The sequence below is a fragment of the Streptomyces sp. NPDC051104 genome, from assembly GCF_040682835.1.
Lineage (GTDB): Bacteria > Actinomycetota > Actinomycetes > Streptomycetales > Streptomycetaceae > Streptomyces > Streptomyces cynarae.
In genome coordinates, this window is sequence record NZ_JBFBBS010000017.1 from 1 (window position 1) to 55,973 (window position 55,973).

The following is a 55,973-nucleotide window of genomic DNA, read 5'->3' on the forward strand; positions in this document are numbered from 1 at the left end:
ACGAGGACGACGGTGGCGACGGGGGAGAGCAGGCCGGCGGCGAGGGCGGCGATGCCGGGCTGGTAGCCGAGGGTGGAGAAGTAGTCGACGCCGGTGAGACACATCACCCGCCACCAGCGTTGCCCCTTGTGCGGGGGTTCGGGCTGGGCGTGCGGGCCCTGCACGGTGCCCTTGCCCATGTCGGACAGCCCCTGCAGCATCCACGCCCGCAATCGACTCGCAGGTGGGTGTTCGGTGGTCGCGGCCATGGACGTGCTCTCCTGTTGTGCGGCTTGCGCCTGATGTACGGCTTGGTGCGGGAATCGGCCCTCACACGGACGGCCGCACCAGCGTAAGCAGAGAGTGACGCGAGGGCCCACGGATGACGGGCCTCGAGGCGTCAAGCTTCCGTTAAGAACGGTCGGCAGACAGCCGGCCGCCCGGCGCTGGAGGCGGCGGCGTGTGGTGTCGCAGATGGCGTGTTCGGCGCTCGCGTGCAGCAGGGGCGGCAGTACGACGAGGCCGATGACGTCGGGGCTGATCCGGATCTCAGGGCAGCCCTCGCCCGCGAAGACCCGCCGCGGGCACAGCACCAGGAAGAGGAGCAGGGACAGCGCGCACCACAGGACGGCGCGCCACCGTCGCGGCACCGGAGGCCCAGTCGATCAGCAGCAGCATGACGAGCAGCGCGACCGCGCAGCGGACCGAGCTGTACAGCTCCCGCGCCCAGCGGTGGTCGTACACGACCTCACCGGGCTGGGGGGCGTACCCGCCGGCGCCCTCGTGCAGCTCGCGTCGCGCCTCGTCGCGGCCTTCCATACGGCCGACGCGGAGCCGAAAGGACCGGCCTTGATACGACCCTGACGGTCGCTCGGGCTTTTTGACGCCCTCCTCACCCGGCCACCCATCTCAGGGCGCGCCCCGGACACCCCCGTTCCGAAGCCCCAACCTCACGGCCCGGTTACAGAACCCTCAACCTCTGGTGGCGGCGGAATGAGGAGACGACGATGGGCGCATGACTCTGGCCCAGCGCGCTCTGGAGCGGCTCGACTCCTGGCCCGACCTCACGGTGGGGCCGGCCAGTTGCGGCACGGGGCGGGCGCTCAGCACCCCGCACAGCGAGATAGTCCACTTCCACGGCGACCGCGAGGCGGACCTGCACCTGACCACCGGGGCCATCCGCCGTTTCTCCGGCGACCTCGCGGAGTCGACCGCCATCCGCATCCTTCCCGGCTCACGCTGGGTGACCGTGCGTCTGGACTGCGACACCGACGTCGACCTGCTGCTGAGTCTGGTGAGCGTGGCGCTGCACGCCCACCAGGCCACTCAGCCACCGGCACCCCACGCGGCCGCCGCCTGCAACCTCCACCGCGTCATGCTGCTGCCCCGGGACCTCGACCCGAGCGGGTTCAGCCACTGACGCCACCACCGGCGGCCCCGAAGCGAGAGCACACCCGGCAACGCCGACACACGTGTCGTCGATAATGCAGTCGACGTTCTCGTGGGAGACACCGCGCCGGCTCGGCGGTGTCCGGGGCAGGGGAGGCGCAGTGGGTGTGACATCGGCGCAGCAGGCGCCGCAGCGGGCCCGGATGGGGCCGTGGCGGTTCGTGGTGTGGTTCGGCACGGTCAGCCTGCTCGCGGACTTCGTGTACGAGGGCGCCCGCTCCGTCACCGGTCCGCTGCTGGCGTCGCTCGGCGCCTCTTCTCTCGTCGTCGGCGTGGTCACCGGCGCGGGTGAGGCCGCCGCGCTGGGGCTGCGGCTGGTCTCCGGACCGCTCGCCGACCGCACGCGCCGGTTCTGGGGCCTCGCGGTCGCCGGGTACGCGCTCACGGTGGTCTCCGTGCCTCTGCTCGGCGTGGTCGGGACGCTCTGGGTGGCCTGTGTCCTCGTCATCGCCGAGCGGGTCGGCAAGGCGGTGCGGTCCCCGGCGAAGGACACCCTGCTGTCGCACGCCACGGCGGTCACGGGACGCGGCCGCGGCTTCGCCGTCCACGAGGCGATGGACCAGGTCGGAGCCCTCGTCGGACCGCTGACCGTCGCCGGGGTCCTCGCGCTCACGGGCGGCGACTACGGGCCGGCACTGGGCGTGCTGGCCCTGCCCGGCGCGGCGGTACTCGGGCTGCTGGTGTGGCTGCGGGCCCGGGTTCCCGACCCGGAGGCGTACGAGCGCGAGATCACCCCGCCGTCGACCGCATCCGGAGCCCCCGGCGGCCGCCTGCCCACCGCTTTCTGGACCTACGCGGCCTTCACCGCGGCCACCACCGCCGGCTTCACCACCTTCGGCCTGCTCTCCTACCACCTCGTCGAGCGGCACCTGGCGCACACGGCATGGGTGCCGCTGTTGTACGCGGCCGCCATGGCCGTGGACGCGGTCGCCGCGCTGGCCACCGGGTGGGCCTACGACCGGTACGGGCCCCGCGTGCTCGCGGTGCTGCCGCTGCTGTCGGCGGCCGTACCGGTGCTCGGGTTCACCCACACGGTGACGGTTGCCGTGGCCGGGTCGCTGGTGTGGGGCGCCGCCATGGGCGTGCAGGAGTCCACGCTGCGGGCGACGGTCGCCGACCTCGTGCCCTCCGGGCGGCGGGCGACCGCGTACGGGATCTTCGCCGGTGTGGTCGGCGCGGCGAGCCTGGTGGGCGGCGCGCTGACCGGAGCCCTGTACGGGTCCTCGATCCCGGCACTGATCACGGTCGTCGCCGTGGTCCAGGCCCTCGCCCTGATCCTGCTCGCCGTCACCCGGCCCGGCCGCGCGCAGGCCCGGCGCTGAGAACTCCGCACGGCTGCGTCAGCCCTCCGAGGCGCGCCGGCGGGAGGCCTCGATCTCCGCGTACGCCTGCTCCCGCCCCTCCCAGTGGGACCCCTCGACCGACTTGCCGGGCTCCAGGTCCTTGTACACCTCGAAGAAGTGGGTGATCTCCAGCCGGTCGAAGGCGGGAACATCACCGATGTCCTGGATCCCCGCGTAACGGGGATCGTGCGCCGGGACGCACAGGATCTTGTCGTCGGGGCCCTTCTCGTCCTTCATCACGAACATGCCGACGGCGCGGCACTCGATCGCGCAGCCGGGGAACGTGGGCTCGCCGACGATGACGAGGGCGTCGAGCGGGTCGCCGTCCCGGCCGAGCGTGTGGTCGATGTAGCCGTAGTCGGCCGGGTACCGGGTGGAGGTGAACAGCATGCGGTCCAGACGGATGCGGTGCTGGGCGTGGTCCATCTCGTACTTGTTGCGCGATCCCTGCGGGATCTCCACGATCACGTCGAATTCCACGACGGCCTCCTTGCCTGGTCGGTCGGCAGGCCGGGGCGCGGGCCGGGTTTCCAGTGTGCCCCGGCCTCCCGCACGGCGGCATCCGAGGGCCGACCGTGTGAGAGCGCCGGACGCCGGGTACCCGGCAGCGCCGGAAGGAGTTACCCGCCGACGTGCCGGAGCTGTCCCGCGACGGTGTCACGCGACCGTGAGGAGGAGCGGGAGTGCCGCGGATGGAAGAGGACGAGGCACGGCGACGGTTCACCGACGCCCGGGTGGCGCGGCTGGCGACGGTGGACCCCGAGGGGCGCCCCCACCTCGTACCGGTCGTGTTCGCCGTGCGCGGCGACGGCAGGATCGTCATGGCCGTCGACCGCAAACCCAAGAGCTCCCGGAAGCTGAGGCGGCTGCACAACATCGCCGTCCACCCGGCCGTGAGCCTGCTGGTGGACGCGTACGACGAGGACTGGGAGCGGCTGTGGTGGGTACGGGCGGACGGAGGCGCCCGGGCCGTGCCGCCGGAGGTGTCCGAGGACGACGACCGCGGGGAGTACGACGCCGCGCTCGGCCTGCTGGGGCGGAAGTACCCCCAGTACCGGGACAGCCCGCCGGACGGACCGGTGGTCGTGGTCACCGTCCACCGCTGGAGCGGCTGGCGCGCCGGTCCCGAGTCCGGGGCGGCCGACCGGGGGTCGCACTCCGACACGACGAACCAGGAGGTTTCCCATGACCAGGCAGGTACGTGACGTGATGTCCCGTGGCACGGTCGCCGTCGAGCCGATGACCTCCGTTGCGCGGGCGGCCCGCCTGATGCGCGACGAGAACGTCGGCGACGTGCTGGTGACGTACGACAGCGACCTGTTCGGGGTGCTCACCGACCGCGACATCGTGGTCCGCATGATCGCCGAGAACGGCGACCCGGACTCCACGACCGCGGGCTCGGTGTGCAGCCGTCCCCCCGTGGTGACGCTCGCGCCCGACGACACCACCGACCACGCGGTCGCCCTGATGCGCCGCCACGCCGTGCGCAGGCTGCCTGTCGTCGAGAAGGGCGGCTGCCCGGTCGGCATCGTCAGCCTGGGCGACCTCGCCGCGGCCGAGGACCCGCGTTCGGCTCTGGCGGACGTCAGCAACGCCCGGCCCAACCGTTGAGGGTCTCTCGTCAGCGCCGGGTGTCGGGTCCCCCCAGATCGTCGACCACGGTGGTCCGGCGGGCCCTGCGCGCGCCCCGTGTCCGGTGCGTCGCGGCGGTCAGCGTCGTGGCCAGTGCCAGCGCGAAGATCAGGGCCAGGGCGAGACCGGCGCAGAAGATGGCGAGGGTGTTCATGGTGGCGATGTTCTGACCGAGCATCGACACGGTGTAGTGCGGGCCGCCGCCCAGATTGTCGGCGATCACCAGCCCCGTGAAGGCGGCGGTGGCCGCCAGGAGGAGCATTCCGAGGAAGCGCATCCGAGTCATCTCCCCAAAGAGTCGTGACAACCTGCGGGTACCCGCCCCGGCACGGGCCAGACAGCGGCGAAACCGCCCCGAGGCACCGCCGTGACGGCACAATGGCCGCCGGCGGCGCGCCACCGCCGAGGCGGAGGGGAGACGGACGTGAGCGAGCACCAGCGCCAGTCGGGCGGGCCGACCCGGGTGGACACCCAGGTGGCCCACAACGCCCGGGTGTGGAACTACTGGATCGGCGGCCGGGACAACTACGAGATCGACCAGAAGGTCGGCGACCAGGTCGCGTCGGTGTTCCCGGTGATCCGCGAAGTGGCCCGCGCGGACCGCGCCTTCCTCGGGCGGGCGGTCCGGTTCCTGGCGGACGAGTGCGGGGTGCGGCAGTTCCTGGACGTCGGCACCGGGCTGCCGACGCTGGACAACACCCACGAGATCGCCCAGCGCATCGCGCCAGAGTCCCGGATCGTGTACGTCGACAACGATCCCGTCGTGCTGGTCCACGCCCGCGCGCTGCTGACCAGCACCCCCGAGGGAGCCACCGACTACGTCGACGCCGACGTGCACGACCCGGACTCCGTCGTCCGCCGCGCCGCGGCCACCCTCGACCTCACCCGCCCCGTCGCCGTCATGATGCTCGGCATCCTCAACTTCGTCCTCGACACCGACCGGGCACGGGAGATCGCGCGCACCCTCATGTCCGCGGTGCCGTCCGGCAGTTGTCTCGTCCTGAGCCACCCCACCACGGACGCCGACCTCGGCGGGCAGGGCAATGTCGAGGCGATGCGGTTCTGGAACGACAACGCGACCCCGCCCATCACCGCCCGCACCCGCGCGGAGGTCGAGTCCTTCTTCGACGGCCTGGACATCCTCGCCCCCGGCCTCGTCTCGTGCGCCCAGTGGCGGCCCGACGCGGCCGCCGACTCCGCGGTCACGGTCCCGCAGTTCGGCGCGGTCGCCATCAAGCCCTGAACTGGCCTGCTCACAGTGGGGTGTGGCTGGCCGTCATGAGGTACGTCCCGTAGGTCACGGAGAGCAGGGTGAGCGCGATGCCGAGCAGGCAGGCCTGTTTCGGCCGCACCCGCCAGGTCCGTACGAGCCCCCGCGCGAGCGGGATCAGCAGCGGGAAAGCGGGCAGCAGGAAACGCGGCTTCGACGCGTAGGGGCCGGAGCCGCCGACCGTGATCAGGAGCAGCATCCCGGCGTAGACGATCAGCGCCAGCGGCGCCCGGTCGACGCACAGCAGGCAGAACAGCAGGACGGCCGCCGCGACGATCACCAGCGCCAGGGGGTAGACGACCCGGCCGCCGTGCACCAGCAGCCCCTTGAGGAAGTGCAGCGAGCCCGCACCGAAGTCGAAGCGGGAGTCCCAGGCGCGCTGCACGGTGAAGTAGCCGCCGAACAGATCACCCATATGGGCGCCCACCCACAGCACGAAACTCACCCAGCCGAGGGGTGCGATGGCGGCGCCGAACCACAGCCCGAGCGGGACCCGGCCGCGACGCATGACGATCTCGTGCACGGCGACGACGACCACCGCGGCGGCCACGGAGAACCCCGTGGGCCGGGACAGGCCCGCCAGGGCCGCCAGCACACCGGCCCACAGCCAGCGGCCCGTCAGCACCGCGTACAGCGCCCAGACGGCCAGCGCGGTCAGCAGGGACTCGGTGTAGGCGAGGTTGAGGACGACGGAGTGCGGCATCGCGGCCCACACTCCGACGAGGACGGTGGCGACCGCGCGTCCGTACAGGCGGTGGCCGATCACGTAGATGCCGTACGCGGCCACCCCGGCGGCGCTCCAGGCGACCAGCAGGGCGGCGGCGCCCGGAGTGATCGGCAGGACGGTGTACACGGCGCGGATGAGTCCCGGGTACAGGGGGAAGAACGCCCAGTCCCGCTGGACGGCACCGTTGTGGAGGACGTGGACGTACGTGCCGTAGCCGTGCTGTGCGATGTGCAGGTACCAGCGGGAGTCCCAGGAGTGGGCCAGACCCTTGAGCAACGGGTGGCCGGCGAGGTGGTTCGCCACGGCGATCGCGACGATACCGGCCATGCGGATGGAGGCGAACAGCGCGAGGGCCGACGTGGCGCCGGGCAGAAGTCGGTTGTCGAAGGGGAGGCGGATGCGACGGGCTCCGCCCCTGGTGCGCGTGGGGGCGGGGGCGGGCGAGAGTGCGCTCACCCTCTGACCCTGCGATACCGGCGCACGGTCCGCAACGTGAGGTTTGGCCATGGTTGGGTCATATACCACTGCTGTACGAGAATCTGGCGTGACGGAGTGCTGAAGCAGGTGAGTCGTGCACGCCTGAAAGGACGAAGTTCCGTGGTGGGGAGGTTGCCTGGCCGACGGATGTTCTCACTCTTTCGCGTGACGAGTGGCACCGGGGCGGTGCCTGCCACTCCACTGGGGAGTGAACGCCCCTGTCCCTGACGGAAGGAGGACCCGCATGGATTTCCGCCCCCAGCGGATACCCCTGCCGCCCACCAGATCCCCGGCGCCGGACAGCCGCGCGGCGGTCTTCTGGCGCAACCGCGCGCTGGGCCTGTTCGACCGGCTCCCGCTGCCCACGGCCTACTGCACGACCGATGGCACCATCCTGCGGGTCAACGCGGCCATGGCGGGGGAGTGGGGCACACTCGCCGGCCCCCTGCGCGGGCGCAGCATCCTCGATCTGTTCCACCCGGGGACCAGGGACGAGTTGCGCGCCGTCACCGAGGCGATCCGGCTGCACCGCAGGTCCCGTTACACCGTCGTGGTGGGCTGGACCACCGCGGCCGGCGTCGAGCGCGGCGGCGAGATGACCGTCGACCTGGTCGGCGAGGCCTCCGACAACGCCCCGGACCTGCTGCTGATGCTCCCCGTCCGCGAGGACGCCCCCGCTCCGGCGCAAGACCGCGGCGGCCCGCCCGTCAAGGCGGACGAGATCGAAGCCCGGATCCTCGCACTGGCGGCGGCCGGTTCCACGACCGGCCAGATCGCCTCCGCCGTGGGACTGACCGTTGACGGCGTCAACTACCACTTCAAGCAGCTCTCCCGCCGCTGGGGCGTGACCGGCAAGGCGGCCCTGGTGGCGCGCGCCTACGTCGAGGGCGTCCTCGCGCCCGGCGTATGGCCGCCGGCCCCCGCACGGCCGGACGGCTGACGGTAGCCACGAGGCGCTCTCCTTAGAGTGGGTGCGTGACCAACGACAGCAGGCCCGTCGCCGTCTTCGACGTGGACAACACCCTCGCCGACACCGCGCACCGGCAGCGCTTCCTTCGGATGAGACCGCGCGACTGGGACGCCTTCTTCGCCGCCGTGCCGCAGGACCCGCCGCTGGCCGAGGGGATCGCGCTCGCGCTGAGGACCGCCGAGGAGTGCGAGCTGGTCTATCTGACCGGGCGGCCCGCGCGCTGCCGGCGCGACACCCTCGACTGGCTCGCCGTCCACGGGCTGCCCGAGGGACGCCTGTACATGCGGTCGAACGGCGACCGCAGGCCCGCCCGCGTCACCAAGCTGGAACTGCTGCGCGAGCTGGCCCGCGGCCGGGAGGTCCGTGTTCTCGTCGACGACGACGAACTGGTCTGCCAGGACGCCGAACGAGCGGGTTTCACCGTCGTCCGTGCCCGCTGGGCGTCCCCGTCCGCCGCCCTGAAAGACGCCCAGGAACGGGAGGGGCGGACCTGACAGGCCCGCCCCCGGCGGACGCGTGAGGCCCGCCCCCGGCGGACTGTGACGCCCGCCCCTCGCCCTCCGCTACTCGCCGTCCTCGAGCCGGAAGCCCACCTTCAGACCGACCTGGTAGTGCTCGATCCGCCCGTTCTCGATCCGGCCCCTGACCTGCGTGACCTCGAACCAGTCCAGGTTCCGCAGCGTCTGCGAGGCGCGTTCGACCCCGTTGCGGATGGCCTGGTCGATGCCCTCGGGCGAGCTGCCGACGATCTCGGTGACCCGGTAGATGTGATCGGTCATGCGGGTGCTCCTCTCCTTGGCGGGTGTCCGCGGGTGTGTCGCGCGCCGGCTCAGTCGGCCGGGCGTGCCGAGCTCAGGGACAGGGCGAACCTCCCTTCCCGGTCCGTCCACCAGTGCGTCAGGTCCAGTCCGGCGGCGGCCAGTTCCCGGCTCACACCGTCCTTGCGGAACTTCGCCGACACCTCCGTGCGCAGCTCCTCGCCCTCGGCGAAGTCGACCGCCAGGTCCAGGGCGGGGATTTTCACGGTCTGCGCGGTGCGCGCCCGCAGCCGCATCTCGATCCACTCGTTCTCCGCGTCCCACAGCGCCACATGGTCGAAGGCGTCCAGGTCGAAGTCGGCGCCCAGCTCCCGGTTGACGACGGCCAGCACGTTCTTGTTGAACGCGGCCGTCACCCCGGCTGTGTCGTCGTACGCCGCCACCAGCACCGAGGGGTCCTTCACCAGGTCGGTGCCGAGCAGCAGCGTGTCCCCGGGCGCCATCAGGTCCCTGACGGCCTTGAGGAACGCCGCCCGTTCGGCGGGCACCAGGTTGCCGATCGTGCCGCCGAGGAAGGCGACGAGCCGCGGCCCGGGTGTCTTCGGCAGCGTGAGGGCCGCCGTGAAGTCGGCGATGAGCGCGTGGACGTGCAGACCGGGCCGCTCGGCGGCCAGGGCCTGTCCCGCCTGGGTGAGGGCGCTCTCGCTGACGTCGACGGGGACGTAGGTGTGCAGCCCGCCCATCGCGTCCAGCAGGTGCCGTGTCTTCTCGGACGAGCCGGAGCCCAGCTCGACCAGTGTGCGCGCGCCGGCCGCGGCCGCGATCTCCCCGGAGCGGGCGATGAGGATCTCCCGTTCGGCGCGTGTGGGGTAGTACTCCGGCAGCTCGGTGATCTTTTCGAACAGATCGCTGCCGTGGGCGTCGTAGAACCACTTCGGGGGCAGCGACTTGGGGATGGGGGTCCCCCCTGGTCGAGCGGGGTCGAGACCTCGGGGGACGGTGAGGCCGGTCAGGACGTCCGTACGCAGCGCGGCGTCGGTGGCGTCCTCGGGCAGGGTGCGGGTGACATGGAACGGGCTCATGTGCGGGGCTCCTCGGATGGTGCGGATGCCATGTCGTCGCGCGGGTCCTTGAGCGGGGTCAGCAGGACGTCGGTGGTGTCGGCCGTGAGCAGCGTGCGGTCGGGCACCTCCTGCCAGCGCGAGTCGTCGTCGTAGGGCTCGGAGGCGACGACGATGCTGCTGCCCGGCTCGGCGACGTACCACAGGGTGTCGCCCCACGCGGTCGCCGCGATCGTCGAGCCGTTGGTGAGCAGCAGGTTGAGCCGGGAGCCGGGGGCCGCCGCGGCGATCTCGAGCACGGTGTCGGTCAGCGCCTGGCCCCCGTCGTCGCCGGCACGCAGCCGGTTCAGCACGAGCGCCCAGACGAGGGCCGAGTCGGTGCGGGCCTCCAGGGACAGCAGTTCGGCCGGCGGCAGGGACCGGGCGAGGTCGGCGACGGAGCGGGGCCATCCGGGCACCGCCCCGTTGTGGCTGAACAGCCACCGGCCCGCCGCGAACGGAGCCGCCGCGGCCTCTCCCGCGGCGCACCCTTCGGTCGCGTCCCGTACGGCCGCCAGCAGCGCACCGGAGCGCACGACCCGCGCCAGATCGGCGAAGGACGGGTCGCTCCAGATGGGCTCCATCCGGCGGTACCGCGCGGGCACCGGATCACCCCCGGCGTACCAGCCGACGCCGAAGCCGTCGGCGTTGACCGTCCCGTACCGCTGCCGCCGCGGCTCCCACGACTGCCGGTACAGGCTGTGCGACGGCTCCTTGAGGAGCCGGCCGAGCGGCTCCTCGGGGCCCAGGTAGGCGAGATGACGGCACATCACACATCCCGGACGGTGCGGAAGCCGGAGAAGATCTGGCGCCGGATCGGGTAGTCCCAGTTGCGGAAGGTGCCCCGGCAGGCGACCGGGTCCACGGCGAACGAACCGCCGCGCAGCACCTTGTGCTCCGGTCCGAAGAACACCTCCGAGTACTCCTTGTACGGGAACACCGTGAATCCCGGGTACGGCAGGAAGTCGCTCGACGTCCACTCCCACACGTCACCGATCAACTGCCGTACGCCGAGCGGGGAGGCGCCCGCCGCATAACTGCCGACCGGCGCGGGACGCAGGTGCCGCTGCCCGAGGTTGGCGTGCTCGGGGGTCGGGTCGGCCTCGCCCCACGGGTAGCGCCGGGACCGCCCTGTGGCAGGGTCGTGGCGGGCGGCCTTCTCCCACTCGATCTCGGTGGGCAGCCGGCGCCCCGCCCAGCGCGCGTACGCGTCCGCCTCGTACCAGCACACGTGCAGCACCGGCTCGTCGGGCGGTACGACCTCGGTGACGCCGAAGCGCCGCCGCAGCCACTGCCCGCCCTCGCGACGCCAGAACAGCGGGGCCTCGATGCCGTGCTTCCGGATGTGGGCCCAGCCCTCAGGGCTCCACCAGCGCTCGTCGCCGTAGCCGCCGTCCTCGATGAAGGCCGTGTAGGCGCCGTTCGTCACCGGGACGGCGTCGATGTAGAACGGCGGCACCTGACGCTGGTGCGCGGGCCGTTCGTTGTCCAGCGCCCACGGCTCGGTGGAGGTGCCCATGATGAACGGGCCGCCGGGCACGAAGACCTCGGCCGGGCCGTCGTACGGCGCCACCGGCTCCGGATCCGGGGCGGTGAGCGCCTGTGGGCCCTTGCGGAGCTGGTGGGTGATCAGCATCGTCTCGTCGTGCTGCTGCTCGTGCTGGGCGATCATGCCGAAGGCGAAGCCCGCCTCGGTCAGGCGCCGGCCCGTCAGCGGCGTGCGCTCCAGCACGTCCAGGGCCCGCCCGCGCACCTCGGCGGCATAGCGCCGGGCCTCGTCGGGCGGCAGCAGCGGCAGCGAGGGTCGTTCGGCGCGCGGGTGTTCGAAGGCGTCGTACAGCCCGTCGATCTCGGGCCGCATCGCCTCGCGGCCGGCGACCGCGCGCAGCAGCCACAGCTCTTCCTGGTTGCCTATGTGCGCCAGGTCCCACACCAGCGGTGACATCAGCGGGGAGTGCTGTGCCGTCAGGTCGGACTCGTCGACGCAGGTGGTCAGGAGCGCGGTGCGGTCGCGGGCCGTGGTGAGGGCGTCCAGCGCGCGCTCCCGGAGTATCTCGGGGTCGATCGGGGACCGTTCGTCGGTCATGTGCTGATGTCCTTCCCGTGGAACCGGGTGTCGTCCCCGCCGGAGGGGGTGTCCTTCCCGTGGAACCGGAGCAGCAGGTCGTCGGCGGGGCAGCGGCCCCGGGCCACATGGCGGTCGGTGAACTCGGCGACGGCACCCACCACGTCGGCGGTGGCACCGAGCCTCGGCAGCGCCTCGGCGGCGGCCGCGAAGCAGGCGACGGCGGCCTCGCGCAGCTCGGGGTCGGCCAGACCGTCGCGGGCCGCGGCGATCCACAGGGGGTTGCACGGCGGCGGCAGGGGGCCCGCCCGCTCGGCGAGGGGTTTGACCGACCGGTAGGCGGTCTCGGCGGCCTCGGGGTCGTCGAAGAGCGCGGCCGTCACGGCGAGCGGCACGATCCAGCCGTCGTCACCCGGCTGCGCGTCGATCATGCGCAGTTCCAGATGGCCGCGCGGTCTGACCGGAGGAAACAGGGTCGTCAGGTGGTAGTCCAGGTCCCCGCGGTCCGGCGGATCGGCGGACCGGGTCCAGGACCGGAAACTCAGGCCCTGCGGCACCCGCCAGGGACCGCTGCCGTCGCGGACGCACATCACCGGCGCGTCCAGCACGTGCCGGGCCCAGGCGGCGCGCGGGTCGCCGACGAGCGGGGGCGCGCTGGAGCGGCCCGGGTCCATGGCCGTCCAGAGGAACTGGCGCGTCGAGCGCCAGCCCGTGGGCCGGCCCCCGGTCAGCGGGGAGTGCGCGAACGCGGCCACCAGAACCGCGCCCAGCTGGTGCGCCAGCCACCAGCGCCGCCCGAACCCCAGGGGTCCCGGCTCCTCGTGTCCGGCGTCCAGGCACACCTGCACGGAGGCCGAGGAGCACATCATGGACCGCCCCTCGGGCCCCGCACGGTCCAGGCAGCGCTCCATGGCGTCGTAGCGCGGCTCGCGGAGGTAGCGGCGCGGAGCGCGCCACGGGTCGTGGCCGTGGCCGCTGAGGGCGAGGCCGGCCTCGCGCAGCACGGCGCGCACCGCGTCGAGGTCGGCGGAGACGGACCCGACGCACTCCATGAGGGAGGCGGCCGGAGCGGAGCTGAGCTCCAGCTGACCGCCGGGTTCGACCGTGAGGGCCGAACGCAGGGGCAGGGTCCGCAGCGCGGCATAGGCCGCGTCGAGACGTTCCGGTGCTACGGGGGGCCACGGCGTGCGCGGCTCGTGGACGAGCCATTCCACTTCGACACCGAGCGAGCGGGGCGGTCCGGTCTTGAAGCAGATACCGCGGACCAGCGCCTCCACGTCGGCTTCGGTGACGGCGGAGCGGTGCTCCGTACAGTCACTCACCGAATCGGACATGTCGGGATCCTCCTGAGGTTCCACCATGTCGCCGATCCGGACCCAGGAGGCCGGACCGGCATCGCTCGTCCCACCCAAGACGCTCCCCTGGATTCGCACAAGGGTGCACAGTGGGGCTTTCCGGACTGCTTTCCTCCTGTTGCGCGAGTCGCGAGACGTTGTTTCCGGGACCGCGAAACTCTGTTGCGGCGTGAGACCAGCATCGCTCACCATGCGTTCATGAGCACGACGGGGGAGATCGGCGCCGCGTCGGGGGAGCGGGCGCGCTCACGGCGCCCACGGGGGTGGCGCCGTGAGCGCGCGCCTGCGCGGGATCGCGCGGCAGACGGAGGAGATCGTGGCGGCGGGGGCCCACCGCGCGCCCGACGGACGTACGGTGCCATCGCCGCGGCGGTCGAGGTCGCCCGCACACGGACGCGGATGTACGGCCCGGACGCGGTGGACATAACGCCGGCCGACCAGGTCACCGGGGTCTTGGAGGTCACCGGCGAGAGCAGCCTGGAAGCCGCCGGGCGCCTTGTCGGCCGGTCGGGTGATCCGGTGGCCGTCCTGGAGGTCGTCTGCGCCGTGCTGGACCGCACGGCGGGGACGACGACAAGGCGGCGTTCGAGCGTGCCTTCGGCACCCGGGTGGGCGCCGCCTGACCCCGGGGCTCGGGGCTCAGTTCCAGCCGTAGCGTTCCCGGAGCCGGTGCACCACGAGGTTGAACCGCATCCGGTCCAGCGCGCACGCCTCGCGCCGCATGCCGGCCTCGTGCACCCGAAGGACGCGGTCCACGTCCACCCAGGACTCGCGCCCGGACCGGTCCCAGGGCCCGCTCCCGATCGGCACCCACTCACGGTCGCCGTCGTGCCGCTTGCTGGAGAGCTGCACGGCCAGCAGCGTGCCCGCCGCCTCACGGGCGACCACGAGCACCGGGCGGTCCTTGCCGCGCCCGTCGTTCTCCTCGAACGGCACCCACGTCCAGACGATCTCGCCGGGGTCGGGGTCGCCGTCGTGCGCGGGGGAGTACTCGGTCCGCACCCGGCCCACCTGACGGGGGTCGGCCTCCGTGGTGGCGGAGGGGCCGTAGCGGCCGGGGACGTCTTCTTCGGTAAAGGCAGTCACGCGGCTCACGGTAGAGCGTCACGGAGCACGCGCGCCGGGCGGGTCGGCTGGTGACGCCGCGTCAACTCGCCGTGGCGCCTGCTACGGCTGGGGCGGGTTGTCCTGATCGGGCCGGGACCGCATCTGTTCCCTGAGAGCGTCCGGACCCTTGTCGACCTGACCGGGCCGCGCGCCGTGAGGCTGCGCGCCGGTGGGCTGCCCCGCCTTGTCGTGGCCCTCGCCGACGCGTTCGCCATGGCCCTTGAGCATCTGCCTCAGTTTGTCCATCACGGACATGACACCCTCCTTCGTGGATCTGCCTCCTCCTCCAAGGATCAGGGCCGTTCCCCAGGGGTGCATCCGCTGGAGGACGTGCCGCGTACCCTCCAGGCATGGTTGACCGCTGCTCGGTCGACGCCGGAGGCGTCCGGCTGGCCTGCCGGATCTCGGGATCGCCCGACGCCCCGCCACTCGTCCTGTTGCACGCTCTCGGCGAGGACGGCTCCAGTCGGGACGCGGTTGCGCCGCACCTCGCCCGCAGCCGACGCGTGCACGCCCTCGATCTGCGCGGCCACGGCCGGAGCGACTGGCCGGGTGTGTACTCGCTCGAGCTGATGCGAGCCGATGTGCTCGGCGTCCTGGACGCGCTGGGCCTCGGCACGGTGGAGCTGATCGGGCACTCCCTGGGCGGCGTGGTGGCCTACCTGCTCGCCCAGGACCGTCCGGGGCGGGTGAGCCGGCTCGTCCTGGAGGACGTACCGGTGCCGCGCCCCCGACGCCCGACCGCCCCGGCCCGGCCGGACGGCGACCTGACCTTCGACTGGGAGGTGGTGACGGCGGTCAGGCCGCAGCTCGACACGCCGGATCCCCGCCGGCTGGAGCGGCTCGGCCGGATCACCGCCGAGACCCTCGTGCTCGCCGGCGGTCCCGGCAGCCACATCCCCCAGGACGGCGTCGCGGAACTGGCGCGCCGGGTCCCGCGCGGGCGGGTGGTCACCATCCTGGTCGGGCACCTCATCCATGAGGCCGCCCCGGACGCCTTCACGGACGCCGTCTCGGCCTTCCTGCTGTGAGCCGTCCCCGGGGTCTTTCCCTCCTCGGACACCTCCGGGACTACGGTACCCGCGCTCCGTCGCGCTGCCGGCCACCGGGTACTCCGTGGGCCAGATCCTCGGCCCCCTACTCGGCCCCCTGGCCGTCGCCGCGCTGCTCCACCACGGCTACCGCCAGGCCCGCGCTCCTGGCCGCCGTAGTGGTCCTCGCCGCCGCCCTCGCGGCGGGCGTCCTGCGCATCGGCTTCCCGCACCACCGGGCGGTCGTACGGGGCAGCGCCCCGGGAGACAGGCCCGCCGCGGCGGGCGCGGTACCGGCTTCGACGGACCGTCACTGACGCAGCCGCGCTACTGTCGGGCTGTCGGGACGGCCGCTCGACGACGTACCGCACCGAGGCCACTGACGGGGAGCCGCACATGACCACTGCACGGGACCTGCTGATCGTCGCGCTGGACGCGGCACCCGGCCGTTCCGCCGAACCGGGCGATCTCTCGCTGGCGCTCGCGGGAGCGGAGTTGCTCGACCTCCGGGACGCCCGGGCCCTCACGCTGGACGGAGACGTCGTCGTGCCGGGCGACCCGCCGGTGACCGACGACCGCCTGGTGCGGGAGGCCGCGGCGTCACTCGTCCGGCAGACGCCCCATGAAACGGTCGAGGACTGGCTCTGGCGCCGGGGGCGTGGTCTGTCCTCGGCGTATCTGGCCGCCTTCGAGGACGAGGGACTGCTCAAGCGGCAGCACCGGCGCCTGCTGCCGTCCTGGACCGGTGAGGCGGTGCTGGCCGACTCCGCCGCCCGGCAGCGGGCGGCGGACCGATGGGCCGAGGACGAGCCCGTGCTCGCCGCTCTCGCCACGGCCATCGGTATCCGCGAGACACCCGCCGGAGAGCTGCCGGACGAGACCGACGAGGCGGTGACGACGGTGCTCGCCGCCGTCGACGACGCGGTGACGGAACTGACGGCCGTACGACAACGACGAGCCATCGAAAAGGCGGCCTTCGACAACATCTGGAGGGGGAACTGAGGCGGACGCGGGCCGCCCGCCGGTCCGTCACGGGGCGCCGTCGTCGAGCGGTTGGGACAGTGCCGCCTTGACCTGCCTCGTCCGCTCGTCGGCGAGGACCTCGACCCGGTTGTCGGCCAGAGCCCGCATGGTCTGCTCGGCGACGTCCTCGGCGCCGATCTTCGGCGCGTCCGCCCAGGCGGCCAGTTCCGTGTCCACGAAGCCCGCGTGCACCCCGACCACCAGGGTGCCCTGGTCCCGCAGCCCCTCGCGCAGCGCGCTGGTCAGCGACCACTGCGCCGCTTTGGAGGCCGCATAGCCGGGCCAGCCGGGCCGGCCGACCCAGGACGCCACCGACAGCATGTTCACCAGGGCACCGCCCCCGTTCCGCGCCAGGACGGGCGCGAAGGCACGGGCGACGGCCCAGGTGCCGAAGAAGTTCACCTCCATCGCCTCACGGGCGCCGTCGAGGGAGCCGTCGAAGAGCTTGGTGCCCCAGCCGCCCACACCGGCGTTGTTGATCACAATGCTGACGTCACCCGCCGCGGTGGCGGCCGCGGCGACCTCTTCATGACGGGTGACATCCAGACGCAGCGGCGTGACGTCCGGGTCCGTCACGCTCTCCGGGTCGCGCGCCGTCGCGTAGACCTTGACGGCACCGTGGTCGAGCAACGCGCGGGCGAACGCCCTGCCGATGCCGCGGTTCGCGCCCGTGACCAGGGCCACCGATCCGGCGATGTCCATGGCTCCTCCTCATGCCGTGGGACGGGACTCGTTCGTCCGCCGACGCGCACCACCGCCCCGGGGCCCATCCTTCCCGGGGGACGGCTTCAACTCGTGCTCACGCCGGGTCGTTCGGGTGTTCGCTGAGGGGCGTCGTCTCGACCGTCATCCAGGGTGACAGCGGGAGCGCCTCCAGGACGGCCCCCAGCTGGGTCGTGTCCTCGGCACGCCACAGACCCAGTGTCCGCCCCTGGCCCGGTAGCTGCCACAGTCGTACGAGACGCCCCTGGGCGGCCAGTTCCGCGCACGGACCGCCTCCGCTTCCATGGCCGAGTCGATCACCTGAGCGGGCGTGCCCTCGGCCGCCGAGCGAGTGAAGTGGACCAGGGTTTCCCGGGCACCCTCACGTCCGGGCGCCGCCGGGGACGGGTCGTTGGGGTGCGGTGACAGCGGGGTGGCCTCGTCCGTGCGCCACACGCGCAGCGGCATCGAGGCCGGCACTTCCTCCAGCCGGGCGTCGTCCTCGGCCGTGAACAGCCCCAGCGTGCGCCACTCGCCGGGCCGGAGCGGCGGGCGCCACAGGCGGAGCAGGTGCCCCGGTGCGGCCGGCTCACGCGAGTGCGCGGCCTCACGGGCGCGGATGTCCGTGACGGCTTCCTCCGGTGTGCCCTCCGGGACGTGGGTGGTCATCGTGACGAGGTGTTCCATGGCGCGACTCCCGTTGCGGCTCGCTGTGCCCTCCGCATCACCATCACGCGCGGCGCGGCGGCGCGCACCCTTGCCGACCGTGCTCCGGATCCGGTTCCGCACGCCGGCACTACCTGTCAGGGTGGTGACGTGAATCTCATCCGGGTCACCATCGAGGCCCCGGCCGCCCGAGCCGAGGCCCGGCCGGCCGGGGTCACCGGCCGGCGCGCCGCAGAACGCTCTTCGGGCGTACGGGATCCGAGTCCCGTACGCCCGAAGCCTCAGCGCCTCACTGCCGAAGGACTCATCCCTCGTCCTTCTCCACCGCGACCTTCTCCGGTCGCGGCGGCACGGACCCGTTCAGCCCGGCCGTCCCCGCCGCCGGCGCCGCGTTCTGGTTCATCGAGGACAGCAACTGGCGGGCGAGCCCCAGGCCGGTGCCGCCCATCGTCAGGGCCTTGGCGAACATGTCGGCCATGCCGTCCGCCCCGTTGAGCAGCACCATGTTGTCGACGTTGCCGAACGCCGACGCGCCCGCCTGGACGATCTCCGGCCACTTCTCGGCGAGTTGCTGCGCCACCACGGCCTCCTGGTTGTCCGCGAGGGCCGCGGCGCGTGCCTTGATGGCCTCCGCCTCCGCAAGGCCCTGGGCGCGGGTCGCCTCCGCCTCGGCCAGGCCCTTCGCCTGAGCCGCGGCCGCCTCGGCCTCACCGGTCGCGCGGGTCGCCTCGGCCGCCGCCGCACCGCGCGTCTTGGTCGCCTCGGCCTCCGCCGCCGCGGCCGCCTTGACCCGCGTCGCCTCGGCCGCCGCCGCCAGCTCGGTCTCCTTCGCGTTCGCCTGCGCCGCCGAGATCCGCGCGTCACGCTCGGCCTCAGCCAGCGTGCGCTTCTCGTACGCCTTCGCGTCCGCGGGCTTGCGGACGTCCGCCTGGAGCTGCTGCTCGCGCCGGTGCGCCTCCAGTTCCGCGACCCGGGTCTCCTGCACCACGACCTCCTGGCGGGCCGCGGCATCCGCGAGCGGACCGGCCTGGCGCGCCTTGGCGGCCGCCTTGTCCCGCTCGGCCTGGTACCCGGCCTGCAGGATCTCGCTGTCCCGCGTCGCCTCCGCCATCCGCGCGAACGACTGCTGCTCAGCCTCGGTGGCGAGACGGTTCGACTCCGCCTGCGCGATGCGCGCGTCCCGCTGCACCGCCGCGGCGTGCGGCGCGGCCAGGTTCCGGATGTACCCCGTCGGGTCCTCGATCTCGTGGATCTGCAGCGAGTCCACGATCAGACCGAGCTTCTCCATCTCCGTACCGCAGGCGGCCCGGGTCTGCCCGGTGAGCTTCTCCCGGTCCCGGATCATGTCCTCGACCGTCAACCCGCCCACGATGGACCGCAGATGATCGGCGAAGACGTTGTGCACGCGCTCCGACATCAGCTTCTGCTGGTCCAGGAAGCGGCGGGCCGCGTTGGCGATCGACACGAAGTCGTCGCCCACCTTGAAGATGACCACGCCCCGCACCTTCAGCGGAATGCCCTGATGGGTCACGCAGTCCACGTGCAGTTCGGTCTCGTTGAGGTCGAGCGACAGCTTACGCACCGCCTGCACGCCCGGCAGGACCAACGTGCCGCGCCCCGTGACGATGCGGAAGCCCATCCCTTCCTCGAGACCCTCCGTCCGATGCTTCGAACCGGAGATGATCAGTGCTTCGTTGGGCTCCGCGACACGCCACATGAGCTTGAAGATCCCAACGATGACAAGCAGCGCGAGGACGGCAGCCCCCGCGACGACGCCGATGACCATCGGCATACGCCCCCTTTGCCTGGTGCCGGGTCGGCACCGAACGAAGGCGAGTCTGCGCCCCCGCAAGCCCGGGGTGAAGACACTGACGGAACCTTGTTGCAATCTTGACGCCCACGCCTCTCACCTGCGGTGAGAGGGGTTCAACTGTCGTACAGGGCCTCGACGTAGACGGTGCGGGGCGGCAGATACTCCACCACCATCACCACCGCGCCCCGCTCGATGCGGCCGGTTCCGCCCGCGGGATACGCGAGGAAGTGCTCGGCCCCGCCGCGCACGCGGACGATCACCTCGCCCACCAGTCCGGGCCCGACGGTACCGGTGACACGTCCCATCAAGCCGACCATCGGCGCATCGTCCATGGTCACAGGGTACGGTCCGCACGCTCCTGCGTCGCCGGCGCGTCCAGGGCGCCCGCGTACCGCGGCCACCGCCCGTCCCAGCGCCGGTCCGCCTCCAACTGGGCCGCCAGCGACACCAGAAGAGGCTCGCTGTTCGCCGGGCCCAGCAACTGCGCGCCCACGGGTAGACCGTCACCGACGAAACCCGCGGGCACGCTGATCCCCGGCCAGCCCAGCACGTTCCACGGCCAGGCGTACGGACACGCCGCGATCATCGCCCGGTCCGTGTTCCAGCCGTTCATGTTCGCCAGCGTTCCGATGCGCGGCGGGGGAGCGGCCGTCGTCGGCGCGAGGAGGACGTCGTACGTCGTGAACAGCGCCCCCACACGTCGGTGCAGCGTCGCCTCCGCCCGCCGCGCCACGCGCAGCGGAGCCCCACCGAGCAGCCGGCCCAGGCGTGCGGCGTCGCGGGTGCGCCGGTCGAGCAGGTCCGGGCACGGCACGTTGCGCACCCACTCGGCCAGCCCTGCGGTCGCCCGCGGCACGAACGCCAGCCCGATCTGCCCGTACCGCGGCTCCGCCCCCTCGACCACGTGCCCGAGCGCGGCGAGCCGCTCCGCGAGCGCGAGCACCCGCTCCCGTACGCGGGGATCGAGCCGCGCCGGCAACGCCGTGAACGGCGGCTTCAGCGAGAGGGCGATCCGCAGCCGGCCCGGGTCGCGTCCCACCGCGGCACAGACGTCCAATACGGGCGGGCGGTGCCGCTCGCCGTCGTGGTTCCCGCTCGCCGCGTCCAGGAGCAGCGCCGCGTCCGCGACCGTACGGGCGAGCGTGCCGTTGACCGTGATGCCGTAGAAGGACTCGGGGCTCGGCCAGGTCGAGATCCGGCCGCGCTGGGGTTTGATGCCGACCAGGTGCGTCCAGGCGGCCGGGATACGGACCGACCCGGCGCCGTCCGAGCCCAGCGCGGCCGGCACCAGGCCCGCCGCGACCGCCGCCGCGGAGCCGCCGGACGAGCCGCCCGGTGTGTGGCGGAGGTTCCACGGGTTGCGGGTGGCGCCGAAGGCGGGCCCCTCGGTGAACGGCCACTGCCCCAGCTCGCAGGTGTTGGTCTTGCCGACGATCACCGCGCCGGCCGCCCGCAGCCGCCGTACCGCCTCGCCGTCCTCGGCCGCCGGCGGGAACTCACCCGGGCAGCCGAACGCGGTGGGCTCGCCCGCCACGTCCATGTCGTCCTTGACCGCCACCGGCACCCCGAGCAGTGGCCGCCGCACCCCGGCCGCCAGCAGCCTGTCGGCCGCCTCCGCCTCGGCGAGCGCGGCCTCGGCGCGCACCACGCGGAACGCGTTCACCGTGGGCTGCGCCGCCTGGATCCGGGCCAGCGTGCGTTCCACGAGTTCCCGGGAGGTCGTCTCGCCGGCGGCGAGCGCGCGGGCGCACTCCACCGGTCCCGGAATGCGGTCGGACGTCATGGGGACACCTCCGCGGAACCGTCTTATACCGAACGGTAACCTGTGCGGGCGCCGTACGACAGCGATTGCGCAACTTCCCTTGTGGCAGGGGTGGTTACGGCCACGAGCGCACCCCGGGAACGCGCGGTGTGAGCGTTCTGCGAAGATGCGGTACGTCATGGTGCAGATACCGGAACAGCCCGTCCCTTGGTCGCCCGCACCACCCGCCGTGCCGACGAGTGCCGATGTGGCACGCCTGGCCGGTGTCTCGCGCGCGACCGTCTCCTACGTCCTCAACAACACCAGCGCTGTACGCATCAGCGAACCCACCCGCCGCCGCGTCCACGAGGCCGCCAAGGAACTGGGGTACGTCCCGCACGCAGCCGCCCGCAGCCTGCGCGCCGGACACAGCCGCATGGTGCTCGTGCCCTCCCCGAACGTGCCCGCGGGCCCGCTGTACAGCCGGTTCCTGAGCGAACTGCAGTGGGCGCTCAGCCGGCTCGACTACACGGTCGTGCAGTACGGCGGCATCGGCCTCGACCGCGACGAGGCGGCCCGTGCCTGGGCGGAACTGCGGCCGGTCGCGGTCATCGTGCCCGGCGGCGGCCTCGGCGCCGAGGGCGTCCACGTCCTCAAGCGCTCCGGCGCCCGCGCCGTCGTCACCCTCGGCTCCGAACGCGTCGAGGGCGCGCACACGCTGCTCCTGGACCAGGACGGAGTGGGACACAGCGCCGGGGTCCATCTGCTGGCCCGCGGCCGCCGCCGCGTCGGTGTGGTCATGCCCGAGGAGCCCGGTCTGGAGTTCTTCTCCAGGCCCCGGCTGGAAGGCGTGCGGCGCGCCCTGGAGGGCACCGACGCAACCGTCACCGTGCTGCCGCTCGCCTACGAGGAGGACTCCGCAGCCCGGCTGGCCGGGCGCTGGCGCTCCCTGGGCCTGGACTCCGTCTTCGCGTACAACGACGAGTACGCGATGCTCCTGATGCGCGCCCTGCAGGACGAGGGCGTGGACATCCCGGAGGAGACGGCCGTGGTCGGCGCCGACGACCTGATGTTCGGCCGGCTGCTGCGCCCGCGGCTGAGCACCGTCCACATCGAACTGCCGTCCGGACGCGACCTCGCCGAGCTGGTCGACCGCGCGGTGCGCGATCCTGGAGGTGTGCCGGAGGTGCACGAGGTGTTCGGGGCACGGATCGTGCACCGCGAATCGAGCTGAGCACCCGGGACGAGGACCTCCGGGCGCACCGTGCGCCCCCGCCCGGTGCCGGATCGGAGAGCCTCATGCTGCTCGACACGCGGACCTGGCAGCCGCAGCCGCTGACGGGCGCCGAGTACACCGTCACCGAGCCCGCCACCGGAGAGTCGCTCGGCACCGTCACGCTCGCCTCCGAACAGGACGTCGAGACCGCCGCCCGGGCCGCCGTCACCGCCCAGAGCGCCTGGGCGAGGACCCCCTACAGCGTGCGCGCCGCCGTGCTCCGAAGGGCCGGCGACCTGCTCGCCGCGCACACCGCCGAGCTGCGCGACTGGCTCGTCCGCGAGTCCGGTTCCGTCCCGGACAAGGCCGGCTTCGAGCTGCACGTCGCCGCCCAGGAGTGCTACGAGGCGGCGGCGCTCGCGTCCCACCCGACGGGGCAGGTCCTGCCCTCCGAGGCGCCCCGGCTGTCGTACACGCGCCGTGTCCCCGTCGGCGTGGTGGGCGTGATCGCCCCGTTCAGCGCCCCGCTGATCCTCGCGGTCCGCTCCGGCGCACCGGCCCTCGCCCTCGGCAACGCCGTCGTGCTCAAACCCGACCCGCGCACCGCCGTGTGCGGCGGCCTCGCCGTGGCCGCCGTGTTCGCCGAGGCGGGACTGCCCGAGGGCCTGCTGCACGTCCTGCCCGGCGGACCCGACGTGGGCCAGGAACTGGTCGCCGACCCGCGCGTCCCGGTGATCTCCTTCACCGGGACGACCGCCGCCGGCCGCGCGATCGCCGAGGCCGGCGGACACCACCTGAAACGGGTCCACCTGGAGCTCGGAGGCAACTCCGCGCTGATCGTCCTCGAGGACGCCGACCTCGACGCCGTCGTCTCCACCGCGGCCTGGGGGTCCTTCTTCCACCAGGGCCAGATCTGCATGACGACCGGCCGTCACCTCGTCCACGCGTCCCTGTACGACGAGTACGTCGAGCGGCTCGCCGCCAAGGCCGACACGCTCACCGTTGGCGACCCCTACCGAGAGAAGGTGCACCTCGGCCCCGTCATCGACGCGAGCCAACTCGCCCGGATCCACGGGCTGGTGGTGGCCAGCACCGCCCGCGGCGCGAAGCTCGTGGCGGGCGGCACGTACCGTGGCCTGTTCTACCGGCCGACGGTGCTGGCCGGAGCCGACGACACGACACCGGCGTACACGGAGGAGGTCTTCGGGCCGGTCGCACCCGTACGCCCCTTCACGACAACGGGAGAGGCCGTCGGCCTCGCCTCCGCGGGACCGTACGGCCTCTCCCTGGGCATCGTCACGCGGGACGCCGCGCGCGGCCTCGACCTGGCCGAGCGGATCCCGACGGGCATGGCCCACATCAACGACCAGACCGTGACCGACGAGGCTGTCGCGCCCTTCGGCGGTCTCGCCGCCTCCGGCACCGGCGCGCGCTTCGGTGGCGAGGCCAATCTGGACGCCTTCACCCACCTGCGCTGGACCACGGTGCGCGGGGAGGTGGCGACGTACCCCTTCTGACCGCCCTGCCGGCAGCCGTCACTCGCCGTTCTGCTCGACCTCGGCCTGCTGCTCGGCCACCGCCTTGCGGACCTCGTCCATGTCCAGCCTGCGGGCCTGCCCGATCACGTCGTCCAGAGCGGCCTGCGGCAGGGCGCCCGGCTGCGCGAACACGGCGACCCGGTCCCGGACGATCATCAGCGTCGGGATCGACTGGATGCCGAACGCCGCCGCGAGCTCAGGCTGCGCCTCGGTGTCCACCTTGGCGAACACCAGGTCAGGGTTGTCCTCGGCGGCCTTCTCGTACACCGGCGCGAACTGACGGCACGGCCCGCACCAGGACGCCCAGAAGTCGATCAGGACGAAGTCGTTGTCCTGGACCGTCTGGTCGAAGTTCTCCTTGGTGAGCTCCACGGTGTTGCTCATGGCGTATCCCTCTTCCTGATGTCGGGGCCGAGCCGCTGTCGTCAACTGTCACAGTTGGTCACGTATTCCGCGCCCCACCCCTGTGGTCACCGGGCACACCACCCACCAGACTGTCCCCATGACGGAAACGGAATCCATCGCGTACGACGTCGTGGTGCTCGGAGCCGGGCCCGTGGGGGAGAACGTCGCCGACCGCACCCGTGCGGCCGGCCTGTCCACCGCGGTCGTGGAGAGCGAGCTGGTCGGCGGCGAATGCTCCTACTGGGCGTGCGTCCCCAGCAAGGCACTGCTCCGTCCGGTGATCGCCCGCGCCGACGCCCGCCGCGTCCCCGGCCTCGCCGGGCTCGCGCAGGGCCCCCTCGACGCCGCCGCGGTCCTCGCGCACCGGAACTACGAGGTCGGGGACTGGAAGGACGACGGGCAGGTCTCCTGGCTGGACGGCATCGGGGCCGACCTCTACCGGGGCCACGGACGGCTGGACGGGCCACGCAGGGTCACGGTGACCGGCCCGGACGGCGAGCGGCGTGTGCTGTCCGCCCGGCACGCGGTGGCCGTGTGCACCGGCAGCGACGCCCAGCTGCCCGACCTGCCCGGGATCGCCGAGGTGAACCCGTGGACCAGCCGTGAGGCGACCAGCGCCCAGTCCGTCCCCGGCCGGCTGATCGTCGTGGGCGGCGGTGTGGTGGCCGCCGAGATGGCCACCGCCTGGCAGGCCCTCGGCTCCCAGGTCACCGTCCTGGTCCGCGGCAAGGGCCTGCTGCCGCGCATGGAGCCGTTCGCCGGGGAACTGGTCGCCGAGGCGCTCGTCGAGGCGGGCGCGGACGTGCGCACCGGCACCGCGGTGGAGTCGGTGCGGCGCGAGGGCGACACCGTCGTGGTCGTCACGGACGCCGGCGACCGCCTCGAGGCCGACGAGATCCTCTTCGCCACCGGCCGGACCCCGCGCACCGGCGACATCGGCCTCGACACGGTCGGCCTGGAGCCCGGCTCCTGGCTGCCGGTCGACGACACCCTGCGGGTGGCGGGCAGCGAGTGGCTGTACGCGGTCGGCGACGTCAACCACCGCGCCCTCCTCACCCACCAGGGCAAGTACCAGGCCCGGATCGCGGGCGCGGCGATCGCGGCCCGCGCGGCGCACGTCCCGCTGCTGGAGACGGACCGCTGGGGCGTCCACTCCGCCACCGCCGACCACGCGGCCGTCCCGCAGGTCGTCTTCACCGACCCGGAAGCGGCGGCCGTGGGCCTGTCGCTGGCCGAGGCGGAGCAGGCGGGCCGCCGGGTGCGCTCCGTGGACGTCGAGTTCTCCTCGGTGGCGGGCGCGAACCTGTTCGCCGACGGCTACCGCGGCCGCGCCCGCATGGTCGTCGACCTGGACAGCGAGACCCTGCTGGGCGTCACGTTCGTCGGCCCCGGCGTCGGCGAACTCATCCACTCCGCGAGCATCGCCGTCGCCGGCGAGGTGCCCATCGACCGTCTGTGGCACGCGGTGCCGTCGTTCCCGACGATCAGCGAGGTGTGGCTGCGGCTGCTGGAGGCGTACCGGGGCTGACACCGCTAGCCTCAGTCGGGCAGCGTGAACCCCAGTTCTCGCGCTGCCCGTTCCGGCGTCGGCTGGGCCCACCGCGCCGCCACCGCCTCGTTCGTCGACAGCGAGCGCAGCTCGGCGCGGTCCAGGTAGAGCGTGCCGTCCAGGTGGTCCGTCTCGTGCTGGACGATGCGCGCCGGCCAGCCCGTGAACTCCTCGTCCACGGCGGCCCCGTGCTCGTCCAGCGCCCGCAGCCGCACCCGGGCGTGCCGGGCCACCACGGCCTGCCAGCCGGGCACGCTCAGACAGCCCTCGAAGAACGCGGCGCGCTCGGTGCCGACCGCCTCGTACGACGGGTTGACCAGCACCCGGAACGGCTGCGGCACCCGCCCGCGCGCCACCCGGACCTCCTCCGGGACCGGCGCCGGGTCCTCGATGACCGCGATCCGCAATTCCACCCCGACCTGCGGCGCGGCGAGGCCCACGCCCGGCGCCGCGTGCATCGTCACGCGCAGGGCCTCGACGAAGCGGGCCAGCAGCGCGGGCCCCAACTGCCCGTCGAACGGCTCGGCGCCGGAGCGCAGCACCGGATGACCGGCGGCGACGACCGGCAACGGGCCACCGGCGGCGAGCAGTTCCTCGACCTGCTCGGTCAGGGGCTTGTGGTCACGCGGAGATCCCATCGCGCCAGCATGCCACGGCCCCGTCGGCGCCTCCGTGTGACGCACGCCACGTACGCCTGCCGGAACCCGGCCCCGTCCTGCCCCGACCTCTGGACCGCCACCGCTGAGACACGAGCCCCCGGAGAGGTCCGCCGATGCCCACCGCTCCCTCGCCCACGACGGACGAGTCCTCGCAGTCCGTCGCCTCCTCACCTTCGCGATGGGCGCCCTTGCGGCCCCTGGTGCTGCGCCTGCACTTCTACGCCGGCCTTCTCGTCGCCCCGTTCCTGCTGGTAGCCGCCCTGACAGGATTCCTGTACGCCGCCTCGTTCCAGGCGGAGAAGATCGTCTACGCCGACGAGCTGACCGTCCCGGTCGGCGGTGGCAAGCTGCCGATCAGCGAGCAGGTCGCCGCCGCCCGCAAGGCCCACCCCGAGGGCGCGCTGTCCGCCGTACGGCCCTCCCCGGCGAAGGACGCCACCACCAGGGTGCTGCTGTCCGGCGTCCCCGGCGTCGCCGAGGACCACACGCTCGCCGTCTTCGTCGACCCCTACACCGGGAAGGTGCGCGGCGCCCTGGAGCAGTACGGCTCCACCGGCGCCCTGCCGCTGCGCACCTGGATCGACGAGTTCCACCGCGATCTGCACCTCGGGCAGAACGGACGGCTCTACAGCGAACTCGCCGCCAGCTGGCTGTGGGTGATCGCCGCTGGGGGCCTGCTGCTGTGGTTCGCGCGCCGGCGTTCACAGCGCGCGGTCCGCGGCACGAGCGGCCGCCGCCGCACCCTCGGTCTGCACGGCACGGTCGGCGTGTGGGCCGCAGCCGGGTTCTTCTTCCTCTCGGCGACGGGCCTGACCTGGTCCACCTACGCGGGGGCCAACGTCGACGAACTGCGCACCTCGCTCGGCCAGGCCACCCCGTCGGTCTCGGCAGCCGTGGGCGGCGAGCACGCGGGTCACGGCTCCGCGTCGGCCACCGGCGGCGGCGAGCACGGCGTGGGCCTCGACGCGGTGCTGGCGGCGGCACGCGGGAAGGGGCTCAGCGACCCGGTGGAGATCGTCCCGCCCGCCGACGCGACCTCCGCGTACGTCGTGAAGCAGGTGTAGCGCAGCTGGCCCGAGAAGCAGGACTCGGTCGCCGTCGATCCGGCCACCGGCAAGGTCACCGACGTCGTGCGCTTCGCGGACCACCCGGTCCTGGCCAAGCTGACCCGCTGGGGCATCGACCTGCACACCGGCGTCCTCTTCGGGATCGTCAACCAGATGGCCCTGATGGCCCTCGCGCTCTGCCTGGTCCTGCTGATCGTCTGGGGATACCGCATGTGGTGGCAGCGCGGCCGGGCGGGCGCGTTCGGGCGGCCGATCCCGCGCGGCGCCTGGCAGCACGTGCCGCCACAGATCCTCGTGCCCTGCATGGCGGCGATCGCGGTCCTCGGCTATTTCGTTCCGCTGCTCGGCATACCGCTCGCGGCGTTCATCGCGGTGGACGTCGTGCTGGGCGAGACCGCCCATCGGCGCGGCAGGCGCAAGTACGGCGGTCGCGCGGCGTGATCCGACGGGCGGACGTGGATGCCGGACGGAGACGACAGGTGCGCCACCGGGTCACGCTCCACGACCTGTCCGACCCCCTTGATCCGGGACGGGCGGCCCACAGGCGGCCCGGTGCCGGAGGGCGACGTGACCTCGGAATGACGTGTCCGACGAGGTCTCGCCGGTCTTGTCCTCGCCGAAGCCGTACCAGGTGCTCCCCACCTTGATGACGCCGAGGCCGTGCAGCTGCAGCGCGTTCCGTTCTGGTCGGTGCGGGTGGCGCCGGTGGTTTGTTCGTTCCTTCTCTGCGGGGCGGGGCGGTCAGCCGGAGCGCGGCTCAGAAGGCCGTGTGGGCGAACCAGCGGTCGAGTACAGCGACCTCTCCCGAGACGTCGAAGGCGGAGTCCTGGTACGACCGCCGCCCATAGAGCAGGAGCAGGAGGTCCGCCGCCTGCCCCCGGACCTCCGCCGTCACCGCCGCGGTCGGCGCCGCATCGCCTGCTGCCGGTGCCAGCAGGCGGAAACCGTCCGGATCCAGTCGCACCCGCCACTCCTCGCCGCTACCGCCGTCCAGGTCCGCGCACCGGAAGGCGATGACCTCGCCGTTGCCGTGCAGCTTGGTCACCGCCGGGGCGAAGAGACCCGCGTAGGGCAGGTTGACGAGGAACTCGTCCACCCCGTCCGCCGCCAGTGCGGGGTCGATCTCCGACTCGCGGCCGACGGCCCGCTCCGCGTCCACCCGGTGCACCAGCGTTTCGCACAGCATCCGGCGGGCCCAGAACCGCGCGTGCTGGTCCTCACCCCAGGCCCACATCCCCGCCTGAGGGTCCGTGGCGCGCAGCACCTCGGCCACCGCGGGTACGCCCGCCGCCACCCAGTCGGCATACTGCTGCGCACGTTCCGGCAGCCCGAGTTCCACGTCGCGGCTGCGCGGGGGCTCCTGCACCAGCCGGGTCAGCAGTGTGCTGAACCAGCGCTGCAACGACCCGACGTGCCGGGTGAGTTCGGCCAGGGTCCAGTCGGGGCAGGAGGGCACGGCGGTCCCGGGGTCCGCACCTTTCACCACCTCGGCGAAGCACAGCGTCTCCCGCTCGATCGCCTGCCGGTAGAAGTCGTACGGCAGAGGGTGCCCTGCCGGGCTCGTCGTCCCCATGTGCTGCCGCCTTTCCGTCCGCGCCGGATTCCGCCGTGATCAGTGTGAGGGTCGAAGTCCACTCGAAGGCAAATCCGCGCGGTGCCGGGGCGAGCGACTGACGGGTCCGGATGAGGGTACCGGTCACGCCGTCAGATGTCGGCGGCCGGACGTCAGGAGGCCATCGCCTGCCGATTGAGCCGTGTGGAGGGTGATGAGGTGCGTCTGCGTCACAGTCGTCCCTGCGATCCGGGCTACACGCGCAGGCCCCGCGGCCGGGGGTTCCAGTATCTCGACGCCTCCGGGAACGTTCTGACGGATGCGTCGGAAATCGAGCGGATCAAGGGGCTGGTCATTCCTCCCGCCTGGAAGGACGTATGGATCTGCCGTCACCCCCACGGCCACCTCCAGGCCGTCGGCACCGATGCGGCAGGACGGCGCCAGTACCTCTACCACCCCCGGTTCCGGGCGCAGCAGGAGGAGAGCAAGCACGAGCACGTCCTGGAGGTCGCCGACGCGCTGCCGCGCCTGCGGGAAGCCGTGGAAGCCCACCTCAGCATGCGCGGACTGACCCGGGACCGCGTCCTCGCCACCGGCGCGCGCCTGCTCGACCTCGGCTTCTTCCGCATAGGAAGCGAGCGCTACGCGGAGATGAACAACTCCTACGGCCTGACCACCCTGCTGCGTCGGCACGCCAGGGCCTCGCGGGGACGCATCGTCTTCAACTACCCGGCCAAACACGGCAAGGAGCTGGTACAGGCCGTGGGGGACGACGCCATACTCCGTGCGCTCACCTCCCTGCTGCGGCGGCGAGGGGGAGGCGACCGGCTGTTGGCCTACTGGCAGCCGTCCGGCTGGCACGAGGTCTCGGGCGACGACCTCAACACCTACCTGAGGGAGGTCAGCGGCGTGGCCGTCACCGCGAAGGACTTCCGCACCTGGCACGCCACCGTCCTGGCCTCCGTCGCCCTGGGCGTCTCACAGCCCGCGGCCCGCAGCGAGACCGGGCGACGCCGGGCGATCGCCCGTGCCGTCAGGGAGGTCGCCGACTACCTGGGCAATACGCCGGCGGTCTGCCGCGCCTCCTACATCAACCCGCGAGTGATCGAACTCTTCGAGGAAGGCGTCACCGTCGCCCCGTGCCTGGACCGGCTGGGGGACGGGGCCGCGTTCGGTGTGCCGGCGACGCAAGGCGCGATCGAGAAGGCCGTCATTCACATGGTCAGAACCGGACGCCCTCCCGCCGGCAGTGGGACGGACCTGATCTAGGGCGATACGCCCCGGCGGCCCGGTCACGCCCCGGCCCGGTCTGCCGTGGCCCGGCCACGCCCGGCCTGGTCCGCTTCCCGTCGTCCGCTCCACGTGTTTTGTCAGGTGGTGCCCGGGTACTGCGGCCCGAGGATGTCGAAGGGTCGGGGGCAGCGCGTCCGTCTGCCCCGGCGCACCACCGAACGGGAGGAGTCGCGATGAACCCGCTGTGCGTGGCCCGGGCCCAGGGCTTGTTCAATCTCGTCGGTGGCGGCTGGCCCCTGCTTCACCTGCGCAGCTTCGAGTGGGTCTTCGGCCCCAAGACCGAGCACTGGCTGCAACGGACGACGGCCGGTCTCCTCGCCACCAGCGGCTGGGCGCTGCTGCGCACCCCTGCCGTACCCGGCGGCCCGGCCCAGGCACGCCGTACGGGCGTGGGCACGGCGGTGACGCTGCTGGCCGTCGACCTCGTCTACGTGCCACGGGGCCGGATCCGCCCCACCTATCTGCTGGACGCGGCGATGCAGGCCGGGTGGCTGGCGGCATGGTGGCGGTGCGGCCGCCTGAGCGGTCACCGCGGGAAGGAACGATGACGCGTGCCGGGCATGACCGCGCCACACATCGGCCGGGGGCGCGCCGGGCGCGAACGGCTCCGGTTCGACGGGTGGATCGCGGGGATCGGCACGTCATCGGGAACACGGGTGGTGCTGGGTCACTGGGTGCGGTCGCCGTTCGGTCCGTTCACCGACGTGATGCTCGAGCGGAAGGACGGACACCGCGTCCTTCTGGCCCCGTCCGCGCAGACGGCGCACTTCGTCGCCGGCACCTACGTCTTCGACGAGGTTCGGGTCGTACCGGTCGGAGTGGAGGCCGACCGCGGGGAATGCACGGTCGCGGCCCCACCGCTCGACCTCCGTTTCGTCACCGGCCGCAGAGGGCCCGTGGGCCTGCTGCTCAGAGCCGTGCCCGGACCGCTCGCCGCCCGTCCTGCCTGGGCCGTACTGGTGGCCCCGGCCGCCGGGGCGTTGCTGGGGGTGCGGACCCACGGCAGCGCGGGCGCTGGCCGGTACGAGTGGTACGGGGCGAAGGACCTGCTTCCCGTCACCGAGGCCCGGGCCGTCTACGAAGGGGAGGACCTCGGTTCCCTGGCGCCGGTCGAACCCGCCGTGCGGTTCGGGTTCGGCTCGACGCCCCGCAGACCGTGCCTGGTGAGCGTCACCACCACGGTGGCCTTGGAGGAGAGCCGGCAGGCGGTTCCCGTACGGTGATCCGGCCGAGAGCCGCCCCACCGGGTCAGGCGTCGGTGGCGTCGCCGCCCGTTCCGCGCTCGTCGGTCCCGGTGTCCGGCTCCCGCCGGGCCCGTTCGTCCTTCTCGACACCTTCGAGGGGCTTGCCCGCCGTGGTGCCGCGCTCGGTCCGGTAGCCCTCCTCGGCGCTCGCCGTACCGGGCACCGTCCGCTCCTGCGCCTGGCTCTCCGCGCCCGAGTGGGCGCCCGGCTCGTCAGGGTCACGCCCCCGTGCGTACCCGCTACCGCGGTGGTCCTTGCGATCACTCATGTCCGTGCCTCCGGTCGGTCTCGGGACCCCCTCGGGTTCCCTCGGGGCGCAGGCGGAAACGGCGTCGCGGCGCCTGCCGGGGCTGGACCTCCGCACCGCCTTGGGCAACCGTTCACGGCTGCTTAGCCCCGCCGTCGCGTCGAAGGGGTGGGATCTGGCCATCACATCCCGGACGTACCGAACGAGGTCCCATGCCCGGCATACGACGCACCTCCGCCCGAGTCCGCACTCTGCACGCCACGCTGGCCGTGGTGGCCGCCGTCGCACCGCTCGGCGCCGGCTCCGCGGCACGGGCCGACGCTCCCGCCCGAGCCGCCAGGGAGTGGACGACACAGGCGATCGCCCCCGGCGTGGAGGTCCGCACCGGAACCCTGCGGAACGCCGGTGCGGCGCCGTCGTGGACCGTGGCCGTCAGGCGTCCGGTCACCAGCCGGCTGACCGGCGCACCGGCCGACGCCGAGATCGGCCCGCAGCCCTGGGCGGACGCCACTGCCGCACGGCTGCGTGAGGCCGGCTTCCAGCCGCGTGTGGAGACCGTCCGCTGGCCGGCGTATGCCGACACACCGCAGGGCACCATGGGCCTGCGCGTGCGGGTCGGCTCCTACGCCACCCAGGCGCAGGCACAGAGCGCCGCGAACGCGGTGGCGGCGGCCGGCTTCCACGCCGCGGCCGCCTGGACGGGGTACGACGCGAAGCAGCCCGCCGACGTTGAGAACATCCACGTCGCAGTGATCGACCCGCGTGCCTTCACCGGCACCGTGGAGGCCACCCACGACGGCGATGTGGCGCAACGCGAGACCACCTCGTCGGTCGCCGCGAAGCTGGGCTCCCTCGTCGGGGTCAACGGCGGCTTCTTCGTCACGTCGGACGCGGACGGAGTACAGGGCACCCAGTCCGGCATCGCCGCCTACGACGGGCAGTTGGAGTCGATGGCCTCCGGCGCACGGGCGGCCCTGGTCCTCGGCGACGACGGTCGGCACATCCGCGTCGCGGACCTGACGAGCACCGTCACCGCCCGCGCCGACGGCTCCGCGTACGCGGTCCAGGGCATCAACCGGGTGCCCGGCATCGTCAGGGACTGCGGACGGCCCGGCGCCACCCCCAGCAGCCTGCCCTGGCAGGACGTCACCTGCCACGAGACCGACGACCTCGTCCTCTTCACCCCTGCCTTCGGAACCGGCCTGCCCACCGGGGCAGGCGTCCAGGCGGTGCTCGACGGCAAGGGACGCGTGGTCTCGGTGGGCGCCCGCGGCGGCCGGGTCCCCGCGGGCGGCACGGTGCTCCAGGGCGTCGGCTCCGCCGCGGACTGGCTCACCGCCCACGCCCGGCCGGGGCAGCGGATCGGCGTCGACGAGACCGTCCGCGACAGCGAGGGCGGGCGCGTCCGGCTCGGCCGCGGCGACAGCATCGTCAGCGCGGCGCCGACGCTGGTGAAGGACGGCCGGGTGGACATCGACGCCGCCACGGAAGGCACCGTCGACCCGCAGGATGTCTCCTTCGGCTACGCGTGGGCCGACGTGCGCCAGCCGCGCGCCATGGCAGGCGTGGACGCCCGGGGACGGCTCCTGCTGGTCACCGTGGACGGGCGGCTGGCCGGCGGCAGCGAGGGCTTCACCCTGCGGGAGGCCGCGGAGTTCATGCGGTCCCTCGGCGCCGTCGAGGCCCTCAACCTCGACGGCGGCGGGTCCACCGCGATGGCCGTGAACGGCGCCCTCGTCAACCGCCCTTCGGACGCCACCGGTGAGCGGGCGGTCGGGAACACGGTCCAGGTGCTGCCGGCCGGGCGCCACTGACACCCGGCGGGCGACACGGCGCCACGTCAAATCCCCTCGGACGTACGGGTGAGCGAGGACCGCGAGGACCGCGCGGTCGCGGTCCTCGCGGTCCTCAGCCCGGTCACGGACAGATGTGGGGGATATCTCGTCACGATGACACATCCCCACGTCAGCGCACCGGAATGACTGATTCCGAGCGGCTCCGGCCGGCCCGCCGCACAGCGGAACGTCCTGGTCTCAGCGGTCACATACTAAAGTTGACCGCTTGTTTGGAGCTGGACCGGAAGATCCCAGGCATCCCTGCGGGCCCACCAGCGCCCGGAGCACTCCGGGAACGACACGTGAGGACCCGATGGCAGCCCTCCGGCAAGGCCCCGCAGTCGCCCCGTCCGACGACGAGATGCACGCCCGGTTCGGCGACCGCGCCCGCTTCCCCGCAACCCCCGCCGCCGCGCCGCGGACGCTCATGGACATCCTCGACGCCTCCGTACGCGCGTACCCCGACGAGCCGGCCCTCGACGACGGCCGCCGTTGCCTGACCTACCGCGCCCTCGCCGTCGAGGTCGACAACCTCCGGCGGCGCCTCGCGGACGCGGGGGTCGGCCTCGGCGACCGGGTCGGCGTGCGCGTCCCGTCCGGCACCGACGACCTGTACGTGGCGATCCTCGCCGTGCTCGCCGCGGGTGCCGCCTACGTGCCCGTGGACGCGGAGGACCCGGACGAGCGGGCCGAGTTGGTGTTCGGCGAGGCGCAGGTGCGCGCTGTCGTGGGCGCCGGGCACCGGATCACCGTCAGCGGCACGTCCGACGTCCCCGCCGCCCGCCCCGGCGTCGAGCACGACGCCTGGATCATCTTCACCTCGGGCTCGACCGGGAAACCCAAGGGCGTCGCCGTCAGTCACCGCAGTGCCGCCGCGTTCGTGGACGCCGAGGCCGACCTCTTCCTGACGAAGGAACCGATCGGGCCCGGCGACCGGGTCATGGCGGGCCTGTCCGTGGCCTTCGACGCCTCCTGCGAGGAGATGTGGCTTGCCTGGCGCTACGGGGCCTGTCTGGTGCCCGTACCGCGCGCGCAGGTGCGCAGCGGCGCGGACCTCGGCCCCTGGCTGGTCGAGCAGGAGATCACCGTCGTCTCCACGGTGCCGACCCTGGCCGCGCTCTGGGAGCCGGAGGCCCTGAACGACGTCCGCCTGCTTATCTTCGGCGGTGAGGCCTGCCCGCCCGAACTGGCACAGCGGCTGGTCACCGAGGGACGCGAGGTCTGGAACACCTACGGGCCGACCGAGGCGACCGTGGTGGCCTGTGCCTCGCTGCTCACCGGCGACGAGCCGATCCGGATCGGACTGCCCCTGAACGGCTGGGAACTGGCCGTCGTGGACGACGCCGGACTGCCGGTGGCGATGGGGGAGAGCGGCCAGTTGGTGATCGGCGGCGTCGGCCTCGCGCGGTACCTCGACGCCGAGAAGGACGCCGAGAAGTACGCGCCTCTCGTCTCCCTCGGCTGGGAACGCGCCTACCGCAGCGGGGACCTCGTCCGGGCCGAGCCGGAGGGTCTGATCTTCCTCGGGCGCGCCGACGAGCAGATCAAGCTCGGCGGGCGGCGGATCGAACTCGGCGAGGTGGACGCGGCGTTGCAGGCCCTGCCCGGGGTGGCCGGCGCCGCCGCGGCCGTACGGACCGCGCGCAGCGGCAACCAACTCCTCGTCGGCTACGTCGTCACCCAGGAGGGCTGGGACCACCCGGCGGCCGTCGAGAGGCTGCGGGCCGAACTGCCCGCCGCGCTCGTCCCGTTGCTCGCACCGGTCGACGACCTGCCGACCCGCACCTCCGGCAAGGTCGACCGCAACGCGCTGCCCTGGCCGCTGGAGGGCGTGGAAGGCCCCGCCGCCCAGCTGTACGGCACGGAGGCCTGGCTCGCCGAGCAGTGGACCGAGGTCCTCGGCATCCCGGTGACCGACGCATCCGACGACTTCTTCGCGATCGGCGGGGGCAGCCTGGCCGCCGCCCAGCTCACCACCCGGCTGCGCACCCGCTATCCCAGCGCGGCCGTCCTCGACATCTACCAGCAGCCAAGGCTGCGCGAACTGGCCCGCCACCTGGAGGAGTCGGCACAGGACGACGGGGCGCAGCGCGTGATCGCTCCCGTGCCCGCGCGGGCCGGGGCACTCCAACTGCTCCTGCTGATTCCCCTGTTCACCGTGCTGGGGCTGCGCTGGACCGTGGCGCTGGCGGCCCTCGGCAACGTCCTGCACTGGTTCGGCCCGTATCCGTGGGCGCCGACCACCTCCTGGTGGGCCGTGGCGGCCGGGGCGCTGCTGTTCTTCAGCCCGCCGGGGCGGCTCGCGATCGCCGCGGGCGGGGCCCGGCTGCTGCTGCGGGGTGTCGAGCCCGGCCGGTACGCCCGCGGCGGCGGAATGCACCTGCGGCTGTGGGCCGCCGAACGGCTCGCCGAGTTCAGCGGGGCGACGTCGCTGACGGGCTCGTGGCTGGAGCGGTACGCCCGGGCCCTGGGAGCCAAGGTCGGTGCGGACGTGGACCTGCATTCGCTGCCACCGGTGACCGGCATGCTCAAGCTGGGCCGGGGCGCCGCCGTCGAGTCCGAGGTGGATCTGGCGGGCCACTGGCTGGACGGCGACGTGCTGGAGATCGGCCCGGTCAAGGTGGGGGCGCACGCCGTGGTCGGCACGCGCAGCATGCTCTTCCCGGGCGCGCGCGTCGGCAAGCGCGCCGAGGTCGCGCCCGGGTCGGCCGTCGTCGGGCAGATCCCGACCGGTCAGCGCTGGGCGGGCGCGCCCGCCGTCAAGCTCGGCAGGGCCAAGCACAACTGGCCCAAGGAGCGGCCGCACCGCGGTAGGGGGTGGCGGGCGGTGTACGGCGTCACCGGCTTCGCGTTGACGGCCCTGCCGGTGCCGGCGGGGCTGGCCGCGCTCCTGGTGGCGCATGTCTTCGTCGACCCGGCCGCCGGTCTCGGCGCGGCCCTGCGGGGCGCCGCCGTGGCACTGGTGCCGGCGACGCTCGCCTTCGGTCTGACGTACGCGCTGTCGCTTCTGGTCGCCGTACGGTTGACGAGTCTCGGGCTGCGCGAGGGTACACATCCCACGCACAGCCGGACCGGCTGGCAGGCCTGGACGGTCACCCAGCTGATGGACCGCTCGCGCGAGATGCTCTTCCCGCTGTACGCCGGGCTGGTCACTCCGGTGTGGCTGCGGCTGCTCGGGATGCGGATCGGGCGGGGCGCCGAGGTCTCGACCGTCCTGGCGCTGCCGAGCCTGACCACGGTCGGCGACGGGGCGTTCCTCGCGGACGACACGCTGACCGCGCCGTACGAGCTGGGCGGTGGCTGGGTGAGGATCGGGCGCGCGGAGATCGGGCGGCGGGCGTTCCTCGGGAACTCCGGGATGACCGCACCGGGCCGCAGCGTGCCGGACGGCGGGCTGGTCGGTGTGCTGTCGGCGACGCCGAAGAAGGCCAAGAAGGGCAGCTCCTACCTGGGCCTGCCGCCGGTGAAGCTGCCGCGCGCGGTGCCCGACGGCGACCGGAGCCGCACCTACGAACCGCCGGCCCGGCTGCTGTGGGCGCGCGGGCTGGTGGAGCTGTGCCGGATCGTGCCCGTGTTCTGCTCGGCGGGGCTCGCCGTGCTGACGGCCGCGGCGCTCAGCGCGCTGGGCGGCTGGGCCTGGCCGCTGTGCGGGGCGGTGCTGCTGTGCGCCGGGCTGGTGGCCGGTGCCGTGTCCGTCGTGGCGAAGTGGCTGCTCGTGGGTCGCCATCGGGCCGGGGAGCACCCGCTGTGGAGCTCCTTCGTCTGGCGCAACGAGCTGGCGGACACCTTCGTCGAGGTCGTGACCGTGCCGTGGCTCGCCGGATCGGTACCGGGCACGCCGTTGACGACGCTGTGGCTGCGCGGGCTCGGCGCCCGGATCGGCCGGGGCGTGTGGGTGGAGAGCTACTGGCTGCCCGAGACGGACCTGGTGACGCTGGGGGACGGGGCCACGGTCAACCGGGGATGCGTCCTGCAGACCCACCTCTTCCACGACCGGATCTTGCGGACGGATACTGTGGTCCTCCGTGAGGGCGCCACGCTGGGTCCTGGCGGAATCGTCCTGCCCGGCAGCACGGTCGGGGCCCGTACCACACTGGGTCCCGCCTCCCTGGTGATGGCGGCGGAGTCCGTGCCCGACGACACCCGCTGGCTGGGCAACCCGATCGAGGCATGGCGTCCCCGGAAACGAGCGACGTGACCCGTATCGGGCCGGGGGACGGGGCACCGGCACGACGTACGAGCACAGCGCAGGGAGCAGACGCACCAGTGAGCCCTCAGCAGAAGGCGGAAGCAGACCCGTACTTCCCCGACAACGGCGACCCCCGCTACCGGGTCCACCGCTACGAGCTCACGCTGGACTACCGCCCCGGCCCCAACCGGCTCGCCGGTGCGGCGCGTCTGAACGCCATAGCGGGCCCGGCCCCGCTCACCGAGTTCCAGCTCAACCTGGCCGACTTCCGCGTCGGCCGGGTCAAGGTCGACGGCCGGGCGGCGCACTACACGCACCGTGGCGGCCGGCTGCGCGTCCGCCCTTCCAAACCCGTCCGGGCGGGTGCCGCGTTCACCGTCGAGGTGCACTGGTCCGGCAATCCGAAGCCCGTCAACACCCCCTGGGGCGGCGTCGGCTGGGAGGAGCTGCAGGACGGGGCGCTGGTGGCGAGCCAGCCGGTCGGGGCGCCCTCGTGGTATCCGTGCAACGACCGCCCGGCGGACAAGGCGTCCTACCAGATCTCGGTCACCACGCCGTCGGCGTACTCGGTGGTGACGGGCGGGCGCCTGCTGACCCGCACGACGAAGGCGTCGACGACGACCTGGGTGTACGACCAGCCCGCGCCGACCTCCAGCTATCTCGTCGGGCTGTCGATCGGCAGGTACCAGACCGTGCTGCTCGGCGATCCGGGCGAGGACGGTGTGCCGCAGCACGCGCACATCCCCGCGCCGCTGCTCCCGCGGTTCTCCCGGGACTTCGCGCGCCAGCCGGCCATGATGACCCTGTTCCAGGAGCTGTTCGGTCCCTACCCGTTCGGCGAGTACGCCGTGGTGGTGACCGAGGAGGAACTCGACGTCCCCGTCGAGGCGCAGGGGTTGTCACTGTTCGGCGCCAACCACGTGGACGGCGCCCGCGGTTCCGAGCGGCTGGTGGCGCACGAGCTGGCGCACCAGTGGTTCGGCAACAGCGTGACCGTCGCCGACTGGCGGCACATCTGGCTCAACGAGGGCTTCGCGAAGTACGCGGAATGGCTCTGGTCGGAGCGGTCCGGGGGACCCGCGGCCGATCGATTGGCCGCGACGGCGCACCGGAAGCTGTCCTCGCTGCCGCAGGACCTGCGACTCGCCGACCCGGGCCGCAAGCGGATGTTCGACGACCGCCTCTACGAACGCGGCGGCCTGGTGCTGCACGCGGTGCGGTGTGCGCTGGGCGACGAGGCATTCTTCCGGATGCTGCGCGGCTGGGCGGGCGTGCACCGGGGCGGGACCGTGACGACCGGCGCCTTCACCGCCCACGCCGCACGGTTCGCGTCCCGGCCCCTGGACGACCTGTTCCAGGCGTGGGTGGAGGAGACGGCGCTGCCGCCGCTGCCGATCCCCGAACACCGGGTGCCGATGCGTCCGTCCTACCCGCCGAGCAACGCCGGCTCCGTCTGACGCAGGGCGGCCGCCGGTCCTTCAGCCGTCGAGGCGGACGAGGTCCGGGACGGCGGAACCGTTGCCCCCGCGTTCAACTCCTTTCCGCTCGACCGGCGTTCGTGACCTTTCCTGCTTCATCTCTTGACGCTCCTGGTACGGACCTTTAGATTCACTGACCGCTCACCGTTCCACGAATGCGCTCGACTTTCAGCCTTGTGAACGCAGGGTGGTGCTTCGGGGACGCGGCTCGGTGTCGCGCAAGCGCGGCCTCGTACTCCGCCCCGTGTCCACCACCTCCGAAAGGCCGTACTCCGCACGGCCGGACGCCCCCCACCATCAGCCGCGTAGTCGGCACAGGAGGACCCGTGTTCAGCCTCTTGCGCACCACCCGAACGCACCGCCGCAGAACCGCTCCCGCCGTCCGCCCCTGGGCGGCGGCCGCCCTGGTCGCGGCATCGGCCGCGTCCCTGCTCACCGCCCTGCCCGCGCAGGCGGTCACCGCCATGTCCACCCGGGCGGCACCTTCGCGAGCCGCTGCCGCGCAGGCGGCGGCCCTGCCGACCGGCTGGGCGACCGTCGTGAACGCCGGCAGCGGCAAATGCCTGGACGCCCGGGGGGCCGGAACCGCCAACGGCACCGCGGTCCAGCAGTACAGCTGCAACAACACCGGCGCCCAGCAGTGGAGTTTCACTCCCACCAGTGACGGCTACGTGCGCGTCAACAACCGCAACGACGCCAACCAGGTCCTGGACGTGACCGACGTGTCCACCGCCGACAACGCCCTGGTGCAGCTGTGGACGTACGGCGGCGGTGACAACCAGCAGTGGCAGGCCGTCGACGAGGGCGCGGGCGCCTACCACTTCGTCAACCGGCACAGCGGCAAGTGCCTGGACGTCCCCTCCGCGTCGACCGCGGACAGCGTCCAGCTGCAGCAGTACACGTGCAATGGCACCGCGGCCCAACGCTTCCAGGTGACGCCGGTCTCCACCTCGCCGAGCGACGTGGACCTCGGCCCCAACGTCGCCGTCTTCGACCCCTCCATGTCGTCGTCGGCCATCCAGAGCAGACTCGACTCGATCTTCAAGCAGCAGGAGACCAACCAGTTCGGCTCCCAGCGCTACGCCGTGCTGTTCAAGCCGGGCACGTACAGCAACGACGTCAACGTCGGCTTCTACACCCAGGTTCTGGGGCTCGGCCTGTCACCCGACGCCGTCACCGTCAACGGCGCAGTGCACGCCGAGGCCGACTGGTTCCAGGGCAACGCCACCCAGAACTTCTGGCGCGGCGCGGAGAACCTCTCGGTCAACCCGGCCGGCGGCACGGACCGGTGGGCGGTCTCCCAGGCCGCGCCGTACCGGCGGATGCACCTGCGGGGTAACCTCCAGCTGGACGACGGCGGTTGGTCCAGCGGCGGCCTCATCGCCGACAGCAAGATCGACGGGCAGGTGCGCTCCGGGAGCCAGCAGCAGTGGCTGACCCGCGACTCGCAGCTCGGGAGCTGGACCGGCTCCAACTGGAACATGGTCTTCGTCGGCAGCCAGGGCGTGCCGGCCACCAGCTTCCCCAACCCCCCGTACACCACGGTGGACCGGAGCCCGGTCAGCCGTGAGAAGCCGTTCCTGTACGTGGACGCCTCCGGCGCCTACCGGGTGTTCCTGCCGTCCCTGCGCACCAACTCCACGGGGACCAGCTGGGCGAGCGGCAGCGCCTCGGGAACCTCGCTGTCCCTGGACCAGTTCTTCGTCGTGAAGCCCGGGGCGACCGCCGCACAGATCAACGAGGCGCTGGCAGCCGGCAAGAACCTCCTGGTCACCCCCGGCGTCTACCACCTCGACCAGACGCTGAAGGTGACCCGCCCCGACACGGTCGTCCTCGGACTGGGCCTCGCCACCTTCGTGCCGGACAACGGCATCACCGCCATGACCGTCGCGGACGTGGACGGCGTCAGGATCGCCGGCCTGCTCTTCGACGCGGGAACGACCACCTCGCGGACGCTGCTGGAGGTCGGGCCGACGGGATCCGCCGCCTCTCACGCAACCGACCCGACGTCCCTGCACGACGTCTACTTCCGGATCGGCGGCGCGGCCGTCGGCAGGGCCACCACCAGCCTCGTGGTCAACAGCGACGACGTCATCGGCGACCACATGTGGCTCTGGCGTGCCGACCACGGCAGCGGCGTCGGCTGGACCAGCAACACCGCGGACACCGGTCTCGTCGTCAACGGTGACAACGTCACCATGTACGGCCTGTTCGTCGAGCACTACCAGAAGTACCAGACGATCTGGAACGGCAACGGTGGCCGGACGTACTTCTTCCAGAACGAGATGCCCTACGACCCGCCCAGCCAGGCCGCCTGGATGAACGGTGCGACACAGGGCTACGCGGCCTACAAGGTCGCCGACTCGGTGACCAGCCACCAGGCGTACGGTCTCGGCAGCTACTGCTACTTCAACGCCAACCCGAGCGTGACCGCGGAGCACGCCATCGAGGCGCCGAACAACGCGAACGTCCGCTTCCGGGACATGGTGACCGTCTCCCTCGGCGGCACCGGAACCATCCGCCACATCGTCAACGACCGTGGCGGGCCGTCCAACTCCAGCACCAACGTGGCCGATCTGGTCGCCTATCCGTGAGCCTGTCCTGACCGTACGGCAGCGGTGCCTCCCGTCGTGAGAGTGCGGCGGGAGGCACCGCTGCCGTCTCCGGGCGTACCGGGCGGCTTGAAGGCGGCCGATTGACGACGCGGCCGGTCGCCGATCACCGGGCCGCGCGTCCCGGACGGCGGCCCCGCGGTTGCGGGTCACCGCTCGACGCCGTGGACTTGAGTGCGTGGGGCGCCCGCGGCCCTGCCGGCCTGGTGTGGAGGAGACATGATCGTCGCTGCGGGGGCGGTGGCACCAGGGGGCGGCGCGCCGTGCTGAGCGTGCTGCTCGCCGTCCTGGCGGCGATCGCGAACGCCCTGGCCTCCGTGCTGCAGCGCAAGGCGGCACGGGACCGCCCGGAGAGCGAGAGCCTGAGCTGGCGGCTCGTACGGCACCTGCTGCACCGGCCGGTGTGGTTCGCCGGCGTCCTCTCGATCATCGCCGGATTCCTGCTCCAGGCCGCGGCGCTGGGCAACGGCCAGATCTCGCTGGTGCAGCCGGTGCTGGTCCTGGAACTGCCCGCCACCCTGCTGCTGGCATCGCTGGTGTTCAGGAGCCGACTGGGCGTCCGGGAATGGGGCGCCTCGGTGATGATGGCCGCCGGCCTGGCGGGACTGCTGTTCGCCCTGTCCCCCTCGCAGGGTTCGGCCGCACACGCCACCGCTCTGAGGTGGGCGTTCGCCTCGGGAGTGAATGTGCTCCTGGTCGCCGCCATGGTGGTGTGGGCCCGTCTCGCCGATCCCGGGGCCCGCAAGGCGGCCCTCCTGGGCGTGGCGACCGGGTGCGCTTTCGGGTTCACCGCCGCGCTGATCAAGGGCATGACGGAGGCGTTCACCCACGGCATCGGCGCGCTGTTCACCAGCTGGCAGCTCTACGCCATGATCGTGGCGGGCGCCGGCGCGATGTTCCTGCTGCAGTCCGCGATGCACGCCGGCCGACTGCTCGCCAGCCAGCCCGGGCTGACGATGTCCGACCCGGTCGTCGCGATCCTGTGGGGCGTCTTCGTCTTCGGCGAAGCGGTTCGGGGCGGCGTCTACACCATCTTGTCGGTCGTGGGAGCAGCCGTCGTGGCCGTCGCCGTGACGCTGCTCACCCGCTCCCCGCTGCTCGCCGGCCGGACCGGTCGCGGAGAAGAGGGGCAGCCCTGCGGCGGGGCCGACGCGGAGACGGAATAGCGTCCCCGAGGTCTCACCCGAGGCCGGCGAAGGGGTCGCTCGGCTGCCAGGCGGCGGGCAGGACGACGTCGACGCCGTCACGGCGCGCCAGGGGCAGCAGTCGGCTCATGGTCGTGTCGAGGTCGTCGAACAGGTAGGGCAGCGGGCGCAACGGGCGCCCCAGACCGGTGAAGAAGTCGTCCCAGTGGACGAGGACGACGCGCCGTGCTCCGGTGGCGGTGACGACCTCCTCCCAGTACGCCCGGAGGAACGCGGCGGGCTGCTTGCCCAGGTTCCCGATGCCCAGGTAGACGACGTCGGCCCGGTGGCCGCGCAGGGCGCCGGGCCGGTGGTTGGCGCTGGCGTGCAGCAGCAGACGGCCGCGGGGATGCGCGACCAGCACGGAGTAGACGGTGCCGGTCTTCCAGGCCCGGGCGCGGGCCGGCGGGACGAGGGGCCGGTCGATGCTGCCCGGGTAGTGGTCGCCGGGGCTGTGCAGGGAGGTCAGGAAGGTCAGGTCGAAGCCGCCGTAGGTGAGGGTGTCTCCGTCCTCGACGACCCGCACCGATCGTGCGGGGACCCCCTGACCGCGCCCGACGTTCGCGGTGGACCGCGACCCGACCAGCTCGGCGCCGGTTTCCAGCGCCCACAGCGGGGCGTCGAGGGCGTGGTCGTAGTGGGAATGCGCGCACACCACGGCGGCGAGGGTGTCCACGCCCAGTCGCTCGACGGCCGCGCGGACCAGCCTGCGGTCGGGCGCGATGCGGCCCATGGCCACGCGCAGCAGGCGAGGCCGGGTGACGAACCCGTCCATGAGGAGACGGGTCTCACCGTCCGACAGCAGGACGGAGCTGGTGCCGAGGAATTGGGCGGTCAGTCCGTCGTGCGGGAGTGCGGCACGCTGCAGATACGGCAGGTAGGGCCGCAGGCTGGGGCGGCTGATCGGTGTCCTCATCCGGCCATCCTCGGGCGTGTGCTGCCCCGGTGCCAGCCCCGGTGCCAGCCCCGGTGCCACTGCGGTCGGCAAAGCGCGCCCGGGGCGGGATCCGCTCTCACATGGCGGGATCGCCGAACTGTTCCAGGAGGACGTCGACCGGCGTGGGGTCCGTCGCGGCGGACGTGCCGTCGTGGAGGGTCTGCTCCGCCCAGATCACCTTGCCCTGGGCCGTGTAGCGCGTCCCCCACCGCTGGGCGAACTGCGCCACCAGGAACAGCCCCCGCCCGCCCTCGTCCGTGGTCGCCGCCCGCCGCAGCCGCGGCGAGGTGCTGCTGCCGTCCGCCACCTCGCAGATCAGGCAGCGCCCGTACAGCAGCCGCACGGTCACCGGTGGTGACCCGTGCCGGATCGCGTTCGTGACCAACTCGCTGATGATCAGCTCCGTGGTGAACCCGCTCTCCTCCAGCCCCCACTCCCGCAACTTGTCCCTGCACCGTGTCCGGACCGAGGGAACGACCGCCGGGTCCGGCGGCACGCCCCACTCGGCCACGCACGAGCGCGGGAACAGCCGGGTCCGCGCCACCAGCAGGGCGATGTCGTCGGCGGGTCGTGCGGGCCCCACCGCATCGATCACCGCCTGGCACGCCTCCTCCGGACTGCGCCTTCCGGCCGCGCCCAACGCCCGGCGCAGCCGATCCAGGCCGACGTCGATGTCACGGGCGCGTTCCTCCACCAGACCGTCGGTGTAGAGCACCAGTTGGGAACCCTCGCTCAAACGCAGCTCGGCGGTCTCGAAGGGGTAGCCGCCCAGGCCGAGCGGTGCCGACGCCGGTACGCCGGGACAGGTGACGGTTCCGTCCGGACGCACCACCACCGGTTCGGGGTGCCCGGCGCGGGCCATCGTGCACGCCCCCGTCACCGGGTCGTAGATCGCGTACAGACACGTCGCTCCCGTCACCCCCTCGCCCTCGTGGCCGTCGGCGGCCTCGGCGGCGTCCTCCTCGTTGTCCATGCGGGCGACCAGGTCGTCCAGGTTCCCGAGCACCTCGTCCACGGGGAGGTCCAGCGTGGAGAAGTTGCGCACCGCGGTGCGCAGTCGCCCCATCGTCGCCGCCGCGTGCAGTCCGTGCCCGACGACGTCGCCCATCGCCAGCGCCACACGTGCGCCCGGCAGCGGGATGACGTCGAACCAGTCCCCGCCCACCCCCGTCGCAGCCGGCAGATACCGCCAGGCCACGTCGAGCGCGTCCTGCTCCGGTTGCCCCCGCGGCAGCAGACTGCGCTGCAACGTCACCGCCATCTCGTGCTCCCGCGTGAACCGCCGGGCGTTGTCGATGGCCACCGCCGCCCGCGCGGCCAGCTCCTCCGCGAAGTACAGGTCGTCCGGCTCGAACGCGGGGGAGTCCGTCGTCCGGTAGAAGTTGGCCACACCGAGCGGCACGTTCCGAGCCCGCAACGGCATGGTCACCAGCGAATGCAGTCCGAGTTCCAGCGCCTTGCGGGCGCGTTCCGGATCCTGCTTCTGCCAGCCGTGCGCCTGCCGCAGGTCCGGCTCCAGCATCCCCCGGCCCTCCTGGAGCGCTTGCATCTGCGGGGTTCCCGGCGAGAACGTGATCATCTCGCCCACCGGATACACCGGCATCACCTGCCGGTCCCCGCTGATCGCCGTACGCCGCAGATGCCGCCATCCCTCCGCCGTCGGCTCCCAGCCGCGCAGCACGGCATCCAGCAGATCGACGGTGACGAGGTCCGCGAACTGCGGCACCGTGACGTTCGCCAGCTCCTGCGCCGTACGCCCCACATCGAGCGTCGTCCCGATCCGCAACCCCGCCTCGTAGAGGAGCTTCAGCCGCTCCCGCGCCACCTCCGCCCGTCCCGAGACCGCCGCCAGCTCCGTGGTGTCCCGCAGCGTCACCACGCTGCCTCCCGGGCCACCGTGCGGGAACGTGGGCCGCTTGTTCACCGCCAGCAGCCGGTCCTCCGCCAGGTGCACCTCGTCGGTCACCGCGTCCGGCGAGATCAGCAACCGCGTGATCTGCTCGGGCAGCCCCAGCTCCCGCACCGGACGCCCCTGCGCGTCGGCCGGCAGGCCCAGCAGCCGCCTCGCCTCGTCGTTGGCCAGCAGCAGCCGCCCGTCGGGGGTGGTGATGAGCACCCCTTCCCGCACCGCGTGCAGCACCGCCTCGTGGTGCTCGTACAGCCGCGTCAGTTCCATCGGGGCCAGGCCGCGCGTCTGCCGCAGCAGCCGCCGGGACGCCAGCGTGGTCCCGGTCGCGGCCAGTGCCAGCGCCGCCGCGCCGGTACCGAGGATGATCGGCAGCTGTGGCATCCACAGGCGCGACACGTTCTTGACCGTGATCCCCGCCGAAACCAGGCCGACGACCGTGCCGCGCGAGTCGTGCACCGGGACCACCGCCTGCACGGCCGTGCCCTTGCCGGCGGGAAGGGGCGGCCCACCGGCCTGCTCGATGACGGTACGGCCTTGCAGCGCCGGCTTGATGTCGCCGACGAACCTCTTCCCGATCTCCTTCGGGTAGGGGTACGTATAACGAATTCCCTTCGTGTCCGTGACGACCACGAAGTCCACGCTCGCCTTCTTGCGCGCCGCTTCGGCCCGCGGCTGCAGGACCGCCGACGGGTCCCGGCTGCGCAGCGCCTCGGCCACTCCGGGCGCGTTCGCGAACGACTGGGCCGCGACGACCGACACGCGGCGCCCCTGCTGCAGCGCGTCCCGCGCCGCCTGGAGTATCACGCTCGCCACCGCGGCCAGGACCAGCAGCACCACGATCACGATCTGAAGCAGGAACACCTGCCCGGCCGCGCTGTGAGGGTTCAGCACGGAACCCCGACGCTCACGCGCGCGTCCGGTGGGCGGGGGCCGCGCCTGGGTCCGATCTCGTCCGAAACGTACCCTCATGTTCCCTTCATAGCACCGCTGTGCGCACCAGGACCGACCGATCTGAAGCCGTCAGCGTTCCCTCTCCCACACCTCGGGGCCACCGCCGTGCCACTCGATCAGGGCCGAGTCGGCCACGTCCACCTCGTCCACACCCTCCAGCCCGGCGTGCTGCAGGAAGACCGTCAAGTCATGCAGCGAATAGGCGGTGCCGAGGATCTCACCGTCCGCGCGCACGCGCCGGCCGCCGCCCTCGCTCGGCGGGTACACGATCACTCGACGCTCGGCCATGGCACCAGCCTCGCCCCCGGGGGCCGGGCCCGCATGCCGAGCTCCTCCGCGCACAGCCCCGGACTCTGCCGCCCCGGCGTGTCGAGCGGGCGGACGGGGGCACTGGGAGACGATGGGTCTTCCTCGGACAGCCAGGCCGGGGCCGGAGAGGCAGGGGCCGCATGGAGCAGGGGGTCACACCGGAGGGAGTCGGTGACGGGACCGGGGCGGTCGCGTCCGGCGTCGGACACGCGCCCTGCCCAGGCGGCGCCGTCCACACGCGACGGCGCATTCCCCGCACCGACACCCTGCTGAGCGATCCACGCCTGGCGGAGGCGGTGGGCCGGCTGGGGCCCCGCGTGGTGAAGGCGGCCGTGCGGCAGGCGCAGGAGCAGGCACGCGACGGCAGTATCGCGCCGGAGCGGGTGCGGGACGCGGCCCTCGCCCTGCTCCCGGGCACCGCCGGCGGTCTGCGCCCGGTGATCAACGCCACCGGCGTGGTCCTGCACACCAACCTCGGCCGGGCGTCCCTGTCGGCCGCGGCCCGGCAGGCGGTGCTGGAGGCCGCCGGGCCCACGGACGTCGAACTGGACCTGCACACCGGTGTCCGGGCCCGCCGCGGGCGCACGGCTCTGAAGGCGCTGTGCGACCGGGTGCCCTCCGCCGCCGCGGCGCACGTCGTCAACAACGGAGCCGCCGCGCTCGTCCTGGTCGCGACCGCGCTCGCCGCCGGCAAGGAGATCGTCATCAGCCGGGGGGAGATGGTGGAGATCGGCGACGGCTTCCGGCTCCCGGACCTTCTGGTCTCCACCGGGGCCCGGCTCCGCGAGGTCGGCACCACCAACCGCACGACCGCCGCGGACTACGCCGCCGCGATCGGACCTCAGACGGGGTTCGTGCTGAAGGTGCACCCCTCCAACTTCCGCGTCACCGGTTTCACCCGTGCCGCCGATGTCGGTGAACTGGCGCCGCTGGGCGTCCCGGTGGTCTCCGACATCGGCTCCGGGCTGCTCGCCCCCCACCCGCTGCTGCCCGAGGAACCCGACGCCGAGACCCAGTTGCGGTCAGGCGCCTCACTTGTCACCGCGAGCGGCGACAAACTGCTCGGCGGCCCGCAGTGCGGACTGCTCCTCGGCGACGGGGAGTTGGTCCGCACCGTCTCCCGGCACCCCCTGGCCCGCGCCCTGCGCGTGGACAAGCTGACCCTGGCCGCCCTGGAGGTCACGCTCACCGGCCCGCGGACCCCGACCGCCGCCGCCCTGGCCGCCGACCCCGAACAGCTGATGGTCCGCGCCGAGGACCTCGCCGCGGCGCTGAGCGCCGACGGCATCGATGTACACGCCGTCGACAGCGCGGCGACCGTGGGAGGCGGCGGCGCGCCCGGGGTGACGCTGCCCAGCGCAGCCCTGTCCCTGCCCGAGCCCTACGCCGCCGCGCTGCGCACCGGCGCCGTCCCCGTCGTCGGGCGTCTGGAGGCGGGGCGCTGTCTGCTCGACCTGCGGGCCGTGCCCCCGGAGGACGACGAGCGGCTGGCCGGGGCCGTGCGGTCGGCGGCGGGGAGGTAGGGGCCATGCGGGTGCTGGCCACCGCCGGGCACGTCGACCACGGCAAGTCCGCTCTGGTGCGGGCGCTGACCGGGATGGAACCCGACCGTTTCGAGGAGGAGCGGCGCAGGGGGCTCACCCTCGACCTCGGTTTCGTGTGGACCCGGCTGGGGGCGGACGGGGAGCATCTGGCCTTCGTGGACGTGCCGGGACACGAGCGGTTCGTCGCCACCATGCTGGCCGGGGTCGGAGCCGTGCCCGCCGTGCTGTTCGTCGTGGCCGCCGACCAGGGCTGGCAACCCCAGTCCGAGGAACACCTGGCGATCCTCGACGCGCTCGGGGTACGGCACGCCGTGCTCGCGGTGACCCGCAGCGACCTGGCGGACCCCGAGCCCGTGCGCGCCGACGCCGTGGAGCGCCTGGCCGCCACCTCGCTCGGCACGGTGCCGTCCGTGGCGGTCAGCGCGGTGACCGGCGCCGGACTGGACGAACTGCGCGCGGAGCTGGCCCGTTTGGCACGATCGCTGCCGGTGCCGCCCGCGGACGCGGACGTGCGGCTGTGGCTGGACCGCGCCTTCACCGTACGCGGTCACGGCACCGTGGTGACCGGCACGCTCGCCGCGGGCACCCTGCGCGCCGGTGACCGGCTGGTGACGGGCGACGGCTCGACCCCGCTGAAGGTGCGCGGGCTGCAGTGCCTGCACGAGGAACGGTCCGCCGTCAGCGGTGTGGCACGGGTGGCGGTCAACGTGCACGGCTCCGTGGACGGTGCCCTGCGGCGGGGGCAGGTGCTGCTGACGCCGGACCGCTGGCTGCTCACCGACCTCGTGGACGTGCGTGTCACCGGCGAACCGGTCGCCGACCTGCCTCGCACGGTCACCCTCCACATCGGTACGGCCGCCGTCCCGGCGACGGTCCGCCCACTGGGGGAGGACACCGCACGGCTCACCCTCAACCGGGCCCTGCCTCTGCGTGTCGGGGACCGGGCCGTGCTGCGGGAGCCGGGCGGGCAGCGCATGCCGTGCGGGGTGACCGTGCTCGACGTACGCCCGCCGCGACTGGCCCGGCGGGGCGCGGGACGTTCCAGGGCGGCGGAACTGGCGGCCATGACCGGCCGCCCGGACGGTGCCGCGGAGCTGCGGCGCCGACGGCTCGTCCGCCGCTCGGAGCTGCTGGCGATGGGGGTGCCGCCGCCCACCGCGCCCGTCGCCGGGGAGTGGCTGGTCGACGATACCCACTGGGCGGCTCTGCGGGAGCGCCTGGCCGCCGAGGTGAAGCGGTACGCCGAGGAGCACCCGCTGGAACCGGGCCTGCCGGCCGAAGCGGCGCGGCGCCTGCTGGGCCTGCCCGACCGGACGTTGGTGGACGCGCTCGCCGAGACACCGGGCCGGCCCCGACTGCTGCGCCGGCAAGGCCGGTTGTACGGTCCCGGCAGCCTCCGGCCGACACTGCCGCCGCCCCTCCGGGCCGCCGTCGAGGCCGTACGACGCGAGCTGACGCAGGCGCCGTTCCGCGCACCGGACGCCGACCGCCTGAGGGAACTCGGGCTGACCCGCAAGGCGGTGGCCGCGGCGGTCTCGGCGGGCGCGCTGCTGGCGGTGGCCGACGGCATCGTGCTGCTGCCGGGAGCGGACGCCCGGGCCGCCGAGGTCCTGCGCCGGCTGCCCCAGCCGTTCACACTCAGCGAGGCCCGCCGCGCCCTGGACACCACGCGCAGGGTGGCCGTGCCGCTCCTGGAACTGCTGGACGCGCAGGGACACACCGAGCGGGTGGACGACCAGCGCCGGCGCTGCCGGCCCGAGCCGGGCAGCGGAGGCGGACGGGAATCGAACCCGCCTGCCCGAGATCCTCGGACACCTCGGTTTTGAAGACCGGGAGGGCCACCAGGCACCCACACGCCTCCACCGCTCACCAGGCTAGTGCCCCAGGAGACAGGTATGACACCGACCCGCCAAGATACCGTCCGCCTCACGCAGTTCGCCCATGGCGGCGGCTGCGCCTGCAAGATCCCGCCCGGAGAACTGGAGGAGGTGGTGGCGGGGCTGACCGTGCCACCGCTCGCCGGGGGCGAGACCCCGCTGCTGGTCGGCCTCGCCACCGGCGACGACGCGGCCGTGGTCACCCACCGGGGGACGGCGATCGTCTGCACGGCCGACTTCTTCACCCCGGTCGTGGACGACCCCTACGACTGGGGGCGCATCGCCGCCGCCAACGCCCTGTCCGACGTGTACGCGATGGGCGGCCGGCCCGTGCTGGCCGTGAACCTCCTGGCCTGGCCGCGCGACCGGCTCCCGTTCGACCTGGCCCGCGAGGTGCTGCGCGGTGGACTGGACGTCGCCACCGAGGCGGGCTGCCACCTAGGCGGCGGGCACAGCGTGGACGACCCGGAACCGAAGTACGGCATGGCCGTCACCGGTGTCGCCGACCCCGAGCGGCTGCTGCGCAACGACGCCGGCCGGCCCGGACTGCCGCTGTCGCTGACCAAGCCCCTGGGCATCGGTGTGCTCAACAACCGGCACAAGGCCACCGGCGAACGGTTCGAGCAGGCCGTCGCCACGATGGCCGCCCTCAACCGGGACGCGTCCCAGGCCGCCCTCGCCGCCGGAGTCACCTGTGCCACGGACGTCACCGGCTTCGGCTTCCTCGGCCATCTGCACAAGCTGGCCCGCGCCTCCGGTGTCACCGCCGTGGTCGACACCGCCGCCGTGCCCTACCTGGACGGCGCCCGGGAAGCCGTACGGGACGGTTACGTCAGCGGCGGCACCCGGCGCAACCTCGAATGGGTCACCCCGCACACCGACTTCGGGGACACGGACGCCGACACCCGCCTGCTGCTGGCCGACGCGCAGACCTCCGGCGGCCTGCTCGTCGCCGGGGAGGTACCCGGCGCGCCGGTGATCGGGGAACTCGTGCCGCGCGGCTCGCACTCGGTGGTACTGAAGTGAACTCCGCGACGGTCGCTCAGACCTCCGTACCGGTGTGGTCGTCGATGCCGGCCCGGGCCCGGTAGGCGCGCACCAGCTCGACGGCCGCCGGGCCCCTGGGACGGCGGCCGGGCCGGATGTCGACGGCGAACGCCTTCGTCTCCTGGATATGGGTGTTGGGGTCGAGGGACATGTGCACCAGCTCGTTGGCCGCGTCGCCCGTGGTGTAGCCGTTCGGCCCCCAGTGGTAGGGCAGACCGACCTGGTGCAGGGTGCGGCCGTGCACGGTCAGCGGCGGCACCCGGTCGGTCACCAGCACCCGCGCCTCGATGACGTTCCGGGCGCTGACGATCGTCGCCCAGCCGGTGTGTTCCAGGCCGCGCTCGGCGGCGAGTTCGGGTGACACCTCGCAGAAGAACTCCGGCTGCAACTCGGCCAGGTAGGGCTGCCAGCGGGACATCCCGCCCGCGGTGTGGTGCTCGGTGAGCCGGTAGGTGGTGGCGACGTACGGGAACACCTCCGTGCCCGGCTCGTCGCCGCTGGGCTGGTAGCGGTTGTCCGGATGCGTCGGCAGCAACTGCCGTACGGGATTGCGCTGCTGGGCGTACAGCAGGTTGGTGAAGGGGGAATCCTGCGGCTCGTAGTGCGTGGGAAGCGGCCCGTCGGTGAGCCCGGAGGGCACGAACAGCCAGGCCTTGCCGTCGGCCTGCATGATGAACGCGTCGGTGCCCGACAGCGCCTCGGCGCCCCTGGCGTCCGGCGGGGGCTGGTGATGAGGGGACTTGTTGTTTGCGAAGTCGGGGATGTCGTGGCCCACCCACAGTGCCTTGTCCTCGTCCCACCACACCAGTGCCTTGCGCTCGCTCCACGGCCTGCCGTCCGGGTCCGCGGAGGCGCGGTTGTACAGGATGCGGCGGTTGGCCGGCCACGCCCAGCCCCACTCGTTCGCCACCCAGTTCTGCTGCTTGCCCGGCTTGCGGCGGGCCGCCTGGTTCACGCCGTCGGCGTAGACCCCGCAGTAGATCCAGCAGCCGCAGGCGGTGGAGCCGTCGTCGTTGAGTTGCTCGTAGGAGGCCAGCGGGTTGCCCTCGGCGTCGTAGCCGTTGATCTCCGCGAGGACCGCCTCCGCCTCCGGTTCGGCGTTCTCGCCCTTGGTGGGGTAGTCCCAGGTCAGGTCCAGCACCGGGCGGTCCATCCCGTCGGCCGACCCGGCGAGCTTCTCCCGGATGACGCGGCCGAGGTGGTAGGTGAACCACAGGTCGCTGCGCGCCTCGCCGGGCGGCTCGACGGCCTGGTGGTGCCACTGCAGCAGACGCTGGGTGTTGGTGAACGTGCCGTCCTTCTCGGTGTGCGCGGCGGCCGGCAGGAAGAACACCTCGGTGCGGATGTCCTCCGTGCGCATCTCGCCCGTCTCGATCTCGGGGCCGTCCTTCCACCAGGTGGCCGACTCGATGAGGGAGAAGTCGCGTACGACGAGCCAGTCGAGGTTGGCCATGCCCAGCCGCTGCATCTTGGAGTTGGCCGAGCCGACCGCCGGGTTCTCGCCCATCAGGAAGTAGCCCTTGCAGGTTCCCTCCAGCTGGGCCATCACCGTCTCGTAGGTCGAGTGGGAGCCCGTCAGGCGCGGCAGGTAGTCGAAGCAGAAGTCGTTGTCGGGCGTCGCGGCGTCGCCCCAGTACGCCTTGAGCAGGCTCACCAGGTACGAGCGCATGTTGCCCCAGTAGCCCTTGTGCGCCGCCTCCGCCTCGATGAAGGCGTCGAGGTCCTGGTTGTGGTGCGCGTGCGGCATCGCGATGTAGCCGGGCAGCAGGTTGAACAGGGTGGGGATGTCGGTCGAACCCTGGATGGAGGCGTGTCCGCGCAGGGCGAGGATGCCTCCGCCCGGACGGCCGATGTTGCCGAGCAGGCTCTGCAGCACGGCGGCCGCGCGGATGTACTGGACACCGACGGTGTGTTGCGTCCAGCCGACCGCGTAGGCGAGGGCGGTGGTCCGCTCGCGTCCGGAGTTCTCCGTCACGAGTTCGCACACCTGGCGGAACAGGTCCTGCGGCACTCCGCAGATCCGCTCGACCATCTCCGGTGTGTAGCGGGCGTAGTGGCGCTTGAGCACTTGGAAGACACAGCGCGGGTGGGTCAGTGTCTCGTCACGCTCGGGCTCGCCCTCCGGGATCGCTGCACCGCCCGAACCGTGGGCCTCACCGCGCGCCGCCTCCGACACCGAGCGGCCGCCACGCGTGCGCTCCTGGTACTCCTGGTCACGTTCGCCCGACGCCGCCTGGATCTCCGTGCCCTCGTACTGCCAGCTGCTGTTGTCGTAGCTGCGGCTGTCGGCGTCCAGACCCGAGAAGACGCCGTCGAGGTCCTCGGTGTCCCGGAAGTCCTCCCGCAGCACCATCGGCGCGTTGGTGTACGCCAGGATGTAGTCGCGGAAGTACTTCTCGTTGTTCAGAACGTAGTTGACGATCCCGCCGAGGAAGGCGATGTCCGAGCCCGCGCGCAGCGGCACATGCAGGTCGGCCAGCGCGCTGGTGCGGGTGAACCGAGGGTCGACGTGGATCACCTTCGCTCCGCGGGCCTTGGCCTCCATCACCCACTGGAACCCGACCGGATGGCACTCGGCCATGTTCGAGCCCTGGATGACGATGCAGTCGGAGTTCTGAAGGTCCTGCTGGAAGGTGGTCGCGCCGCCGCGGCCGAACGAGGTTCCCAGACTGGGAACGGTGGAGGAGTGTCAAACACGCGCCTGGTTCTCGATCTGAATGGCTCCCAGGGCGGTGAACAGCTTCTTGATCAGGTAGTTCTCTTCGTTGTCGAGGGTTGCCCCGCCGAGGCTCGCGATGCCGAGCGTGCGCCGGGTGCGGGTCCCGTCGACCTCCCACTGCCAGCCGGCCCGGCGCGCCGCGATCACCCGGTCGGCGATCATGTCCATCGCCGTGTCGAGGTCGAGACGCTCCCACTCGGTGCCGTACGGGCGCCGGTACAGGACGTAGTGCTCGCGCGCCTCGCCGGTGGTCAGCTGCAGGCTCGCCGCGCCCTTGGGGCACAGACGGCCGCGGGAGATGGGGGAGTCGGGGTCACCCTCGATCTGCGTGACCCGCTCGTCCTCGACGTAGACGTTCTGGGCGCAGCCCACGGCGCAGTACGGGCAGACCGACTTGACCACCCGGTCGGCGGTGGCGACCCGGGGCGTGAGCCGCGCGCTGGTCCCGCTCTTGGCGGCGGCCCCGCGGCCCAGCGGGTCGGTGCCCTTGAGCTGGCGGTAGGCCGGCCAGGAGTCGATCCATGTGCGTACGCCCATGTCTGCTACTCCTCCCGCTCGGTTCCTCGTCGTGCGGCCTCCCAGGCGCGTACGACACCGGACCCCAGACGTTCCCGCTCCTCCTGCGGCAGATTCTCCCGCAGGCGGGCGAACACGGCATCCTCGAACGCCACGTGCCGGCGCAGTCGGTCCACGAGTTGCTCGACCAGGTCATCGAACTCCTCGGTGTCCGGGGAAGCCTCGCTCAGGGCCGCGAGGGTGCCGGTGCCCTCCCGCTCCTGCCGGAGTCCCTGATCCGCCAGATGGTCCCCGTCGTCGAGCGCGTCCCGTACGGCCGGCCAGAGGTGGCGCTGCTCGGCCGGCTCATGACTCTGCAACGCCTCGGCGATCAGGCCGACGAGGGACCCCCTGCGCGACCGCTGGGCCTTCGAGCCGCCCTTCTTGGTGCCCGGCAGAGCCTGCACCTGCTTCAGCAGGGCCGTCACCCGGTCGTGGTCGCGCGTCAGCACCGTGGTCAGCTCGTGCACGTCACCGGGGGCCCGCGCGCCCTCCGGGCGGAGATCCCGCTGCTCGGCGGCCCGCCGCATCTGGCGGTCCGCGGCGGCGCGGTGCTTGACCCACCGGCGTACAGCGTCCTTGCCGGTGGGGTTCTCGGACGGCGGGTTGGACAGGTGCTGGGTGGACTCCCGGGGCATGCCCGGACGGTGCTGCTCCGCGGTGGTGAGGGTGTCGCCGCCGTCCGCGGGCAGCCCCGTCGCGATCAGGAAGGCCTGCCCCGCGGGTATGCCGAGCCGCCGGCCGGCCTCCTCGTAGTCGAGGCCGTCCGAGAGCAGGTCCAACACCTGGCTCCGACTGGGCATGACATCCATCTCCTTCCGGCCCGGCTGGTCCTGGGTACCCCCCGCG

Annotated in this window: 47 protein-coding genes, 1 tRNA gene and 5 pseudogenes; 25 read left to right on the forward strand and 28 right to left on the reverse strand. The window is 72.9% G+C overall.

From position 1 onward, the window contains the following. Positions 1–248 (reverse strand): annotated as a pseudogene (locus AB0N14_RS22825) (amino acid transporter); the annotation flags it as partial. A 280-nt stretch (positions 249–528) separates the two neighbouring features. After that, positions 529–798 (reverse strand): hypothetical protein, encoded by a 270-nt coding sequence (locus tag AB0N14_RS22830; RefSeq protein WP_366027548.1) that lies wholly within the window; start codon positions 796–798, stop codon positions 529–531. A 196-nt stretch (positions 799–994) separates the two neighbouring features. Here AB0N14_RS22830 and AB0N14_RS22835 point away from each other — a divergent pair, with 196 nt between their 5' ends. Beyond that, a complete protein-coding gene (locus tag AB0N14_RS22835) occupies positions 995–1,399 on the forward strand; it encodes a luciferase family protein (protein WP_366027549.1) in 405 nt (134 codons plus the stop codon). A 130-nt stretch (positions 1,400–1,529) separates the two neighbouring features. Continuing rightward, a complete protein-coding gene (locus AB0N14_RS22840) occupies positions 1,530–2,750 on the forward strand; it encodes an MFS transporter (protein ID WP_366027550.1) in 1,221 nt (406 codons plus the stop codon). Positions 2,751–2,768: 18 nt separating this feature from the next. On the opposite strand, the gene AB0N14_RS22845 is transcribed toward AB0N14_RS22840, so the two are convergent. Next, positions 2,769–3,251 (reverse strand): inorganic diphosphatase, encoded by a 483-nt coding sequence (locus tag AB0N14_RS22845; RefSeq protein ID WP_366027551.1) that lies wholly within the window; start codon positions 3,249–3,251, stop codon positions 2,769–2,771. A 212-nt stretch (positions 3,252–3,463) separates the two neighbouring features. Between AB0N14_RS22845 and AB0N14_RS22850 the strand changes: the two genes are divergently transcribed. Next, positions 3,464–3,976 carry a TIGR03668 family PPOX class F420-dependent oxidoreductase gene (locus AB0N14_RS22850; RefSeq protein ID WP_366027656.1) on the forward strand — a complete coding sequence of 171 codons (513 nt, stop codon included), beginning with the start codon at positions 3,464–3,466 and terminating at the stop codon, positions 3,974–3,976. After that, entirely contained in the window at positions 3,957–4,382 is a 426-nt protein-coding gene (locus tag AB0N14_RS22855) for a CBS domain-containing protein (protein ID WP_366027552.1), read from the forward strand. Before AB0N14_RS22850 ends, AB0N14_RS22855 begins: the two co-directional genes overlap by 20 nt. A gap of 10 nt (positions 4,383–4,392) precedes the next feature. On the opposite strand, the gene AB0N14_RS22860 is transcribed toward AB0N14_RS22855, so the two are convergent. Then, entirely contained in the window at positions 4,393–4,680 is a 288-nt protein-coding gene (locus AB0N14_RS22860; protein ID WP_366027553.1) for a hypothetical protein, read from the reverse strand. Positions 4,681–4,827: 147 nt separating this feature from the next. Between AB0N14_RS22860 and AB0N14_RS22865 the strand changes: the two genes are divergently transcribed. Beyond that, positions 4,828–5,646 carry an SAM-dependent methyltransferase gene (locus AB0N14_RS22865; protein WP_366027554.1) on the forward strand — a complete coding sequence of 273 codons (819 nt, stop codon included), beginning with the start codon at positions 4,828–4,830 and terminating at the stop codon, positions 5,644–5,646. A 10-nt stretch (positions 5,647–5,656) separates the two neighbouring features. Here AB0N14_RS22865 and AB0N14_RS22870 read toward each other — a convergent pair whose 3' ends face one another. Then, positions 5,657–6,727, reverse strand: coding sequence for a hypothetical protein (locus tag AB0N14_RS22870; protein ID WP_366027657.1), 1,071 nt, complete (start codon positions 6,725–6,727; stop codon positions 5,657–5,659). A gap of 394 nt (positions 6,728–7,121) precedes the next feature. Between AB0N14_RS22870 and AB0N14_RS22875 the strand changes: the two genes are divergently transcribed. Both AB0N14_RS22875 and AB0N14_RS22880 read left to right on the forward strand, forming a co-directional pair. Beyond that, a complete protein-coding gene (locus AB0N14_RS22875) occupies positions 7,122–7,817 on the forward strand; it encodes a PAS domain-containing protein (RefSeq protein WP_366027555.1) in 696 nt (231 codons plus the stop codon). Between the two features lie 35 nt (positions 7,818–7,852). Continuing rightward, positions 7,853–8,341: a hypothetical protein gene (locus tag AB0N14_RS22880; RefSeq protein ID WP_366027556.1), complete on the forward strand. Its 489-nt coding sequence runs from the start codon at positions 7,853–7,855 to the stop codon at positions 8,339–8,341. Positions 8,342–8,410: 69 nt separating this feature from the next. On the opposite strand, the gene AB0N14_RS22885 is transcribed toward AB0N14_RS22880, so the two are convergent. Genes AB0N14_RS22885 through egtA form a run of 5 tightly spaced genes read right to left on the reverse strand, consistent with a single transcriptional unit; the run spans position 8,411 to position 13,104 of the window. Next, positions 8,411–8,626, reverse strand: a complete 216-nt coding sequence (locus AB0N14_RS22885) for a dodecin (protein WP_366027557.1) — start codon at positions 8,624–8,626, stop codon at positions 8,411–8,413. A gap of 50 nt (positions 8,627–8,676) precedes the next feature. Then, positions 8,677–9,687, reverse strand: coding sequence for an L-histidine N(alpha)-methyltransferase (egtD, locus tag AB0N14_RS22890; RefSeq protein ID WP_366027558.1), 1,011 nt, complete (start codon positions 9,685–9,687; stop codon positions 8,677–8,679). Continuing rightward, positions 9,684–10,475 carry an ergothioneine biosynthesis protein EgtC gene (egtC, locus tag AB0N14_RS22895; protein ID WP_366027559.1) on the reverse strand — a complete coding sequence of 264 codons (792 nt, stop codon included), beginning with the start codon at positions 10,473–10,475 and terminating at the stop codon, positions 9,684–9,686. Before egtC ends, egtD begins: the two co-directional genes overlap by 4 nt. Beyond that, a complete protein-coding gene (gene egtB / locus AB0N14_RS22900) occupies positions 10,475–11,791 on the reverse strand; it encodes an ergothioneine biosynthesis protein EgtB (RefSeq protein WP_366027560.1) in 1,317 nt (438 codons plus the stop codon). The genes egtC and egtB overlap by 1 nt, the downstream gene beginning before the upstream one ends. Next, the gene (gene egtA / locus AB0N14_RS22905; protein ID WP_366027561.1) at positions 11,788–13,104 is read right to left on the reverse strand and encodes an ergothioneine biosynthesis glutamate--cysteine ligase EgtA; all 1,317 of its coding nucleotides are present in this window, start codon (positions 13,102–13,104) and stop codon (positions 11,788–11,790) included. The genes egtB and egtA overlap by 4 nt, the downstream gene beginning before the upstream one ends. A gap of 292 nt (positions 13,105–13,396) precedes the next feature. Between egtA and AB0N14_RS22910 the strand changes: the two are divergent. Beyond that, a pseudogene (locus AB0N14_RS22910) lies at positions 13,397–13,656 on the forward strand (poly(ADP-ribose) glycohydrolase domain-containing protein); the annotation flags it as partial. 108 nt (positions 13,657–13,764) lie between these two features. Here the strand turns inward: AB0N14_RS22910 and AB0N14_RS22915 are convergent. Together AB0N14_RS22915 and AB0N14_RS22920 are read right to left on the reverse strand one after the other, a co-directional pair. Beyond that, positions 13,765–14,211 carry a type II toxin-antitoxin system PemK/MazF family toxin gene (locus AB0N14_RS22915; protein ID WP_366027562.1) on the reverse strand — a complete coding sequence of 149 codons (447 nt, stop codon included), beginning with the start codon at positions 14,209–14,211 and terminating at the stop codon, positions 13,765–13,767. An 81-nt stretch (positions 14,212–14,292) separates the two neighbouring features. Beyond that, entirely contained in the window at positions 14,293–14,487 is a 195-nt protein-coding gene (locus AB0N14_RS22920; RefSeq protein WP_366027563.1) for an antitoxin, read from the reverse strand. Positions 14,488–14,582: 95 nt separating this feature from the next. Here AB0N14_RS22920 and AB0N14_RS22925 point away from each other — a divergent pair, with 95 nt between their 5' ends. Continuing rightward, on the forward strand, positions 14,583–15,263 hold the full coding sequence (locus AB0N14_RS22925; protein WP_366027564.1) for an alpha/beta hydrolase: 681 nt from the start codon (positions 14,583–14,585) through the stop codon (positions 15,261–15,263). 396 nt (positions 15,264–15,659) lie between these two features. Then, positions 15,660–16,265, forward strand: a complete 606-nt coding sequence (locus AB0N14_RS22930) for a GPP34 family phosphoprotein (RefSeq protein WP_366027565.1) — start codon at positions 15,660–15,662, stop codon at positions 16,263–16,265. A 27-nt stretch (positions 16,266–16,292) separates the two neighbouring features. Here AB0N14_RS22930 and AB0N14_RS22935 read toward each other — a convergent pair whose 3' ends face one another. The 6 genes and pseudogenes from AB0N14_RS22935 to AB0N14_RS22960 all read right to left on the reverse strand — a co-directional run bounded on the left by AB0N14_RS22935 (position 16,293) and on the right by AB0N14_RS22960 (position 21,250). Beyond that, on the reverse strand, positions 16,293–16,988 hold the full coding sequence (locus AB0N14_RS22935) for an SDR family oxidoreductase (protein WP_366027566.1): 696 nt from the start codon (positions 16,986–16,988) through the stop codon (positions 16,293–16,295). 97 nt (positions 16,989–17,085) lie between these two features. Then, on the reverse strand, positions 17,086–17,265 hold the full coding sequence (locus AB0N14_RS22940; RefSeq protein WP_366027658.1) for a muconolactone Delta-isomerase family protein: 180 nt from the start codon (positions 17,263–17,265) through the stop codon (positions 17,086–17,088). Between the two features lie 143 nt (positions 17,266–17,408). Continuing rightward, a pseudogene (locus AB0N14_RS22945) lies at positions 17,409–17,675 on the reverse strand (muconolactone Delta-isomerase family protein); the annotation flags it as partial. Positions 17,676–17,958: 283 nt separating this feature from the next. Beyond that, the gene (locus AB0N14_RS22950) at positions 17,959–19,446 is read right to left on the reverse strand and encodes an SPFH domain-containing protein (RefSeq protein WP_366027567.1); all 1,488 of its coding nucleotides are present in this window, start codon (positions 19,444–19,446) and stop codon (positions 17,959–17,961) included. Positions 19,447–19,580: 134 nt separating this feature from the next. Next, complete coding sequence (locus AB0N14_RS22955; protein WP_366027568.1) at positions 19,581–19,799, reverse strand: hypothetical protein; 219 nt, start codon at positions 19,797–19,799, stop codon at positions 19,581–19,583. Between the two features lie 2 nt (positions 19,800–19,801). Next, entirely contained in the window at positions 19,802–21,250 is a 1,449-nt protein-coding gene (locus AB0N14_RS22960) for an amidase (protein WP_366027569.1), read from the reverse strand. 157 nt (positions 21,251–21,407) lie between these two features. On the opposite strand from AB0N14_RS22960, the gene AB0N14_RS22965 reads away from it, so the two are divergent. Both AB0N14_RS22965 and AB0N14_RS22970 read left to right on the forward strand, forming a co-directional pair. After that, the gene (locus tag AB0N14_RS22965) at positions 21,408–22,442 is read left to right on the forward strand and encodes a LacI family DNA-binding transcriptional regulator (protein ID WP_366027570.1); all 1,035 of its coding nucleotides are present in this window, start codon (positions 21,408–21,410) and stop codon (positions 22,440–22,442) included. A 65-nt stretch (positions 22,443–22,507) separates the two neighbouring features. Then, positions 22,508–23,941 (forward strand): benzaldehyde dehydrogenase, encoded by a 1,434-nt coding sequence (locus AB0N14_RS22970; protein ID WP_366027571.1) that lies wholly within the window; start codon positions 22,508–22,510, stop codon positions 23,939–23,941. Positions 23,942–23,959: 18 nt separating this feature from the next. On the opposite strand, the gene trxA is transcribed toward AB0N14_RS22970, so the two are convergent. Further along, complete coding sequence (gene trxA / locus AB0N14_RS22975; protein WP_366027572.1) at positions 23,960–24,391, reverse strand: thioredoxin; 432 nt, start codon at positions 24,389–24,391, stop codon at positions 23,960–23,962. Positions 24,392–24,464: 73 nt separating this feature from the next. On the opposite strand from trxA, the gene AB0N14_RS22980 reads away from it, so the two are divergent. Then, a complete protein-coding gene (locus AB0N14_RS22980) occupies positions 24,465–25,895 on the forward strand; it encodes an NAD(P)/FAD-dependent oxidoreductase (RefSeq protein WP_366027573.1) in 1,431 nt (476 codons plus the stop codon). An 11-nt stretch (positions 25,896–25,906) separates the two neighbouring features. Here the strand turns inward: AB0N14_RS22980 and AB0N14_RS22985 are convergent, their stop codons facing one another. Continuing rightward, on the reverse strand, positions 25,907–26,554 hold the full coding sequence (locus AB0N14_RS22985) for a peptide deformylase (protein ID WP_366027574.1): 648 nt from the start codon (positions 26,552–26,554) through the stop codon (positions 25,907–25,909). Between the two features lie 134 nt (positions 26,555–26,688). Between AB0N14_RS22985 and AB0N14_RS22990 the strand changes: the two are divergent. Continuing rightward, a pseudogene (locus AB0N14_RS22990) lies at positions 26,689–28,083 on the forward strand (PepSY-associated TM helix domain-containing protein). Positions 28,084–28,399: 316 nt separating this feature from the next. Here the strand turns inward: AB0N14_RS22990 and AB0N14_RS22995 are convergent. Further along, positions 28,400–29,215: a maleylpyruvate isomerase family mycothiol-dependent enzyme gene (locus AB0N14_RS22995; RefSeq protein WP_366027575.1), complete on the reverse strand. Its 816-nt coding sequence runs from the start codon at positions 29,213–29,215 to the stop codon at positions 28,400–28,402. A gap of 198 nt (positions 29,216–29,413) precedes the next feature. On the opposite strand from AB0N14_RS22995, the gene AB0N14_RS23000 reads away from it, so the two are divergent. From AB0N14_RS23000 to AB0N14_RS23010, 3 genes are all read left to right on the forward strand, one after another. Next, the gene (locus AB0N14_RS23000; RefSeq protein WP_366027576.1) at positions 29,414–30,463 is read left to right on the forward strand and encodes a DNA topoisomerase IB; all 1,050 of its coding nucleotides are present in this window, start codon (positions 29,414–29,416) and stop codon (positions 30,461–30,463) included. A gap of 197 nt (positions 30,464–30,660) precedes the next feature. Further along, complete coding sequence (locus tag AB0N14_RS23005) at positions 30,661–31,035, forward strand: hypothetical protein (RefSeq protein ID WP_366027577.1); 375 nt, start codon at positions 30,661–30,663, stop codon at positions 31,033–31,035. 12 nt (positions 31,036–31,047) lie between these two features. Next, positions 31,048–31,710 (forward strand): hypothetical protein, encoded by a 663-nt coding sequence (locus AB0N14_RS23010; protein WP_366027659.1) that lies wholly within the window; start codon positions 31,048–31,050, stop codon positions 31,708–31,710. Between the two features lie 25 nt (positions 31,711–31,735). On the opposite strand, the gene AB0N14_RS23015 is transcribed toward AB0N14_RS23010, so the two are convergent. Next, positions 31,736–31,999 (reverse strand): hypothetical protein, encoded by a 264-nt coding sequence (locus AB0N14_RS23015; protein WP_366027578.1) that lies wholly within the window; start codon positions 31,997–31,999, stop codon positions 31,736–31,738. A gap of 191 nt (positions 32,000–32,190) precedes the next feature. Here AB0N14_RS23015 and AB0N14_RS23020 point away from each other — a divergent pair, with 191 nt between their 5' ends. The 5 genes from AB0N14_RS23020 to AB0N14_RS23040 all read left to right on the forward strand — a co-directional run bounded on the left by AB0N14_RS23020 (position 32,191) and on the right by AB0N14_RS23040 (position 43,258). Beyond that, on the forward strand, positions 32,191–33,792 hold the full coding sequence (locus AB0N14_RS23020; RefSeq protein WP_366027579.1) for a phosphodiester glycosidase family protein: 1,602 nt from the start codon (positions 32,191–32,193) through the stop codon (positions 33,790–33,792). A gap of 334 nt (positions 33,793–34,126) precedes the next feature. Continuing rightward, positions 34,127–38,011, forward strand: coding sequence for a Pls/PosA family non-ribosomal peptide synthetase (locus AB0N14_RS23025; protein WP_366027580.1), 3,885 nt, complete (start codon positions 34,127–34,129; stop codon positions 38,009–38,011). Between the two features lie 68 nt (positions 38,012–38,079). After that, on the forward strand, positions 38,080–39,459 hold the full coding sequence (locus tag AB0N14_RS23030) for a M1 family metallopeptidase (RefSeq protein WP_366027581.1): 1,380 nt from the start codon (positions 38,080–38,082) through the stop codon (positions 39,457–39,459). Positions 39,460–39,944: 485 nt separating this feature from the next. Beyond that, the gene (locus tag AB0N14_RS23035; protein WP_366027660.1) at positions 39,945–42,074 is read left to right on the forward strand and encodes an RICIN domain-containing protein; all 2,130 of its coding nucleotides are present in this window, start codon (positions 39,945–39,947) and stop codon (positions 42,072–42,074) included. A 281-nt stretch (positions 42,075–42,355) separates the two neighbouring features. After that, positions 42,356–43,258, forward strand: a complete 903-nt coding sequence (locus AB0N14_RS23040) for a DMT family transporter (RefSeq protein ID WP_366027582.1) — start codon at positions 42,356–42,358, stop codon at positions 43,256–43,258. Positions 43,259–43,271: 13 nt separating this feature from the next. On the opposite strand, the gene AB0N14_RS23045 is transcribed toward AB0N14_RS23040, so the two are convergent. The 3 genes from AB0N14_RS23045 to AB0N14_RS23055 form a co-directional block, all read right to left on the reverse strand. Next, on the reverse strand, positions 43,272–44,192 hold the full coding sequence (locus tag AB0N14_RS23045) for an MBL fold metallo-hydrolase (RefSeq protein WP_366027583.1): 921 nt from the start codon (positions 44,190–44,192) through the stop codon (positions 43,272–43,274). 97 nt (positions 44,193–44,289) lie between these two features. Continuing rightward, the gene (locus AB0N14_RS23050; protein WP_366027584.1) at positions 44,290–47,013 is read right to left on the reverse strand and encodes a SpoIIE family protein phosphatase; all 2,724 of its coding nucleotides are present in this window, start codon (positions 47,011–47,013) and stop codon (positions 44,290–44,292) included. A gap of 129 nt (positions 47,014–47,142) precedes the next feature. Continuing rightward, positions 47,143–47,361: a hypothetical protein gene (locus AB0N14_RS23055; protein ID WP_366027585.1), complete on the reverse strand. Its 219-nt coding sequence runs from the start codon at positions 47,359–47,361 to the stop codon at positions 47,143–47,145. Between the two features lie 161 nt (positions 47,362–47,522). Here AB0N14_RS23055 and selA point away from each other — a divergent pair, with 161 nt between their 5' ends. Next, a complete protein-coding gene (selA, locus tag AB0N14_RS23060) occupies positions 47,523–48,905 on the forward strand; it encodes an L-seryl-tRNA(Sec) selenium transferase (RefSeq protein WP_366027586.1) in 1,383 nt (460 codons plus the stop codon). Between the two features lie 5 nt (positions 48,906–48,910). Continuing rightward, positions 48,911–50,611 (forward strand): annotated as a pseudogene (locus AB0N14_RS23065) (GTP-binding protein); the annotation flags it as partial. An 82-nt stretch (positions 50,612–50,693) separates the two neighbouring features. Here AB0N14_RS23065 and AB0N14_RS23070 read toward each other — a convergent pair. After that, a tRNA-Sec gene (locus tag AB0N14_RS23070) sits at positions 50,694–50,787 on the reverse strand. Between the two features lie 34 nt (positions 50,788–50,821). Between AB0N14_RS23070 and selD the strand changes: the two genes are divergently transcribed. Further along, positions 50,822–51,829, forward strand: coding sequence for a selenide, water dikinase SelD (gene selD, locus AB0N14_RS23075; RefSeq protein WP_366027587.1), 1,008 nt, complete (start codon positions 50,822–50,824; stop codon positions 51,827–51,829). 16 nt (positions 51,830–51,845) lie between these two features. Here selD and fdh read toward each other — a convergent pair whose 3' ends face one another. Then, on the reverse strand, positions 51,846–55,106 hold the full coding sequence (fdh, locus tag AB0N14_RS23080; RefSeq protein ID WP_366027588.1) for a formate dehydrogenase: 3,261 nt from the start codon (positions 55,104–55,106) through the stop codon (positions 51,846–51,848). Between the two features lie 5 nt (positions 55,107–55,111). Next, positions 55,112–55,927, reverse strand: coding sequence for a hemerythrin domain-containing protein (locus AB0N14_RS23085; RefSeq protein WP_366027589.1), 816 nt, complete (start codon positions 55,925–55,927; stop codon positions 55,112–55,114). Positions 55,928–55,973 lie beyond the last annotated feature (46 nt).

What these genes read in the sequence shown, in the direction of transcription:
- AB0N14_RS22830 (WP_366027548.1), bottom strand. Translation starts at nt 798, where the DNA reads ATGGAAGGCCGCGACGAGGCGCGACGCGAGCTGCACGAGGGCGCCGGC.
- AB0N14_RS22835 (WP_366027549.1), top strand. Translation starts at nt 995, where the DNA reads ATGACTCTGGCCCAGCGCGCTCTGGAGCGGCTCGACTCCTGGCCCGAC.
- AB0N14_RS22850 (WP_366027656.1), top strand. Translation starts at nt 3,464, where the DNA reads ATGGAAGAGGACGAGGCACGGCGACGGTTCACCGACGCCCGGGTGGCG.
- AB0N14_RS22855 (WP_366027552.1), top strand. Translation starts at nt 3,957, where the DNA reads ATGACCAGGCAGGTACGTGACGTGATGTCCCGTGGCACGGTCGCCGTC.
- AB0N14_RS22860 (WP_366027553.1), bottom strand. Translation starts at nt 4,680, where the DNA reads ATGCGCTTCCTCGGAATGCTCCTCCTGGCGGCCACCGCCGCCTTCACG.
- AB0N14_RS22870 (WP_366027657.1), bottom strand. Translation starts at nt 6,727, where the DNA reads ATGGCCGGTATCGTCGCGATCGCCGTGGCGAACCACCTCGCCGGCCAC.
- AB0N14_RS22875 (WP_366027555.1), top strand. Translation starts at nt 7,122, where the DNA reads ATGGATTTCCGCCCCCAGCGGATACCCCTGCCGCCCACCAGATCCCCG.
- AB0N14_RS22885 (WP_366027557.1), bottom strand. Translation starts at nt 8,626, where the DNA reads ATGACCGATCACATCTACCGGGTCACCGAGATCGTCGGCAGCTCGCCC.
- egtD (WP_366027558.1), bottom strand. Translation starts at nt 9,687, where the DNA reads ATGAGCCCGTTCCATGTCACCCGCACCCTGCCCGAGGACGCCACCGAC.
- egtC (WP_366027559.1), bottom strand. Translation starts at nt 10,475, where the DNA reads ATGTGCCGTCATCTCGCCTACCTGGGCCCCGAGGAGCCGCTCGGCCGG.
- egtB (WP_366027560.1), bottom strand. Translation starts at nt 11,791, where the DNA reads ATGACCGACGAACGGTCCCCGATCGACCCCGAGATACTCCGGGAGCGC.
- egtA (WP_366027561.1), bottom strand. Translation starts at nt 13,104, where the DNA reads ATGTCCGATTCGGTGAGTGACTGTACGGAGCACCGCTCCGCCGTCACC.
- AB0N14_RS22920 (WP_366027563.1), bottom strand. Translation starts at nt 14,487, where the DNA reads ATGTCCGTGATGGACAAACTGAGGCAGATGCTCAAGGGCCATGGCGAA.
- AB0N14_RS22925 (WP_366027564.1), top strand. Translation starts at nt 14,583, where the DNA reads ATGGTTGACCGCTGCTCGGTCGACGCCGGAGGCGTCCGGCTGGCCTGC.
- AB0N14_RS22930 (WP_366027565.1), top strand. Translation starts at nt 15,660, where the DNA reads ATGACCACTGCACGGGACCTGCTGATCGTCGCGCTGGACGCGGCACCC.
- AB0N14_RS22935 (WP_366027566.1), bottom strand. Translation starts at nt 16,988, where the DNA reads ATGGACATCGCCGGATCGGTGGCCCTGGTCACGGGCGCGAACCGCGGC.
- AB0N14_RS22950 (WP_366027567.1), bottom strand. Translation starts at nt 19,446, where the DNA reads ATGCCGATGGTCATCGGCGTCGTCGCGGGGGCTGCCGTCCTCGCGCTG.
- AB0N14_RS22955 (WP_366027568.1), bottom strand. Translation starts at nt 19,799, where the DNA reads ATGGACGATGCGCCGATGGTCGGCTTGATGGGACGTGTCACCGGTACC.
- AB0N14_RS22960 (WP_366027569.1), bottom strand. Translation starts at nt 21,250, where the DNA reads ATGACGTCCGACCGCATTCCGGGACCGGTGGAGTGCGCCCGCGCGCTC.
- AB0N14_RS22965 (WP_366027570.1), top strand. Translation starts at nt 21,408, where the DNA reads ATGGTGCAGATACCGGAACAGCCCGTCCCTTGGTCGCCCGCACCACCC.
- AB0N14_RS22970 (WP_366027571.1), top strand. Translation starts at nt 22,508, where the DNA reads ATGCTGCTCGACACGCGGACCTGGCAGCCGCAGCCGCTGACGGGCGCC.
- AB0N14_RS22980 (WP_366027573.1), top strand. Translation starts at nt 24,465, where the DNA reads ATGACGGAAACGGAATCCATCGCGTACGACGTCGTGGTGCTCGGAGCC.
- AB0N14_RS22985 (WP_366027574.1), bottom strand. Translation starts at nt 26,554, where the DNA reads ATGGGATCTCCGCGTGACCACAAGCCCCTGACCGAGCAGGTCGAGGAA.
- AB0N14_RS22995 (WP_366027575.1), bottom strand. Translation starts at nt 29,215, where the DNA reads ATGGGGACGACGAGCCCGGCAGGGCACCCTCTGCCGTACGACTTCTAC.
- AB0N14_RS23005 (WP_366027577.1), top strand. Translation starts at nt 30,661, where the DNA reads ATGAACCCGCTGTGCGTGGCCCGGGCCCAGGGCTTGTTCAATCTCGTC.
- AB0N14_RS23010 (WP_366027659.1), top strand. Translation starts at nt 31,048, where the DNA reads ATGACCGCGCCACACATCGGCCGGGGGCGCGCCGGGCGCGAACGGCTC.
- AB0N14_RS23015 (WP_366027578.1), bottom strand. Translation starts at nt 31,999, where the DNA reads ATGAGTGATCGCAAGGACCACCGCGGTAGCGGGTACGCACGGGGGCGT.
- AB0N14_RS23020 (WP_366027579.1), top strand. Translation starts at nt 32,191, where the DNA reads ATGCCCGGCATACGACGCACCTCCGCCCGAGTCCGCACTCTGCACGCC.
- AB0N14_RS23025 (WP_366027580.1), top strand. Translation starts at nt 34,127, where the DNA reads ATGGCAGCCCTCCGGCAAGGCCCCGCAGTCGCCCCGTCCGACGACGAG.
- AB0N14_RS23035 (WP_366027660.1), top strand. Translation starts at nt 39,945, where the DNA reads ATGTCCACCCGGGCGGCACCTTCGCGAGCCGCTGCCGCGCAGGCGGCG.
- AB0N14_RS23045 (WP_366027583.1), bottom strand. Translation starts at nt 44,192, where the DNA reads ATGAGGACACCGATCAGCCGCCCCAGCCTGCGGCCCTACCTGCCGTAT.
- AB0N14_RS23055 (WP_366027585.1), bottom strand. Translation starts at nt 47,361, where the DNA reads ATGGCCGAGCGTCGAGTGATCGTGTACCCGCCGAGCGAGGGCGGCGGC.
- selA (WP_366027586.1), top strand. Translation starts at nt 47,523, where the DNA reads ATGGAGCAGGGGGTCACACCGGAGGGAGTCGGTGACGGGACCGGGGCG.
- selD (WP_366027587.1), top strand. Translation starts at nt 50,822, where the DNA reads ATGACACCGACCCGCCAAGATACCGTCCGCCTCACGCAGTTCGCCCAT.
- AB0N14_RS23085 (WP_366027589.1), bottom strand. Translation starts at nt 55,927, where the DNA reads ATGCCCAGTCGGAGCCAGGTGTTGGACCTGCTCTCGGACGGCCTCGAC.